At 64.4% G+C, this 57671-nt stretch carries 50 protein-coding genes and 1 tRNA gene (2 of these 51 cut by a window edge); 38 read left to right on the top strand and 13 right to left on the bottom strand.

From position 1 onward, the window contains the following. The 8 genes from murB to H0485_RS09285 all read right to left on the bottom strand — a co-directional run. On the bottom strand, positions 1–913 hold the 5' portion of the coding sequence (gene murB, locus H0485_RS09320) for a UDP-N-acetylmuramate dehydrogenase (protein ID WP_226935102.1). The gene continues 11 nt to the left of window position 1, outside the view; the window shows 913 of its 924 coding nt (coding positions 1–913); it begins with the start codon at positions 911–913; the stop codon falls past the left edge of the window. 72 nt (positions 914–985) lie between these two features. Then, entirely contained in the window at positions 986–1222 is a 237-nt protein-coding gene (locus H0485_RS09315) for a DUF2484 family protein (protein ID WP_226935101.1), read from the bottom strand. Positions 1223–1288: 66 nt separating this feature from the next. Then, positions 1289–1618, bottom strand: coding sequence for a hypothetical protein (locus tag H0485_RS09310; RefSeq protein WP_226935100.1), 330 nt, complete (start codon positions 1616–1618; stop codon positions 1289–1291). Between the two features lie 9 nt (positions 1619–1627). Then, on the bottom strand, positions 1628–3052 hold the full coding sequence (gene murC / locus H0485_RS09305) for a UDP-N-acetylmuramate--L-alanine ligase (RefSeq protein ID WP_226935099.1): 1425 nt from the start codon (positions 3050–3052) through the stop codon (positions 1628–1630). Further along, a complete protein-coding gene (locus H0485_RS09300; RefSeq protein ID WP_226935098.1) occupies positions 3049–4161 on the bottom strand; it encodes a UDP-N-acetylglucosamine--N-acetylmuramyl-(pentapeptide) pyrophosphoryl-undecaprenol N-acetylglucosamine transferase in 1113 nt (370 codons plus the stop codon). The genes murC and H0485_RS09300 overlap by 4 nt, the downstream gene beginning before the upstream one ends. Continuing rightward, positions 4161–5324 carry a peptidoglycan glycosyltransferase FtsW gene (locus H0485_RS09295; RefSeq protein WP_226935097.1) on the bottom strand — a complete coding sequence of 388 codons (1164 nt, stop codon included), beginning with the start codon at positions 5322–5324 and terminating at the stop codon, positions 4161–4163. The genes H0485_RS09300 and H0485_RS09295 overlap by 1 nt, the downstream gene beginning before the upstream one ends. A gap of 222 nt (positions 5325–5546) precedes the next feature. Next, positions 5547–6593, bottom strand: coding sequence for a glycosyltransferase family 2 protein (locus tag H0485_RS09290; RefSeq protein WP_226935096.1), 1047 nt, complete (start codon positions 6591–6593; stop codon positions 5547–5549). A gap of 72 nt (positions 6594–6665) precedes the next feature. Beyond that, positions 6666–7232, bottom strand: a complete 567-nt coding sequence (locus tag H0485_RS09285; RefSeq protein ID WP_226935095.1) for a cytochrome b — start codon at positions 7230–7232, stop codon at positions 6666–6668. Between the two features lie 240 nt (positions 7233–7472). Here H0485_RS09285 and H0485_RS09280 point away from each other — a divergent pair, with 240 nt between their 5' ends. The 3 genes from H0485_RS09280 to H0485_RS09270 are packed head-to-tail and all read left to right on the top strand — an operon-like array spanning position 7473 to position 13229. Then, positions 7473–9122: a (2,3-dihydroxybenzoyl)adenylate synthase gene (locus H0485_RS09280; protein ID WP_226935094.1), complete on the top strand. Its 1650-nt coding sequence runs from the start codon at positions 7473–7475 to the stop codon at positions 9120–9122. Then, positions 9119–9355 carry a phosphopantetheine-binding protein gene (locus H0485_RS09275; protein WP_226935093.1) on the top strand — a complete coding sequence of 79 codons (237 nt, stop codon included), beginning with the start codon at positions 9119–9121 and terminating at the stop codon, positions 9353–9355. Before H0485_RS09280 ends, H0485_RS09275 begins: the two co-directional genes overlap by 4 nt. A 13-nt stretch (positions 9356–9368) precedes the next feature. Continuing rightward, positions 9369–13229: a non-ribosomal peptide synthetase gene (locus H0485_RS09270; protein WP_226935092.1), complete on the top strand. Its 3861-nt coding sequence runs from the start codon at positions 9369–9371 to the stop codon at positions 13227–13229. An 18-nt stretch (positions 13230–13247) separates the two neighbouring features. Here H0485_RS09270 and H0485_RS09265 read toward each other — a convergent pair whose 3' ends face one another. Then, a complete protein-coding gene (locus H0485_RS09265) occupies positions 13248–14087 on the bottom strand; it encodes an alpha/beta hydrolase (RefSeq protein WP_226935091.1) in 840 nt (279 codons plus the stop codon). 224 nt (positions 14088–14311) lie between these two features. On the opposite strand from H0485_RS09265, the gene H0485_RS09260 reads away from it, so the two are divergent. The 7 genes from H0485_RS09260 to H0485_RS09230 all read left to right on the top strand — a co-directional run bounded on the left by H0485_RS09260 (position 14312) and on the right by H0485_RS09230 (position 21678). Further along, positions 14312–15775 (top strand): YncE family protein, encoded by a 1464-nt coding sequence (locus H0485_RS09260; protein WP_226935090.1) that lies wholly within the window; start codon positions 14312–14314, stop codon positions 15773–15775. A 102-nt stretch (positions 15776–15877) separates the two neighbouring features. Next, entirely contained in the window at positions 15878–16963 is a 1086-nt protein-coding gene (locus H0485_RS09255; RefSeq protein WP_226935089.1) for an ABC transporter substrate-binding protein, read from the top strand. Between the two features lie 55 nt (positions 16964–17018). Beyond that, on the top strand, positions 17019–18059 hold the full coding sequence (locus tag H0485_RS09250; RefSeq protein ID WP_226935088.1) for a FecCD family ABC transporter permease: 1041 nt from the start codon (positions 17019–17021) through the stop codon (positions 18057–18059). Next, complete coding sequence (locus tag H0485_RS09245) at positions 18056–18859, top strand: ABC transporter ATP-binding protein (protein ID WP_226935087.1); 804 nt, start codon at positions 18056–18058, stop codon at positions 18857–18859. The genes H0485_RS09250 and H0485_RS09245 overlap by 4 nt, the downstream gene beginning before the upstream one ends. A gap of 31 nt (positions 18860–18890) precedes the next feature. After that, positions 18891–19436, top strand: coding sequence for a TRAP transporter small permease (locus H0485_RS09240; RefSeq protein WP_226935086.1), 546 nt, complete (start codon positions 18891–18893; stop codon positions 19434–19436). Next, the gene (locus H0485_RS09235; RefSeq protein WP_226935085.1) at positions 19433–20698 is read left to right on the top strand and encodes a TRAP transporter large permease; all 1266 of its coding nucleotides are present in this window, start codon (positions 19433–19435) and stop codon (positions 20696–20698) included. Before H0485_RS09240 ends, H0485_RS09235 begins: the two co-directional genes overlap by 4 nt. Before the next feature lie 2 nt (positions 20699–20700). Next, positions 20701–21678, top strand: coding sequence for a TRAP transporter substrate-binding protein (locus H0485_RS09230; RefSeq protein ID WP_226935084.1), 978 nt, complete (start codon positions 20701–20703; stop codon positions 21676–21678). A 67-nt stretch (positions 21679–21745) separates the two neighbouring features. On the opposite strand, the gene selD is transcribed toward H0485_RS09230, so the two are convergent. Further along, a complete protein-coding gene (gene selD, locus H0485_RS09225; RefSeq protein ID WP_226935083.1) occupies positions 21746–22804 on the bottom strand; it encodes a selenide, water dikinase SelD in 1059 nt (352 codons plus the stop codon). Between the two features lie 281 nt (positions 22805–23085). Here selD and H0485_RS22115 point away from each other — a divergent pair, with 281 nt between their 5' ends. The 18 genes from H0485_RS22115 to H0485_RS09135 all read left to right on the top strand — a co-directional run bounded on the left by H0485_RS22115 (position 23086) and on the right by H0485_RS09135 (position 42849). Then, positions 23086–23685: a molybdopterin-dependent oxidoreductase gene (locus H0485_RS22115; RefSeq protein ID WP_226935082.1), complete on the top strand. Its 600-nt coding sequence runs from the start codon at positions 23086–23088 to the stop codon at positions 23683–23685. Between the two features lie 12 nt (positions 23686–23697). Then, positions 23698–26166, top strand: coding sequence for a formate dehydrogenase-N subunit alpha (gene fdnG / locus H0485_RS09215; protein WP_226935081.1), 2469 nt, complete (start codon positions 23698–23700; stop codon positions 26164–26166). Beyond that, the gene (gene fdxH, locus H0485_RS09210; protein WP_226935080.1) at positions 26163–27161 is read left to right on the top strand and encodes a formate dehydrogenase subunit beta; all 999 of its coding nucleotides are present in this window, start codon (positions 26163–26165) and stop codon (positions 27159–27161) included. The genes fdnG and fdxH overlap by 4 nt, the downstream gene beginning before the upstream one ends. Continuing rightward, complete coding sequence (locus H0485_RS09205; RefSeq protein WP_226935079.1) at positions 27161–27862, top strand: formate dehydrogenase subunit gamma; 702 nt, start codon at positions 27161–27163, stop codon at positions 27860–27862. Before fdxH ends, H0485_RS09205 begins: the two co-directional genes overlap by 1 nt. A gap of 104 nt (positions 27863–27966) precedes the next feature. Further along, entirely contained in the window at positions 27967–28878 is a 912-nt protein-coding gene (fdhE, locus tag H0485_RS09200) for a formate dehydrogenase accessory protein FdhE (RefSeq protein WP_226935078.1), read from the top strand. Then, positions 28878–30293, top strand: a complete 1416-nt coding sequence (selA, locus tag H0485_RS09195; protein ID WP_226935077.1) for an L-seryl-tRNA(Sec) selenium transferase — start codon at positions 28878–28880, stop codon at positions 30291–30293. The genes fdhE and selA overlap by 1 nt, the downstream gene beginning before the upstream one ends. Further along, entirely contained in the window at positions 30290–32212 is a 1923-nt protein-coding gene (selB, locus tag H0485_RS09190) for a selenocysteine-specific translation elongation factor (protein ID WP_226935076.1), read from the top strand. Before selA ends, selB begins: the two co-directional genes overlap by 4 nt. A 130-nt stretch (positions 32213–32342) precedes the next feature. Next, a tRNA-Sec gene (locus tag H0485_RS09185) sits at positions 32343–32438 on the top strand. 179 nt (positions 32439–32617) lie between these two features. Beyond that, on the top strand, positions 32618–33688 hold the full coding sequence (locus H0485_RS09180; RefSeq protein ID WP_226935075.1) for an extracellular solute-binding protein: 1071 nt from the start codon (positions 32618–32620) through the stop codon (positions 33686–33688). Between the two features lie 142 nt (positions 33689–33830). After that, complete coding sequence (gene mnmH / locus H0485_RS09175) at positions 33831–34889, top strand: tRNA 2-selenouridine(34) synthase MnmH (protein ID WP_226935192.1); 1059 nt, start codon at positions 33831–33833, stop codon at positions 34887–34889. Between the two features lie 329 nt (positions 34890–35218). Further along, entirely contained in the window at positions 35219–35911 is a 693-nt protein-coding gene (locus H0485_RS09170) for a helix-turn-helix domain-containing protein (RefSeq protein ID WP_226935074.1), read from the top strand. A gap of 75 nt (positions 35912–35986) precedes the next feature. Further along, on the top strand, positions 35987–37057 hold the full coding sequence (locus H0485_RS09165; RefSeq protein ID WP_226935073.1) for an extracellular solute-binding protein: 1071 nt from the start codon (positions 35987–35989) through the stop codon (positions 37055–37057). Between the two features lie 266 nt (positions 37058–37323). Continuing rightward, a complete protein-coding gene (locus H0485_RS09160; RefSeq protein ID WP_226935072.1) occupies positions 37324–38172 on the top strand; it encodes an ABC transporter permease in 849 nt (282 codons plus the stop codon). After that, positions 38169–38963, top strand: a complete 795-nt coding sequence (locus tag H0485_RS09155; protein ID WP_226935071.1) for an ABC transporter permease — start codon at positions 38169–38171, stop codon at positions 38961–38963. Before H0485_RS09160 ends, H0485_RS09155 begins: the two co-directional genes overlap by 4 nt. Continuing rightward, a complete protein-coding gene (locus H0485_RS09150) occupies positions 38960–40066 on the top strand; it encodes an ABC transporter ATP-binding protein (protein WP_226935070.1) in 1107 nt (368 codons plus the stop codon). Before H0485_RS09155 ends, H0485_RS09150 begins: the two co-directional genes overlap by 4 nt. 12 nt (positions 40067–40078) lie before the next feature. Further along, positions 40079–41467 carry an NAD(P)/FAD-dependent oxidoreductase gene (locus H0485_RS09145; protein WP_226935069.1) on the top strand — a complete coding sequence of 463 codons (1389 nt, stop codon included), beginning with the start codon at positions 40079–40081 and terminating at the stop codon, positions 41465–41467. A gap of 69 nt (positions 41468–41536) precedes the next feature. Then, a complete protein-coding gene (locus tag H0485_RS09140) occupies positions 41537–41890 on the top strand; it encodes a cupin domain-containing protein (protein WP_226935068.1) in 354 nt (117 codons plus the stop codon). A gap of 119 nt (positions 41891–42009) precedes the next feature. After that, positions 42010–42849, top strand: a complete 840-nt coding sequence (locus H0485_RS09135) for a fumarylacetoacetate hydrolase family protein (RefSeq protein WP_226935067.1) — start codon at positions 42010–42012, stop codon at positions 42847–42849. A gap of 62 nt (positions 42850–42911) precedes the next feature. Here H0485_RS09135 and H0485_RS09130 read toward each other — a convergent pair whose 3' ends face one another. Beyond that, positions 42912–43793, bottom strand: coding sequence for a GT-B fold glycosyltransferase domain-containing protein (locus H0485_RS09130; RefSeq protein ID WP_226935066.1), 882 nt, complete (start codon positions 43791–43793; stop codon positions 42912–42914). Then, complete coding sequence (locus H0485_RS09125; RefSeq protein WP_226935065.1) at positions 43790–45904, bottom strand: glycosyltransferase family 61 protein; 2115 nt, start codon at positions 45902–45904, stop codon at positions 43790–43792. Before H0485_RS09125 ends, H0485_RS09130 begins: the two co-directional genes overlap by 4 nt. A gap of 229 nt (positions 45905–46133) precedes the next feature. Here H0485_RS09125 and H0485_RS09120 point away from each other — a divergent pair, with 229 nt between their 5' ends. The 4 genes from H0485_RS09120 (at position 46134) to H0485_RS09105 (ending at position 50048) form a co-directional block, all read left to right on the top strand. After that, positions 46134–48047 carry a glycosyltransferase family 2 protein gene (locus tag H0485_RS09120; protein ID WP_226935064.1) on the top strand — a complete coding sequence of 638 codons (1914 nt, stop codon included), beginning with the start codon at positions 46134–46136 and terminating at the stop codon, positions 48045–48047. Between the two features lie 187 nt (positions 48048–48234). Next, positions 48235–49050, top strand: a complete 816-nt coding sequence (locus tag H0485_RS09115; RefSeq protein ID WP_226935063.1) for a hypothetical protein — start codon at positions 48235–48237, stop codon at positions 49048–49050. Positions 49051–49062: 12 nt separating this feature from the next. Continuing rightward, a complete protein-coding gene (locus H0485_RS09110) occupies positions 49063–49758 on the top strand; it encodes a class I SAM-dependent methyltransferase (protein WP_226935062.1) in 696 nt (231 codons plus the stop codon). Positions 49759–49898: 140 nt separating this feature from the next. After that, the gene (locus H0485_RS09105) at positions 49899–50048 is read left to right on the top strand and encodes an entericidin, EcnA/B family (RefSeq protein WP_226935061.1); all 150 of its coding nucleotides are present in this window, start codon (positions 49899–49901) and stop codon (positions 50046–50048) included. Between the two features lie 430 nt (positions 50049–50478). Here H0485_RS09105 and lepA read toward each other — a convergent pair whose 3' ends face one another. Next, the gene (gene lepA, locus H0485_RS09100) at positions 50479–52278 is read right to left on the bottom strand and encodes a translation elongation factor 4 (RefSeq protein ID WP_226935060.1); all 1800 of its coding nucleotides are present in this window, start codon (positions 52276–52278) and stop codon (positions 50479–50481) included. A 128-nt stretch (positions 52279–52406) separates the two neighbouring features. On the opposite strand from lepA, the gene H0485_RS09095 reads away from it, so the two are divergent. The 6 genes from H0485_RS09095 to H0485_RS09070 form a co-directional block, all read left to right on the top strand. Continuing rightward, the gene (locus H0485_RS09095) at positions 52407–53522 is read left to right on the top strand and encodes a hypothetical protein (protein ID WP_226935059.1); all 1116 of its coding nucleotides are present in this window, start codon (positions 52407–52409) and stop codon (positions 53520–53522) included. 223 nt (positions 53523–53745) lie between these two features. After that, positions 53746–54066 (top strand): hypothetical protein, encoded by a 321-nt coding sequence (locus tag H0485_RS09090; protein WP_255613457.1) that lies wholly within the window; start codon positions 53746–53748, stop codon positions 54064–54066. A gap of 393 nt (positions 54067–54459) precedes the next feature. Next, positions 54460–54780 (top strand): c-type cytochrome, encoded by a 321-nt coding sequence (locus tag H0485_RS09085; protein ID WP_226935058.1) that lies wholly within the window; start codon positions 54460–54462, stop codon positions 54778–54780. Further along, positions 54777–56063, top strand: coding sequence for an NAD(P)/FAD-dependent oxidoreductase (locus tag H0485_RS09080; protein ID WP_226935057.1), 1287 nt, complete (start codon positions 54777–54779; stop codon positions 56061–56063). The genes H0485_RS09085 and H0485_RS09080 overlap by 4 nt, the downstream gene beginning before the upstream one ends. A 16-nt stretch (positions 56064–56079) precedes the next feature. Next, positions 56080–57108, top strand: coding sequence for a YeeE/YedE family protein (locus tag H0485_RS09075; RefSeq protein ID WP_226935056.1), 1029 nt, complete (start codon positions 56080–56082; stop codon positions 57106–57108). A gap of 6 nt (positions 57109–57114) precedes the next feature. Next, positions 57115–57671 carry the 5' end (the start) of an FAD-dependent oxidoreductase gene (locus H0485_RS09070; protein WP_226935055.1) on the top strand. The gene runs 802 nt beyond the window's last position, so only the first 557 of its 1359 coding nucleotides appear in the window; its start codon is at positions 57115–57117; its stop codon lies off the right edge, out of view.

Here is a 57671-nt window from a genome sequence, read left to right as displayed (position 1 = left end):
TCTCACCGACCCGCATAATTTCCCATTCTAGCGTGATCTTGCTGGATTGGAACACTTTTTTTCTGACCGCCTCTCCCAGCTCCTCCAGATCGGCGGCACTCGCCCCTCCGGTGTTCAGCATGAAATTGGCATGCATCGGTGACATCTGTGCCCCGCCGATCCGGGCGCCGCGCATTCCGGCCGCATCGATCAGCTTCCAGGCTTTCAGATCATGGACATCATCCGCCTTTCCGGTCGAGGAAAAACCGGCAGGATTGCGGAAAGTTGATCCGGCGCTGCGCTCTTTCACAGGCTGGCTGAGATCGCGTTTCGCCAGCTGCTCTTCCATCCGGGCCGCGAGCGCAGCCGGGTCCGCTGCGGGCGCGCGGAAAACCGCCGATACGATCACCGCCCCTTCCGGCAGGTCAGACTGACGGTAGCGCAGGTTCAGCCCGGCGGCTTTCAGCGTCAGCACTTCGCCCTGGCGGGTGATCAGGCGGATTTCCTCAAGATGATCTGCCACATAAAGCCCATAGCAGCCGGCATTCATCCGCACAGCCCCGCCGATCGAGCCGGGAATGGTGCGCAGGAAGGTCAGATCACGCCCGGCCTCGGCTGCTTTGCGCGCGACATGAGCGTCGAGCGCTGCCGCCCCGGCCGTCACTTTATCGCCCTCAACCGTGATGGTATTGAAACCGCGGCCAAGCCGGATCACCACGGCACGCAAGCCGCCATCGCGCACGATCAGGTTGGAGCCGACCCCCATCGGGAAAACCGCCACTTCCGGCGGCAGAGCCCGCAGGAACTCAGCAAGGTCGGCCTCATCGGCAGGCTGAAACAGCCAGTCGGCCGGACCACCGACCCGAAGCCAGGTCAGATCCGCCAGCGAGCGATCAGGGGTAAGGGTTCCGCGGGGGGTGGGGAGCGTGATCATAGGCTGTTGGTAGCCGCGAAGCCCGGGGATCCGCAATCCCCTGCCCGCAGGGCTGCGCAAAGGGGTGCCGGTTCAGCGGCGCATGGCGCGCCAGAGCCAGATCAGCGGCCAGCGCAAAACCAAGGCCCCGCCGGCCAGCACCAGCATGCCCCAGAGCGGCCCGGCCTCGGCCGTAACCCAGCCGACCATCGGAATCCCGCAGGCGATCAGCACCAGCGCCGCACGCCAGTGTTTATCGCGGCTGGGCAGCATGGCGATCAGATTGGCGGCGATCAGCCAGAGGAAGGCAAAGATCAGCGGTGTGGTCATGGCCGCTCCGATCGGTGCAGCGCCAGCCTAGAGGTGAAGGCGGAAAGCGGGATCATCTCGCACGCCTCACAGCAGGTTCACACAGAGCACAATCACCCCGGCAGCATAAATCAGCCCAAGCCCCAGCCCCAGTTTCCATGAGCGGCTCAGCACCAGGCCGATCACAATCCCGGCAAGCGGCCCGATGACAATGGCAATCGCCAGCAAGGCCTGTTCAAGCCCGGCGAGATAATGGCCGCTGGCGGTGCCCGCCAGATACCATAGCACCGCCACCAGCCCGACCAGCGCCAGCCCGGCCCCGGTCAGGGCAAGATGCCAGCCCCGGCGCATCCAGGCCCGGGTGACCAGCGCCGCCAGAGCGGCCACCACCAGCAGTCCGAGGCAGATGAGCGGCAAAGGCACCGCTCAGCCCGGCAGATCGGCGAGTTTTGCCGGCAGATTATTCGCCCAGGCTGAGATCGTACCGGCACCGAGGCAGACAAAAATATCGCCCGGACGGGCCTGTTCGCGGAACAGCCGCCCGAGATCGGCCTCATCAAAGATCGCGCGGGCATGACGATGGCCATGGGCGATCAGCCCGGCCACCAGATCATCGCGGCTGGCACCGGGGACCGGCTCCTCGCCTGCGGCATAGACCTCGGCAATCGCCACCACATCCGCCTCGTTAAAGCAGGTGCAGAAATCCTCAAACAGGTTCGACAGGCGCGAATAGCGATGCGGCTGATGCACCGCGATCACCCTTGCGCCCGGATTGGCGCTGACCGCCTGACGCGCCGCTTTCAGCACCGCGGCAATCTCGACCGGATGATGGCCATAATCATCAATGATCGGCACGCCATTCACTTCGCCCACCCGGGTGAAGCGGCGGTTGACCCCGGCGAAACCGGCCAGGGCGGCGCGGATCTCTTCTTTCTTCATGCCCAGATGACGGGCGACGGCCACAGCGGAAAGCGCGTTTGACACATTGTGATTGCCCGGCATGGGCAATTCGCAGCCTTCAATAATCGAACCTTCTTCTTCGTTCTGAAGCTGGATATCGAAGACAGATCTTCCATTTTCGAACCTGAGGTTCAAAGCTCGCACATCGGCCTGGGCGCTGAAGCCAAAGGTGACCACCTGGCGGTCGGTGACCTTGCCGACAAGGGCCTGCACTTCGGGATGGTCGATGCAGCAGACCGCCACACCGTAGAACGGGATATTGGAGACGAAATCGAGAAAGCCTTTGCGCAGGTTCTCAATCGTGCCCCAGTGCTCCATATGCTCGGGGTCGATATTGGTGACGATGGCAATCGTCGCCGGCAGGCGGTTGAAAGTGCCGTCGGATTCATCGGCCTCAACCACCATCCATTCACCCTCGCCCGCCCGCGCGTTTGAGCCATAGGCATGGATCACGCCGCCATTGATCACGGTCGGGTCAAAGCCCCCCTTGTCGAGCAGCGTCGCCACCATGGTCGTGGTGGTGGTTTTGCCATGCGTGCCCGCAACCGCGATATTAGAGCGCAGGCGCATCAGCTCGGCCAGCATCTCGGCCCGGCGCACCACCGGCAGTTTGCGCTGACGCGCCTCCTGCAGCTCAGGATTCTCTTTGCGGATCGCTGAGGAGATCACGACAACTGCCGCCTCGCCCAGGTTCTGCGCACTCTGGCCGATGAAAATCTGCGCGCCCAGAGAGGCCAGGCGGTCGGTGATTTTTGAGGCTTTGGCATCCGAGCCCTGGACCTGATAACCCAGCGTCAGCAGCACTTCGGCAATGCCCGACATACCAATGCCGCCAATGCCCACGAAATGGATCGGGCCAAGTTCAAGCGGCAGTTTGGTAGCGGCACTCATTTAATCTCTCCAGCCAGGTCCTCGACAAGCGCGACCAGGTTTTCAGTAGCATCGGGTTTGCTGACGCCCAGGGCACTGGCGGACATCTGTCGCGCCGCAGCAGGATTGCCGAGGACCGCAGCCATCTGCAGGGCCAGCGCCCCGGCGTCAAGCAACTTTTCCGGGATCATCACCGCCCCGCCGGCCTCAACCAGGCCCCGGGCATTGGCGGTCTGGTGATCGCCGGTCGCGGCCGCGAAGGGGATCAGGATCGCGGGGCGGCCGATCACCGAGATATCCGCAACCGAGCTGGCGCCCGAACGCGAGATCACCAGCTGCGCCTCGGAAAGGCGGCGCGGCACATCCATGAAGAAGGGCTCAATCTCGGCGCGGATCCCGGCCCCGGCATAGGCGGCGCGGGCACGTTCGGCATCTTCATCGCGGGCCTGATGGGCCACGCGCAGGTTGTTCTTCACCGCCTCGGGAAGCAAAGCCATCGCGGCCGGCACCACTTCGGAGAGGATACGCGCGCCCTGGCTGCCGCCGATCACCAGGACAGACATCGGATAATCTCCGGGCGGAATATAGGGGGCGCCCGCGCGCGCCAGAACCGCGCCACGCACCGGATTGCCGGTGGCAATGCCCTCGACCCCTTCGGGCAAAGCCGCAGGCCAGGTGCCGCAGGCCATACGGTCAACCCGCCGGGCGAACAGGGTATTCACCTTGCCCAGCACACCATTCTGCTCATGGATCATCCGCGGCAGCCGCAGCAGCGTCGCCGCCGACAGGGCCGGGATCGAGGGATAGCCGCCAAAACCCACCACCACAGCCGGACGGTCGCGCAGCATGGCGAAAAAGGCCGAAAGGATACCGCTGCCGATGCGCAGCGGCGCCAGCAGCTTTGCCGCCATCCCGCCACGGGCGAAGGTGGCCGAAGCCACTTTCTCAACCCTGACTGTATGCGGGAAGCCGCCGGTATAGCGTGCGCCGCGTTCATCGGTCGACAGGATCACCCGCCAGCCCCGCGCCAGCATCGCCTCGGCCAGAGCCTGGGCCGGGAACATATGCCCACCGGTTCCGCCCGCTGCAATCAGCAGCAGCGGTTGCTTTTTATTGCCCGAATCCGCCATCAGCGCCTCCGGCCAAACAGCTCAGCCATCCGGTCACGCGGACGGGTCCGGGTCAGCGCCAGCAACATGCCGACCGTGATCCCGGCGGCAATGATCGACGAGCCACCATAGGAAACGAAGGGCAGCGTCATGCCCTTGGCGGGCAGCAGCCGCACCGCCACACCCATATTGATCATCGCCTGAACCCCGAGGATGCAGGCAAGGCCCGATCCTGCAAGGCGGGTAAAGGTATCGCGCTCGGCAGTCAGGCGCATCAGAGAGCGCACCACGACAATGCCGAACAAAGCCAGGATGACGAGCACGAGGATCAGCCCGTATTCCTCTGCCGCGACCGCAATGATGAAATCGGTATGCGCGTCGGGCAGCGACCATTTCACCTGGCCCTCGCCCACGCCCACGCCAAAGAAACCGCCCTCCTGGATCGCATTCGCCGCATAGCCGAGCTGGGTACGCGGATCGACATCGGGAGAGAGGAAACCGTCAATCCGGCGGGCAAAATGCTCGGATGAGCCATAGGCGATAAAGCCGCCGAAAGCGACAATGCCTGCGACCGAGCCGATCAGCAGCATCGGCGCTCCGGCGACGAAATATATCACGCCCCAGGAGAAAACGATCAGCGCCGACTGGCCAAAGTCGGGCTGCATGGCAAGGAATCCAACCACGATCATCAGCAACAGCACCGAGATCAGCTTGCCGGGCGGGCCACCGACATTCTGCGCAGCAGCCATCAGCCAGGCAGTGATAATCACGAAGCCGGGTTTCAGAAATTCCGAGGGCTGCAGCGAGATCCCGGCCAGCGACAGCCAGCGCGTGGCGCCTTTACCATGATCCTGACCAATGACCGGCAGCGCCATGACCAGGATCAGCGCCAGCAAAAATCCGATGATCCCGAGACGACGAACCAGGCCAGGCGGGGCCATCGACAGGCCAAACATCACGAGAAGGCCCAGAATGCCAAACACCGCCTGGCGCTGCACATAATAGAAATCGGGCAGGTCATTGCGGCTGGCCAGCGGCACCGAGGCGGCAAGCCCGAGCAGAAGGCCGATCCCGAACAGCATCATGATCGATGTCAGCGTCCAGCGGTCTACCGTTCGCCACCAGCGCGGCAGAACCGGCTCGCGTGCTGCAACAGGTGCGGAACCATAGACCATCTCAGTCATGGGGATACTGCCTCGGATATGCTGCCTCAGGCCCGGATGTGATCCCCGGGTCCATTGAAAAAACTGTAACCAGAAAGCGGCTGCGAGGCCAGCATAAACACCGATCCGCGTGGCAGGGCCCGGTTCTGTGGCATTTCGCCTGTGTTTGAAGGCCGAAGCAACCGCCCGGACAGCCGCCGGGCCTGGGCCGTGCAAAGCCTGTGGCGCTTTTCCGCCTGCGGCTCAACCCTCGGGCTGCGACCGTTCAACCCGTTGAAACCGCTCATAGACTTCGCGGGTGAGTCGCGGCGGCAATGCCGCGCTCCCCGCCGCCTGCAGGCAGGAGCTCCAGAGCTGATAGCCCCCGGGGCTTTGCACCAGCCGCGCAAAGCTGGCGCGGTGCGAGGCCAGGGCTGCCTCATGCGCCTCAGCCACTCCGGGCAGCGCCTTTAGCCGGGCGATGCCCTCAGCCAGTGGCCCGGCCAGCACCAGCGCCGCCTCATTCAGCTGATTGTTGAAATTGCGCCCGACCCAATAGTGCAGATCAATCGGCTTGCTGGCGCGATTGGGCAGGCCGCGCGCCGATTTGACCACAAAGCTTTCCACCGAACGCAGCGAATAGTGATGCATCTCGGCGAGGCTGCGATGCCCCTCAAGCCCCAGCAGCGAAAGCCGTTTATCTTCGGCCAGCACCCCGGTCATCGCCCGCCCCGATCCGTCAGACCAGCGCGCAGGCCCCTGGCCCGGCCCCCGCAAAGGCCGGTGCACGCCGGGGCGGTGGAAGGCGGCCGGGCGGAACAGGCTTTTGAAAAACGTCGCCGCGACCGGATAGACCATATCGGGCGGGGCCGAGCGGGTGAACTGCCCGGTCACCGGCAGATCACGCAGGCCGCTCTGACCATTGGCGCCGAACAGCCGCCAGGCGAGCGCGACGGCCTCGGCCTCCGCCGGCAAGGCGGCGATCAGATCGCCGAGCCGGTGGCTGCCGCAATGGATCATCGGAAACTCATCGACATCCGAGATCAGCATCCAGTCAGCGCTCTGGCGCAAAGGATGCACCCAGGCGGCTTTGAGCGCCTGCCACTGGATGCTTTTTGTCCGGTCCGGGCGCTGTGGATGGTGATGCAGCAGACCATGCTGCATCAGCAGATCAAGCAGCCGGTCGGTGCCATCCTCGCAATCATTCGAGGCGATCCAGAAATCCGTCACCCCGATCAGCTGATGCCAGGCCAGCCATTCCAGCAGGAATGGCGCTTCATCTTTGACCGATGTGACAGCAAGAATGCGCATCTGTCATGCCTGCCCCGGATTGATCGCCGGGGCAAGCGCCTGAACAAAAAACCGGGGGACGCGCTCGCGCGCTCAGCGCAGGGCTTTGCGCCCGGCCATTTTCGCCAGCGTGCCGTCTTTCCACATTGCCTCATGCAGGCCCACCATCCCCACATGGCCAAGGATCAGCACGCCCATCACCCAGCCCAGCTCGCCATGGATGGCATTGGCAAAATTCACCATCCACTCAATCGGCGCCTCGCGGGTCGGAAACAGCGTAAAACCGAAAGGCGCAAAGCCACGGCCCGAGCCGAAAGCGCGCAGCAAAGCGGCCAGAGGCACGATCAGCATGGCAAGATAGAGCAGGCCATGTCCGGCTTTGGCAGCAATGCCGATAAGGCCCCCGCCATGCGCCGGGCGGTGAGCGGCATTCATCACCGCCCAGATGAGGCGGATCACGATCAGCACGAAAGCCAGCGTGCCGATCATGCTATGCGATCCGACCACCGCGCTGTCGCGCGGGCTCCAGCCGAAACCGAGTTTCAGGGCCATTGTCATATATTGCCAGAGCAGGAGCAGAGCGATGGACCAGTGCAGCGCGCGGGTGACGCGACCATAAACCTGCGGCGTATCGCGCAGCGGAAGGCTGGATCGGGGCATAGAATTACCTTGTCTTGCACCCCCCGGAACGGCGGGGCGGGATATGTCTGGTATTTTGTCTGAAATCGCGTCCCTGCCAACCTGAGAATGCAGGCTCTGGCAAAGTTGACTATTTCTCCAGGCAAAGATATCCCGACAGAAACAGGCGTCTGTTCCGGCGCTTTGCGATTTTCTGAAACTGCTCCAAGGTGCGTCATGGCCGCTCCACAGGCCCACAGCCCCAGCCCCCTTGCTCCGGAAATGACCGACCCGCTGCATTCTGCACCGCCGGCACAGATCTGGCCCTCAGACCTCGCCCTTCGCTACCGCGAGCGCGGCTACTGGCGTGGCGAGAGCTTTGGCGATCTGCTGCGCCGCCTCGCGGCGGAACATGGCACGCGCATCGCCGTGGTCGGCGGCACAACCCGGCTGAGCTATCAGGATCTGCTCGATCAGGCCGAAGCCGCCGCCTGCGGCTGGCTGGATCTGGGCCTGCAGCCCGGCGACCGGGTTTTGGTGCAGATCCCGAATATTGCCGAATTTTTTCCTGCGGTCTTTGGCCTGTTCCTTGCCGGCCTTGTGCCGGTCTATGCCCTGCCCGCGCATCGCCGCACCGAACTGGTGCATTTCGCCAGGCGCTCGGGAGCGAAAGCGCTGATCCAGGCCGACCGGCTCGACGCTTTCGACTATCGCCCGCTGGCGTGTGAGATCCGTGAAGCGGTGCCCGAGGTCCGGCATCTGGTGGTGATCGGCGAGGCCGGTGCCGGCCAGATCCCCTTCTCCGCCCTGACACGCTCGGCCACGCCTTTGCCGCAGGTCGATCCCTCGGCCGTGGCCTTCCTGCAAATCTCGGGCGGCACGACGGGGCTGTCGAAACTGATCCCGCGCACCCATGATGATTACCTTTATTCCTTCATCGAAAGTGCGAGGATCTCGGGCCTGACGCCCGGGAGCGTCTATCTCTGCGCCCTGCCCGTCGCGCATAATTTCCCAATGTCTTCGCCCGGGGTCTTTGGCACCCTGGCCGCTGGCGCCCGGGTTGTGCTCAGCCCGAACCCGGCGCCTGCCACCGCTTTCGCGCTGATCGAGGCGGAGAAGGTGACCATCACCGGCCTCGTGCCGCCCCTGGCGCTGCTGTGGATGCAGGCTGCCCCCACGACCACGCATGACCTCTCAAGCCTTGAGGTGCTGCAGGTTGGCGGGGCGAAATTCATTCCCGAAGCCGCCGCCCGGGTGCGCCCGACCCTGAACTGCACCCTGCAGCAGGTCTTTGGCATGGCCGAGGGCCTGGTGAATTACACCCGGCTTGATGATCCCGAAGAAATTATCATCAACACCCAGGGCCGCCCGATCAGCCCTGATGATGAGGTGCTGGTGCTTGATGACGAGGGCAATCCGGTGCCCGAGGGCGAGCCCGGCCATCTGCACACCCGTGGCCCCTATACGATCCGCGGCTATCACAATGAGCCTGCCGCCAATCAGCGCAGCTTCTCGGAAGGCGGCTATTACCGTTCGGGCGATATCGTGAAACGCCTGCCCGGCGGCTATCTGGTGGTCCAGGGCCGCGCCGGTGATCATATCAACCGCGCCGGCGAAAAGATCTCGGCCGAAGAGGTTGAGGATCATCTCCTCGCCCATGCGGCGGTGTTTGACGCCGCCGTGGTCTCGATCCCCGATGCTTTCCTCGGTGAGCGGATCTGCGCCTTTATCGTGCTGAAACAGGGCGCCGAGGCGCCGCGCGCCGCCGCGATCAAAGCCTTCATGCGCAGCCGCCAGGTTGCCGAATTCAAAGTCCCCGATCAGGTGGTTTTTGTGACGGAATTCGCCACCACCGCCGTCGGGAAAATCAGCCGCAACAAGCTGCGCGCCGATCTGCGCGCCAGCTTCCTGAAAGAAGACCAGAAGTCATGACCCTCACCCTTGAAGCGATGCGCGCTGATATTGCCCGGCTGACCGATCTGGAACCGCAGGAGATCGGCAATGACGATCACCTGCCCGATCTCGGTCTCGACAGCCTGCGGCTGATGCAGCTGGTCACCGCCTGGGAACAGGCCGGGCTGAAGATCGACTTCTCGGTCTTTGCTGAAAGCGCCACGCTTGGCGAATGGTGGGCCGAAATCTCGCGTCAGCAGGCTGCGCGCTGAGATGAGTGCCGGGATGCCCGGGCTGCGGCCCCTGACCGAGGCCCAGGAGGGGCTGTGGTATTTTCAGGCCCTGGATCCGCAAAACCCGATCCTGAACACCGGGCAATATCTGGCGCTGAGCGGGCCGGTGGATCTGGCCGCGCTGCGCGAGGCGGTGGCGCGGACCATTGCCGAGAGCGAGGCATTGCAGCTGCGCTTTCGCAATACTCCGGCCGGCCCCGGGCAATGGCTGACCGGGGACAGCCTGTCGCTGACCGAGGTCAATCTCAGCCATATGCAACCGGCTGAGGCCAGGGCCGAGGCGCTGGCGCAGATGCAGGCCGATACTGCCCGCCCGGCTGATCTGGCGCGCGAACCGCTCGCCGCCTTCACCCTCTACCGCCTCAGCCCCGAAAGCGCCCTGCTTTATGAGCGCATTCACCATCTGGCGATTGATGGCTATGGCATGGTGCTGATCTCGAACCGGATCGGCGAGCATTACGGCCATCTGACCGGAGAGGGAGCCGCGCCGCTGGCCTTTCCGCCGCTGTCGCGCGCCGATGATGAGGATCGGCTCTACCGCAGCTCGGAACGCCGCCTCAGCGATGCCGCCTGGTGGCGCGCCGCGATGGAGCGCCTGCCCGAGATCACCAGCCCCGGCACTCTCGCCGGAGAGCGCGCCGTCCCGGCCCATGCCTTTCACCGCGAAAGCCGCTGGCTGAGCCCGGATCTGACCGCCCGGCTCGAGGCATTTTCCGCCGGACACAGGCTTGGCTGGCCCGATGTGCTGACCGCGCTGAGCGGCGCCTATCTGGCGCGCTGGTCAGCCTCGGGCGAGACGGTGATCGGCATGCCTTTCATGGCGCGGATGGGGCGCAAAATCGCCCGCCTGCCCTGTATGGCAATGAACGTCCTGCCGCATCGCATCGCGCCTGAGGAGGACCGGCCCCTCGGCGACTGGCTGAAAGATGAGGTAAGCCGGATGCGCGAGGCGCGCAAACACGGGCTTTACCGCTCCGAGCAGCTACGGCGTGACCTTGGGCTGATCGGCGGCACCCGCCGCCTTTACGGCCCGCTGATCAATGTCCAGCCCTTTGACAAACCTCCGGTCTTTCCCGGGCTTGAGGTCGGGCTGCATATTCTCGGCGCGGGCGCGGTTGAGGATCTGACCTTCACCTTCCGCGGCGATCCCGCCTCGGGCATGCTGTTTGAAACCGACAGCAACCCCAATCTGTACTCAGCCGAAGAAACCGGTGCTCATGCCGCGCGGCTTGAGGCCTTCCTGAACGCAGTGCTGACCGCCGAAAGCCTCGCCCCGGTGCCGGTGGCCAGCCCGGCCGAGATTGCCGCGCATGAGGCCCGCGCTGCAGCCACTTTCAAAGCCCTGCCCGATGTCACGCTGGTCGATCTGATCACGGCGAAAATGGCCCAGCAGCCCGATGCTCCGGCGCTGAGCTATGGCGATGAAACCCTGAGCTATGCCGGGCTCGACGCCCGCACCGCCGCCCTCGCCGCTTTGCTGGCGGAAAAAGGCGCAGGGCCAGAGACGCTGGTCGCCGTGGCGCTCGAGCGTTCTCTTGACCTGCCCATCGCGCTGATCGCCACGATGCGGGCGGGGGCGGCCTATCTGCCGCTCGATCCCGATCACCCTTCTGACCGTCTGGCCCGGATCCTGAGCCTGGCAAAGCCGGTCATCGTGCTGACTTCGGCCGAAATCGCGGCGAAGCTGCCTGCCGAAGCGCCGGTGCTGCTGCCCGGGGCCTGGCCGCAAAAGCCCAGCGCGCCGCTGCCCGCGCCGCCCGCGCCCGGCAATATGGCCTATGTGATCTATACCTCCGGCTCAACCGGCGAGCCGAAAGGCGTGGTGGTCGAGCAGCGCGCCATCGTTAACCGGCTGCTCTGGATGCGCGATTTCTACGGCTTCAGCCCTGCCGACCGCATCCTGCAGAAAACCCCGGCCACTTTTGACGTCTCGGTCTGGGAGTTTTTCCTGCCCTTCCTCACTGGCTGCGAGCTGGTCATGGCGCCGCCCGGCGCGCATCGTGACCCTTCGGAACTGGCCCGGCTGATCCGGGATCACGCGATCACCACATTGCATTTCGTCCCCTCGATGCTCTCGGCCTTCCTCGCCGCGCCGGCCTCGGAGGGGCTGTCGATTGCCCGTACCTTCTGCTCGGGCGAAGAGCTGACCGCCGATCAGCGCCAGCGTTTCCATCGCCGCATCAGCGGCGGGCTGCATAATCTATACGGCCCGACCGAGGCGGCGGTCGATGTCAGCTACTGGCCCGCGACGCCCGAGGACCGCTCGAACCCGCTGCCGATCGGCTTCCCGGTCTGGAACACCCGGCTTGATCTCTATGATGAGCGGATGCGGCCACTGCCGCCCGGCCTGCCCGGCAATCTCTGGCTCGGCGGGGTGCAGCTGGCGCGCGGCTATCTTGGCCGCCCCGATCTGACCGCAGATCGTTTCATCGCCGATCCGCATCACCCCGGCGCCAGGCTCTATGCGACCGGCGATGTGGCAAAGCTGCGCCCTGACGGGGCGGTGGTCTATCTGGGCCGCTCGGACAATCAGGTGAAAATCCGCGGTCTGCGCATCGAGCTGGGCGAGATCGAGACCGCGATCATGGCCACAGGCCTCGTGCGCGAATGCGTGGTTCTGGCGCGGGAGGACCGGGCCGGGGAAAAGCGCCTCGTCGCCTATCTGGTGCCCGAGGCCTATTATCAGCCCGGGCTTTTGCAGCCCAATCTGGCGAAACGCCTGCCCTCTTACATGGTCCCCGCCGCCGAGATCGCGCTTGAGGCCCTGCCTGTCACCTCCAACGGCAAACTGGACCGCAAGGCCCTGCCCGCGCCCGAATTTTCGGCTTCGGGGCGCGAGGCCGCAACCGGGGCCGAGAAACTGCTGGCCCGGCTCTATGCCGAGATCCTGCATCTCGATGCCCCCGCCCCCTGCGAGGCGGATTTCTTCGCCCTTGGCGGCGACAGCCTGCAGGCGGTGCGCCTGGTCCAGCGTATTGAGGAGGAAACGGGACGCGATCCCGGCCTTGGCGCGATCTTTGAGAACCCGGTGCTTGACCTGCTGGCGGCACGGATCGAGGCCGATGCGGTCAGCGATGACGGGCTTGGCCCGATGATCCGGCTGGCGGGCCAGGAGGGCGATCCGCCGCTGTTCCTGATCCATCCGGCAGGCGGGCTCGGCTGGGGATACCGCAGCCTTGCGCGTGCCCTTGGCCCCGGCCGGGCGGTTCATGCGCTGCAGCATCCCGGGCTTGATCCGGCGCAGCCCCTGCCCAAGAATCTCGCTGCCCTCGCCCGCCTTTACGCCGGGCTGATCGCCGCGAAACAGCCCGGGGGCCGGATTGATCTGGCAGGCTGGTCGGTCGGCGGTATTCTCGCCCAGGAAATCGCGGTCGAGCTGACAGCCATGGGCCGCGACACCGGGCTGGTGGCGATGTTTGACAGCTATCCGACCGATGTCTGGCGCGATGAGCCGGAACCCGATCCGGTCGCGGCGCTGCGGGCTTTGCTGGCGATTGCCGGTTACGATCCCGAGGCGCATCGTGACCTTGACAGTCGTGATAAGGTGGTGGCCTTCCTGCGCGCAGGCGATACGGCATTGGGGGCTTTACCCGAGAAAGTGCTCGACGGCGTTGTGCGGCTGGTCACCGATACCAATCGCCTGGTGCGCAGCCATGAACACCGCCGTTACAGCGGGCTGATCACCCATTTCCGCGCCGCCCGCGACCATGCCGGACGCGGCCTGACCCCCGCGCTCTGGCAGGATTACGCGGCCCGGACCGAGGTCATCGACCTGCCCTTCCTGCATGCGCAGATGATCTCGCCCGAAGCAGTGGCCCTGATCGCCCCCGAACTGAAAAAGCGCCTCATCTGAGGCGCTTTTCTGGAAGGGTCAGGCCTCGGCCGCGAAAGCCAGCGCCAGGGGCAGGGATCCGGCTATGGTCTGGATATGGACGTGATCTTTGAGCACATGGATCCGGGCGCGGTAGCCCGGATGCTGCGCCAGCCCCTGGATGAAATCCATCGTCGCCGGGGCCGGACCATCGGGCGGCGGGCCATCCGAGCCTGAGCGCTTTTCCTTATCGCCCAGAGCCATCAGCATCGGCGGCGCCGGATCAAGCGGCCGCGCCGCAGCGGCGATGCGGCGGATCAGCGCTTCATCCCACCAGATCGAGGGGCTGATCACCGCATAGCGCGCGAATTCCCCCGGCCAGGTCAGCGCCGCATAAAGGGTGAACAGCCCGCCGAAACTATGGCCCCAGAGTATGCGCCGCGCCGGATCAACGCGCAGCCCCTCTTCTGCCGCAATACGCAAAGGCCCGGTCAGCCGGTCGAGAAACTGCAACGCCCCCCCGGCCATCCGGCCTTCATGGACGTGATCGGGGCGGATGCCATCACCCGGACCCTCGGGCGGGGTGAAATCAAGGGTGCGCCGCTCGCGCGAGAACTGCTTATCCGTGTCATAGCCCACGCCGACCAGCATCAGCCCCGGCACGGCTGCCAGCATCTCTGCGGTCAGAAAGTCAAAGGCGGCATTGCCATCGAGCAGATAGAGTACCGGCCAGCCATCCGCCGGGGCCTCGCCCTTTGGCACGGCCAGATACAGCCGGTGCCCCGGCCCGGTTTCCACCCGGCGCACAGAGATGTGATGACTTGCCGCGCCCTCGCTCAGCAGTTTCATCTCGGCGGTCCTGCGGGCATGTTCCGGCCCGACTTTGCCATGTTCTGCCATATCTGCCCCTGTCCTGCTCCGCTGGTTCTGCCGCTGGCCTGGCCGGTCCGGCATCGCTTCGTCGCAACTGGCCAGGACGAGGCCGGAGTAGCGGGGTCAGAATTAGTTGACAATCCCTCTCAGGAATATATTCCTCCAGCGCAACAGAGCCCGTCCAATATCCCGGACCAGCATGAAATGCGCAAAGGATCTGTCCGATGCCCTGCACCAGGAGATATAGTCTTATGTCGTTGCATTCACGCCGCCGCATCTCTCGCCTCGCATCGGTCAGCCTGCTCGTCCTCGGCCTGACCGCAGGGGTTGCGCGCGCCGAAAGCATCTTCACCCCCAGCAGTGACGGCTTCCAGGGCCAGGTCCGCGCCGGGGCCAGCGAGCGCGGCGCGGCGGTGATCGCCGGCAGCAAAATCGCCGTGACCGGTGAAAGGCTGATCCCGGGGCAGAAGATCACCCTGATGCGCGGCAATACGGTTCTGACCGAAGGTGGCCCGCTGACGGTGAATGACGAAGGCAAATTCCGCTTCGAGCTGACCCTCGACAAAGCGGCCCATACCGGCTTGCAGCCGATCCTCGTCATCACCGAAAACCCGGCAAGCGCCACCGTGGTTGATCTGAAAATTTCCCCCGATATTCCCTTCTCCGGCGCCGAGCAGTTTGAGATCACCAGCGCCCCGGTGACGCCCGGCCTCTATCAGCTGGCCTTTGGCTCTGATGCCGGTGCGCTGTTCGTCACCAGCTCTGTCGGTCGCCCGCCGGTCCGGGACTCGAGCCTGAACCGCATTGATCCCGCCACGCTGAAGGTCACGGCCTCGGTCACCCCGGCTGAAGCGCCGCCGCCGCCCGCCCGCGCCCCGGCACCCGGGGCTGCGGCCCCCGCTGCCAAAGCAGCGGAAGCTGACGACCGCCCGCCGGTCTTCGCGGTTTATGGCATCGGGGCGGATGAAGCCAATAAGACCCTCTGGGTCACCAATACCCGCCAGGACACCGTCGCGGTCTATAACCAGGACGACCTGTCGCTGATCAGACAGTTCGAGCCGGGCGCCGTGCCCCATGCTTTCGCGGTTCAGGTCGATGAGAGCCAGGGCCGCGCCTATATCAGCGAGGCGACCTATCCGCAGGTTGCGGTGTTTGACACTAAAACGCTCGAGCAGCTGGAGCCGATCAGGCTGAAATCTGACAAGCGCGGCGAGGAGTTCAGATCCCAGGGCATCTGGCTCGACGAAGCCTCATCGCAGCTTTTCGTGGTCAGCCTTGCCACTTCTGAGCTGGCCGTGGTCGATCTGAAATCCGGCGAAAGCCGCAATATCGCTTTGCCCGGCGCAATCGCCGCCGCCGGTGTCGCCTATGATCCGGTCGAGGATCTGCTGTTCGTCACCGCCCAGGATACCGATAACCTGCTGATCCTGAAAGCATCCGACGGGACCGTGCTCTCGGATGTCGATACCGGCGCAGGCGCGCTTTATGTGACCTTTGAGCCGGAAAGCCGCCAGATCTTTGTCGGCAACCGCGGCGCGGGCAGCATCACCGTGGTCAATACCAAAGGTGAGATCACCGCCAATCTGGAACTGGGCAGCTATCCGAACCAGCTGATCGCCGATGGTCAGGGCAATGTCTGGGCGGTGAACAAATCACGCGGCGAGGATGACGACAGCGGCGACCGCATCTGGAAAATCGCACCAAAAGCCCAGTGATCCTCGGCGCTTGAATATCTCAGGGGGCGGGGCAACCGCCCCCTTCTGCCATCCGGCCCCTGCTCTCCCCCTCTGCCGCCCCCCTGCTGAAAGTGCCATCTCATGCTCCGCCTGCTGCTTGCCGCCGCGCTCAGCGCCCTCGCCTCCCCCCTGATGGCCGAAATCCGGGTGAGCGATATTCTCGGCCGTGAGGTGGTGCTCGCGGCTCCGGCGCAGAAAATCGTGCTCGGCGAGGGCCGGCATATGGCGGTGCTGGGGCTGATGCATGACGACCCCGTGGCGCTGGTCACGGGCTGGCGGCTGGATAAGGCGCTCGATGAGCCGACCCTTGCCGCTTATCGCGCGAAATTCCCCGCGATTGATGCGATCCGCCCGGTCGGTTCGGGCAATCGCGATATTTCGGTCGAGACCATCATCTCGCTCGATCCCGATCTGGTGGTGCTCTCGCTGATGGATCAGGGTGATCCGGCGATGGAGACGGCGCGGGGCCAGCTGGAAAGCGCGGGTATTGCCGTGGCCTATGTCGATTTCTTCGCCCATCCCCAGGAGAACTCGATCCCCTCGCTGCGCATCCTCGGTGCCCTGACCGATGGCAGTGAAAGAGCCGAGGCATTCGCCGAATTCTATGAGAGCCGCTTGAACCGCATCCGCGACCGCCTCGCCGGGGCGGCGCCGGAAAAGCCATCGGTCTTTTTCCATGTCCATGCCGCCCCCGCCAATTGCTGCTCGACCGTGGGCGCAGGCGTGTTCAATGATTTCATCACCACCGCGGGCGGCGAGAATATCGGGGCGCGTGCCGTCGATGGCGTGCTCGGCACTGTCAGCCTTGAGTTTCTGATCGCCGAGGATCCAGATTTCTACATTGCCACCGGCGGCGCGCATATGGCGGCGCGGGGCGGCCTGGTGCTCGGCACCGCCGTCGGGGCCAGCGATGCTGAAGCCAGTTTCACCGCGCTGACCTCGGCCCCCGGCTTCTCGGCGCTGAGCGCGGTCAGCGAGGGCCGTGCCCGTGGCGTCTGGCATCTGTTCAATGACACCCCCTCGCATATCGCCCTGATCGAATATCTGGCCAAGACCTTCCACCCCGATCTCTTTGCCGATCTCGATCCCGCCGCCACCCTGGCCGAGATCGACAGCCGCTTCTCGCCGGTCTCGGTCCCCGGCACCTGGTGGATCCCCGCCCCCTGATTTGCTTCGCTTCGCGCGCCGCCCCCCTTGCCGCCAGCCCCAGCCCCGAGTTGCTATGACTGCCCCTTCTCTTCTTGAGCGCTACCATCAGCAGAACCGCCGCCGTACGGCGCTGGTGCTGGCGCTTGGCCTGCTGGCACTGATCGCGGTGCTGGCGGATCTGACCACCGGCCCGGCCGGTCTGCCTTTGTCGGAAACGCTGAAAGCCCTGACCGGCGGCGAGGTGTCGCGCGGCACATCGGTGATCATCTGGCAGGTGCGCCTGCCGGTGGCTTTGCTGGCGCTTCTGGTCGGCGCCGCTCTGGCTTTGGCCGGGGCCGAGATGCAGACCGTGCTGGAAAACCCCCTTGCCGAACCTTTTACCCTTGGCGTCTCGGCCGCAGCCGCGCTTGGCGCCGCCACCGCGATTGTCCTCGGTCTGACCCTGCCCTTCCTGCCCGCAGTCTGGAGCGTCTCGGCCAATGCCTTTCTCTTCGCCCTCGCGGCCCTTGGCCTTTTGCAGCTGATGGGGCGGATCCGGGGCGGCGGGCCAGAGGTGCTGATCCTGTTCGGTATTGCGCTGAATTTCACCGCCGCCGCTTTCCTGTCTTTGCTGCAGTTCATCGCCTCGGCCGATGCTTTGCAGCAACTGGTGTTCTGGACCATGGGCAATCTCTCCGCCGCCAGCTGGACCGGGGTGGTGCTGCTGGCCATCGCGCTGAGCCTGACCTTCCCCTTCGCGCTCCGCGCCGCCTGGGCGCTGACCGCTTTGCGTCTTGGCGAAGAACAGGCGCGCAGCTTTGGCGTTGATGTCACCGGCCTGCGCCGCTGGGCGCTGTTGCGTGTCAGCCTGCTGGCGGCGGGGGCGGTGTCGATGGTCGGCGTGATCGGCTTTGTCGGCCTTGCTGGCCCACATATCGCCCGGATGCTGGTCGGTGAGGATCACCGTTTCTTCCTGCCCGCGAGCCTTCTGACCGGGGCCGTGATCATGTCGCTGGCCTCGACCCTGTCGAAAATCGTGGTGCCGGGCGTCTTGCTGCCGGTTGGTCTGGTGACCTCGCTGATTGGCCTGCCGATCTTCTTCTCGCTGATCCTGAAGGGGAGAAAGCGCGGATGAGCGGCCTGAGCCTGAACCATCTGAATGTCGGCTATGGCAGACGCCCGGTCTTGCGCGATCTGTCGCTGCCGCTGATCCGGCCCGGCGAAGTCACGGTGCTGGCCGGACCCAATGCCGCCGGAAAATCGACGCTTTTGCGCGCCATCGCCCGGCTGGCCCCCGCCACCGGCGAGATCCGGCTCGACGGCGAGGATCTGCGCTCGCTCTCCGCCGCGGCCCGGGCAAAAAAGATCGGCTTTATGCCGCAGACCCTGCCCTCGGGCGCGGCGCTCTCAGTGCTGGAAACGGTGATCGCCGCCCTGCGCGCCGGACAGGCGGTCGAGGGCGGACGCCCCGGGCAGCGCGCCATGGAAGTGCTGACCCGGCTGGGCATTGAACAGCTGGCGCTGAGCGATCTGGATCAGCTTTCGGGTGGTCAGCGCCAGATGGTCAGCCTCGCCCAGGCCATTGTGCGCGACCCCCGCCTGCTTTTGCTTGATGAGCCGACCTCGGCGCTGGATCTGGCCCGCCAGGTGCGGCTGCTGGGCGAGTTGCGCCGCATTGCCGCTGAGGGGCGCGTCGTGCTTGCCGTGCTGCATGACCTCGCCCTTGCTGCCCGCTGGGCTGACCGGATCGCCATTCTGCATCAGGGCGGCCTCTATGCTTTCGGCCCGCCCGCCGAGGTGCTGACCCCGGTGATGCTGGCCGAGGTTTACGGCGTGCGGGCCCGGGTTGAGACCTGCTCGCAAGGCCATCTGATGGTGCAGATCGATAGCGAGATCGCCGCAGCCGTCTCCTCTGATCTGAATGCCCATGTGTGATCCTGCCCCTGCCCTGCCTCTGTCCGCCCCTTTGGGCAGAGGGCGTCTTGCCCGCCTCAGCCATGGCGTGATGCGGGCCGAGGCCGCCCTCGCCGCCAGCCTCACCGCGCTGATTTTCGCGCTGATGCTGGCCAGCGCGCTGATGCGCTTTCTGCAACAGCCGCTGATCCAGGCCGATGAGCTGGCGGTGCATCTGATGGTCTGCCTTGCCTTTCTGGGGGCCTCGCTGGCGGTGGCGCAGAAATCGCATATGACCATCGCGCTTTTGCCCGAGACCCTGCCGCCGCGCGCCGCGCTCTGGCTGCAGCTCGCGACCGATCTCGCGGTCCTGAGCTTCCTCCTCATCATGGCGCTGGTGATCTGGAACTGGCTCGACCTGCCGGGGCTGATCCGTGCCGGCTCGGCCAGCGCTTACGAGGCGGCAAGCTTTAACTTCCTTTACAGCGATCCGACCCAGACCCTTGGCCTGCGCAAGATCTGGTTCTGGCTGGTGATGCCGCTCACCACCCTGACCTCGGTGCTGCACATCCTCGCCCAGCTCGGGGCCGATATCGCGGCACTGCGGAGCCGGTCATGATCGCCGGGCTTTCCTTCACTTTCCTGCTGTTTCTCGGCGCGCCGATCGCTTTTGTGCTGGTCGCGGCCAGCCTGATCCTGATGGTCGAAGGCGGTAATGAGATCCTGATCCAGGGCCTGCCGCAGCAGTTCTTTGCCGGAATCGAGAGCTATGCTCTGCTCTCGCTGCCTTTGTTCATCCTGCTGGGCGAGATGATGGGCGCAGGCGGCATCGGGCGCAGACTGCTGACCCTGGCCGCGGCGCTGCTGATGCCTTTGCGCGCCGGGCTGGCGCATGTCAATCTGCTGGCCAATCTGATGATGGCCTCAATCCTCGGCTCGACCGTGGCGCAGCTGACGGTAATGTCGCGCCTCGCCGTGCCGGAGATGGAGCGGGCGGGCTATCCGCGCGATCTCTCGGCCGCGGTGACCGCCGCCGGAGGACTGCTCGCCCCGGCTCTGCCGCCCTCGATGAACCTGATCGTCTTTGCCACTGTCGCCCAGCTGCCGGTGGCCGATATCTTCCGCGCCGCCTTCCTGCCCGGTCTCGCCCTCGCTTTGGCCTTTGCCGCTGTCATCGCCTGGCTCGGGCGCCGCCATGCCCTGCCGGTTTCGGGCCGGATGAGCGGGCGCGAGCGTATCAGCGCGGTGATCGATGCCTTGCCCGCGCTTTTTGTGCCAGTGGTGGTGGTGGCCTCGATCCTCGGCGCAGTGGCAACCCCCACCGAATCCGCCGCAATTGCCGCCCTGGTCACGCTTCTGGTAGGGCGCTTTGTCTATGGTGAACTGCAGCTGCGCGATCTGCCGCAGATTTTTATCCGCGCCGCCATCACCTCGGGGGCGGTGCTCTATCTGGTCGCCTGCGCGCAGCTGATCGGCTGGGTGATGACTTTCTCGAACCTGCCCGCCGCCGCCGCCAGCCTGATCCAGGATCTGGCCGGATCGCCGCTGATGTTCCTGATCCTGTTCAATATTCTGCTTCTGGCGCTGGGGACGATCCTGGAGCCGGTGCCCGGCATCATCCTGACCGCGCCGGTGCTGCTGCCGGTGGCGACCGGGGTCTACGGCATCGACCCGCTGGCCTTTGGCGTGATCCTTTGCCTCAATATGGCGCTTGGTCTGCTGACGCCCCCCGTGGGTGCCGGGCTTTACACCGCCTCGCTGATGACCGGGGTCTCTTCGACCCGGCTGTCGCGGCTGCTGATCCCCTTCTTTGCCGCCATGCTGGCCGTTCTGGCCGGGCTGACGGTGATCACCGCATCCCAGTCCACTGCCGGAGGCTGACCATGTTCACCCTGCCCCGCCGCCTGCTGACGGCAACCCTTATCACCCTTGCCCTTGCCGTCCCCGCGCTGGCCGAGACCCTGCGCATCGGGCTGATCACGCCGCCGCCGCATCAGTGGAGCCGCTCGGCCCGGGATCTGGCTGAAAAGCTGAGCGCCGGGAGTGGCGGGCGGATCACGCTGAATGTCTTTCCGGCCGGCCAGCTGGGATCTGAGGCGCAGATGCTGCAACAGCTGCAGTCCGGCGCGCTGGATCTGGCCTTTCTGACCGTGGGCGAGCTGACCAACCGCGATGCCGATTACGGCATTCTGACCGCGCCCTATCTGGTGCCCTCGGCTGAAGCGGCGGCAAAACTGCTGGAGGGGCCTACCGCCATGGCGCTGCAGGAAAAACTCGGCACGCTTGGGCTGAAGGGTCTCGGCCTTGGCATGGCGGGAATGCGGCTGGTCAATCTGCGCGCGGCGCTGAATGCGGATGGCACTTTATCGGGGCGCAAGATCCGCACCGTGCCGCTGGCCCAGGAGCTGGATTTCTGGACCCGCGCCGGTACCGCGCCGACACCGATGCCGCTGACCGAGCTGTTTGACGCTTATGCCAATGGCCAGATTGACGGTATGCAGCTCGATTTTGAGGGCACGTTCAACAATCGTTTCTACGATTATTCCGAGGTCGTGCTCGATACCGGCCATATGATTTTCCCGATGTTCGCCGTCGCTTCGGCCCGCAAATGGCAAAGCTACAGCCCCGGGGATCAGGCGCTGATCGCCCGGCTGGTCGGCGAGGAAGTGGCTGAAATCCGCGCTGCCTACCCGGGAATTGACGCCGATTACCGCGCGAAACTGATTGAGGCCGGGGCCAATGTGGTCAAAGCCGGACCCGAGGTCTTTGGCCCGGCGGTCGGGGACTGGTATGAGCACTGGCGCGAGGCAACGCCGCTTCTGACCGATCTGGAAGCCGAGGCAAAAGCCCTGTCTGAATAAGCCCTGTCTGAATAAGAAAACGGCGGCGGGATCTGATCCTGCCGCCGTTTTTCGCTTTGTGCCGCGCTCAGGCGATGGCGAGACGCCCCGCCCCGCCGGTCACCTCGCCGATCACGGCGGCCGCGCCAAAGCCTTCGGCACGGAAGATCGCCAGCACCTCAGCCACCGCTTCCGGCGCACAGGCAACCAGCAGCCCGCCCGAGGTCTGCGGATCGCTCAGCAGCGCCTGATCCACCGGCGACATCGCCCGGTTAAAGTCAATCTCAGCGCCGTAGCTGGCCCAGTTGCGCCCCGAAGCGCCGGTGATATAGCCCGCCTCTGCCAGGCCCCGCGCCCGCTCCAGAAGCGGCACTTTCGCCCAGTCGAGCCGGATACCGAGGCCCGCGCCGCGCGCCATTTCCAGCGCATGACCGCCAAGGCCAAAGCCGGTGACATCGGTCATGGCATGCACGCCCGGCAATTTCGCCAGCTTCGGCCCCGGCGTATTCAGCCGGGTGGTGGTCGCGACCATATCAGCATAGCCCGCCTGATCGAGCTGGCCCTTTTTCAGCGCCGCCGAATAGATACCAACCCCGAGCGGCTTGCCGAAAACCAGCACATCGCCTTCCCTTGCGGCAGCGTTTTTCTTCACATGCGCCGGATCAACAAGGCCAAGCGCAACCAGACCATAGATCGCCTCAACCGAGTCGATCGTATGGCCACCGGCGATCGGAATTCCGGCGGCGCGACAGGCCTGCGAGCCGCCATCGAGGATTTTGCCGATGGTCGCGACCGAGAGCACATTGATCGGCATGCCGACCAGAGCCAGGGCGAAGATCGGCGTGCCGCCCATAGCATAGACATCCGAAATCGCATTGGTCGCGGCAATGCGGCCGAAATCCTGCGGATCATCGACAATCGGCATAAAGAAATCGGTGGTGGCAACCAGCGCCTGATGCTCATTCAGCTGATAGACCGCCGCATCATCCGCAGTCTCGATCCCGACCAGCAGCGCTTCCGGGATCGGCAGGGCGGCCGTGCCGCGCAGGATCCCCGACAATACGCCAGGCGCGATTTTACAGCCGCAGCCGCCGCCATGTGACAGCGAGGTCAGCCGGGGTTCAGCCTGGGGTTCGGACGCATTCATCATCGCTCTCCGTCACAATCGGTAAAAGCACCCGCCGCCGCTGCGACAGCCGGGCCAGACCGGGTGCACGGACACTTGTCGCACCCCCCGCCAGCCACAGCAAGCAGGCTGACGCAGCGGCAGTTTTTGCAATCCATGAAAGCTAAGTGCCACGGCTCTGCCCGCTGTCCTTGACAGGCTTGGTTAATCAGGCAAGCTTGGCTGATCTGGAGACGATCACAGCAACCCACAGTGCCTTCCTTTCCAGAGGACTGGCGCCAAGGCAGTTACGGAGGTGTCCCTTGAATATCGACCTTTCGCGCCGCAGCTTTATGAAGCTGTCCGGAGCGGGGGTGGCAGCCACAACTCTGACGGCGATGGGCTTCGCCGATGCAGAGGCAGCCGTCGCGGCTCAGGTGCGCGACTTCAAGCTGGCCACCACCACCGAAACCCGCAACATCTGCACCTATTGCTCGGTTGCCTGTGGCATTATCCTTTATTCCAAAGGGGATCTGGCCGCCGGTGAAAAGGCCGAACTGATCCATGTCGAAGGCGATGCCGATCACCCGACCAATAAGGGCACGCTCTGCCCCAAAGGCTCGGCGCTGAAAGATTATGTGAAGGCCGAGACCCGCCTGACCCAGCCGCGCATCCGCCGCCCCGGCGCGGATAAATTCGAGCCCATCTCCTGGGATGAGGCCCTCGATAAGATCGCCCGCGCCGTCAAGGACGACCGCGATGCGAATCTGATCGAGAAGAACGCCGATGGAGTGACGGTAAACCGCCTGACCACCACCGGCTTCCTCGCCGCTTCGGCCACCACCAATGAGACGGCATGGGCGACCTGGAAGGTCGTGCGTTCGCTCGGCATGGTTGGTTTCGACAATCAGGCGCGCGTCTGACACGGCCCCACGGTGTCCAGTTTGGGCCCGACCTTTGGCCGTGGAGCGATGACGAACTCCTGGACCGATATCAAGAATACCGATCTCGTGATCATCATGGGCGGCAATGCCGCTGAAGCGCATCCCTGCGGCTTCAAATGGGTGACCGAGGCCAAGCACCATCGCGGTGCCAAGCTGATCGTGGTCGATCCGCGCTACAACCGCTCGGCTTCGGTCTCTGATTATTATGCGCCGATCCGTCCCGGCTCGGATATTGCCTTCCTGATGGGGGCGATCCGCTGGATGATCGAGAATGACAAAATCCAGTGGGATTATGTCCGGAACTACACCAATGTCGCCTATCTGGTCCGCGATGACTTCGACTGGCAGGACGGCATGTTCTCGGGCTATGACGAGGAAAAGCGCAGCTACGATCAGACCAGCTGGGACTATCAGATCGGCGAGGACGGCTATGTACTCGAGGATCCGACGCTGCAGAACCCGCGCACGGTCTGGCAGCTGCTGAAGAAACATGTCGCGATCTATACCCCGGAATTCGTTGAGAATGTCTGCGGCACGCCGAAAGATCGCTTCCTGAAAATCTGCGAGATGATCGGCGAGACTGCCTCGCCGACCAGAACCATGACCTCGATGTATGCGCTTGGCTGGACCCAGCATTCCAAAGGCGCGCAGAACATCCGTGGCATGGCGATGCTGCAGCTGCTTCTGGGCAATATCGGCGTTCCGGGGGGCGGGATGAACGCTCTGCGCGGTCACTCGAACATCCAGGGTCTGACCGATGTCGGCCTGATGTCGAACCTGATCCCCGGATATCTGGCGATGCCGCGGGAAACCGAAACCGACTTCACCACCTATATGTCGACCCGGGCCAATAAACCGCTTCGCCCGAACCAGATGAGCTATTGGCAGAACTACGGCAAGTTCATGGTTTCTTTCATGAAATCGCTGTGGGGCGACAAGGCGACAGCTGAGAACGGCTGGGGCTATGACTGGCTGCCGAAGCTCGACATTGCGCAATATGACGCGATGCGCATGTTCGACATGATGAAGAAAGGCGAGGTGAATATTTACTTCTGCCAGGGGTTCAACCCGCTGCTTGCCTTCCCGAACCGGGGCAAGATGACCGAGGCTTTGTCAAAGCTGAAGCTGCTGGTCACTATGGACCCGCTCGAGACCGAAACCGCGGCTTTCTGGGAAAATCACGGCATTCATAATGATGTGGATACTGCCGCGATCCAGACCGAGGTGCTGGAACTGCCCTCGACCTGTTTTGCCGAGGATGAGGGGGCGACGGTCAATTCCGGGCGCTGGCTGCAATGGCACTGGGCCGGGGCCACCCCGCCGGGTGAGGCAAAGACCGACACCTGGATCATGGCGCAGATCTATCTGCGGATCCGCAAACTCTATGAAACCGAGGGCGGCAAGGCCCCCGAACCGGTGCTTAACCTTGCCTGGGACTATGAGGATGCCAATGAGCCCAGAGCCGCAGAACTGGCGCGCGAGCTGAATGGCAAAGCCATAACCACCCTCTATGACGCGGCCGACCCGACGAAAGTCGTGCTGGAAGCGGGCAGGCAGGTCTCGGGCTTTGGCCAGCTGCGCGATGATGGCAGCACTTCCTCGGCCTGCTGGATCTATGCCGGCTGCTTTACCGAAGACGGAAATAACATGGCGCGCCGTGATAATTCCGATCCTTCGGGCATGGGGGTGTTCCAGAACTGGTCCTTCTCCTGGCCGGCCAACCGGCGCGTGCTCTATAACCGCGCCTCCTGCGATCCGGACGGCAGGCCCTGGGATCCGGACCGGGTGCTGATCGAATGGAATGGCGAGAAATGGGTGGGGGCAGATGTGCCCGATATCGCTGTCACCGCCAAACCGCGCGAGGTCGGCCCCTTCATCATGAACCCGGAAGGCACCAGCCGTCTGTTCAGCCGCAAGCTGATGCGCGACGGCCCCTTCCCGACCCATATGGAGCCCTTTGAAAGCCCCGTCGCCAATCCGCTGAACCCTGAGATGCGCGGCAACCCCGTGGCCCGCGTGTTTGAGGACGATCTGGCCAGCATGGGCACCAGCGCGGAATTCCCCTTCGTTGCCACATCCTACCGGCTGACCGAGCATTTCCACTACTGGACCAAGCATAACCGCGTGAATGCGGTGACCCAGCCCGAGTTCTTTGTGGAAATCAGCGAAGAGCTGGCGCAGGAGCGCGGCATCAGCCGTGGCGACCGGGTCCGGGTCTGGTCCAAACGCGGTCAGGTCTGGGCCAAAGCCGTGGTGACCCGGCGGATCCGGCCGCTGATCTGCGACGGTAAACCCGTCCATATCATCGGCATTCCGCTGCACTGGGGCTTTAAGGGCGCTGCGCGCAAGGGCTTTGGCCCGAATACGCTGGGGCCTTTCGTGGGCGATGCCAATATCGAAACCCCCGAATTCAAGGCCTATCTCGTCAATATTGAGCGTGCATCGGAGGGCGTGGCATGACCAGTGAAACCGCACCCCAGCCCTTGACCGCGGCCTCAAACCCGCCGGTCCAGCCGCTGGCCTCAAACCTCCTGGCCAGCGATGTGGTCCGGGCATCGGCCACCGCCGCCCTGCCCGCACCGGCGCGTCAGCTCGACAAAGTGGCCAAGCTGATCGATGTGTCGAAATGCATCGGCTGCAAGGCCTGTCAGACCGCCTGTGTGGAATGGAATGACACCCATCCCGAGCTGGAGGAGAATGTGGGGGTCTATGATAACCCACATGATCTGACGCCCGATATGTACACGCTGATGCGGTTTTCGGAATATACCAATCCGCAGGGCGATCTCGAATGGCTGATCCGCAAGGATGGCTGTATGCATTGCGAGGATCCGGGCTGCCTGAAAGCCTGCCCGGCGCCGGGCGCGATTGTCCAGTATTCCAATGGCATCGTGGATTTCGTCTCGGCCAATTGCATCGGCTGCGGCTATTGTGTCTCGGGCTGCCCCTTCGATATTCCGCGGATCTCAAAAACCGCGCATGTATCGAAGAAATGCACGCTCTGCTCGGACCGGGTGGCCGTTGGTCAGGGTCCGGCCTGCGCCAAGGCCTGCCCCACCCAGGCTATCACCTTCGGCACCAAAGAGAGCCAGATCGCACTGGCCAGTGAGCGGATCGAGGATCTGAAATCGCGCGGCTATGAACATGCCGGGCTCTATGATCCGGCAGGCGTGGGCGGCACCCATGTGATGTATGTGCTCCATCACGCCGATAAGCCCGCGCTCTATGCCGGCCTGCCTGCAGATCCGAAGATCTCGGCGGTGGTCGAGGGCTGGAAGGGCAATGTCAAGACCGTGGGTCTTGCGGCAGTGGGCCTCGCGGCAGCCGGAGCGGTGCTGCATGGCGTGCTCTCAAAGGGCAATCATGTGTCGCAGCAAGAGGAACAGGAGGCTGAAGACCTGGTGGTCAACAGCCAGGGTTCCGTCCCCGCAACTGACAGAGGAGAGCAGCTCTGATGCAGCGTAAATTCTCTGCCCCCGGCGATCACATCGAAAGCGCCAGACCCGTAACCGTCAGCCGTTACCGCGGCTTCACCCGGCTGAACCACTGGGTGACCGCTCTGTGCATGATCGTGCTGATCCTGACCGGCCTCGCCTTTTTCCACCCCGCGCTCTATCCGCTGACCGGCCTGTTTGGCGGCGGACAGGTGGCGCGCTGGCTGCATCCGGTGACCGGCATTGTGCTGTTTTTCAGCTTCGTGCTGCTGTTTTTGCAGATGTGGAAACTGAACCTGCCACGCCGTGAGGATGCCACCTGGATGGCCCGGATCGGCGATGTGGTGGCAGGCCATGAAGAGCGGCTTCCCGAGCTTGGCAAATATAATGCCGGGCAGAAGTTCGTGTTCTGGGCGATGACGGTGCTGATCCTGGTGCTGATCCTCACCGGCTTCATGATCTGGGAGGCGCAGGTGGTACTCTGGCAGGATTACGCCCCCTGGGCGGCCACGATCCCGGCCCGGCGCATTGCGGTGCTGATCCATGCCCTGTCGGCGGTGGGCATCATCCTGATCTTCATCCTGCATGTCTATGCGGCGATCTGGACCCGGGGCACGCTGCGAGCCATGACCACCGGCTCGGTCACCGGCGGCTGGGCCTTCCGCCACCACCGCAAATGGCTGCGCGAACTGGCCAGCCGGAGCGACCGGGCCGGCAATTGAGCCCCGCCCCCTGACCCATGGGCTCCGGCAGCGATTTTGCCGGGGCCTTTTCCTGAGGCTGCCCGCGCTCCGGGCGCGCCCTGCTACCGCCGCGGAGGCTCAGCATGAGCAATGACATTCAGCCCGACCCCTCAATGATCGGCGGCGTCCCTGAGGCGCCGTTTGTTTTTCTGCCCGAGCCGGTGAAACTGTTCACCAGCCGGGCCGCACGTTTCAGCTTCCTCGCCCAGAGCAATACCCTCGCCCCCTATCTGCGCTTTCTCGCCGATCTGTCGCGGCTGCAGGCGCGGCTTTGCCTCTCTGAGCCTGCGCCCGATACGCCGGAGGCTGCGGCCCTGGCCCGGGCGAAAGCCGCAGCCATGCCGCTGATCGACCGCGCCGCCCTGGCCCGCAGCCCGGGGCTGCACCAGCTGCTGGAACGGCTCTGTTCTGAGGCCGCCGGTCTGGAAATGCCCGAAGCCGCCCGGCTCGCCCTGCAGGCGGTCACCACCGCCGATGCGGCAGACCGCGACTGGCTGCTGCAAAATGTGCTTGCCGACACCATCCCCGACGACAGCGCCGCGCCGCATCTGTTTGTTGCGGCAGCGGTGCAGATCTGGCTGGCGCGCATCGCCGCTGCGCTTGATCCGGCGGGAATGCAGAAGGTCGGCAATGCCGCCTGCCCCTGCTGCGGTGGCCGTCCGGTTTCCTCGCTGGTCACCTCGGCGCCCGGGATTGAGAATATCCGCTATGCCGTCTGTATGAGCTGCGGCACGCGCTGGAATGAGGTGCGCATCCATTGCCTGTGCTGTGGCGGCAATCAGGGGCTGAGCTACCGCTCCGCCGAGACCACCGAGGCGACGGTGAAAGCGGAATGCTGCCGGGACTGCTCTTCCTGGGTGAAGATCTTCTACCAGGAAAAGAACCCTTCTCTTGACGCGGTGGCCGATGATGTTGGCAGTATTGGTCTTGATATGATGATGCAGAGCACCAGTCTGAAACGCGGCGGCTATAACCCCTATATGATGGGTTATTGATGGAGGGATTTAGAGCCCTGCCTTCGGTCGATCAGGTTCTGCTCTCGGATGAGGGCCAGGCGCTGATCGCCCGGCATGGCCGTAAGGGCGTGCGTGAGGCTTTACGCGCCCGCCTCGATGAAATGCGCGATGCGATCCGCGCCGGCGAAGACGGAGCGCGCCTGGCCGCCACCCTGCCCGCGCTGATTGCCGCTGATCTGGCGGCGCGCGATCAGACCCGGCTCCGGCCGATGCTGAACCTCACCGGCACCGTGCTGCATACCAATCTAGGCCGCGCCATCCTTGCCGATGCGGCGGTGCGGGCCGCGGTGATTGCCATGACCAGCCCTCTGGCGCTGGAATTTGATCTGGAGACCGGCGGGCGCGGCCAGCGCGATGATCCGCTGCGCACCCTGCTGACCGAACTGACCGGCGCCGAGGATGCGACCATCGTCAATAATAATGCCGCGGCCGTGCTGATCGCGCTGAACACCCTCGCCGGCGGCCCCGATTGCCAGACCCGCGAGGCCATCGTCTCACGCGGCGAGCTGATCGAGATCGGCGGCGCCTTCCGCATGCCCGATATCATGGCCCGCGCCGGGGCCAGGCTGGTTGAGGTCGGCACCACCAACCGCACCTGGCTGCGCGATTATGAGAGCGCGATCACCCCGCAGACCGGGGTCATCATGAAGGTGCATACCTCGAATTACCGTATCGAGGGCTTTACCGCCGAAGTCGGGGCCGCCGATCTGGCGCGCATCGCCCAGGCCGCGCGTGTGCCTTTGCTCAATGATCTCGGCGCAGGCTCGCTGAGCGATCTGTCGCATTTCGGCCTGCGGCGAGAGCCGACCGTCGCCGAGGCCGTGGCCGAAGGCGCGGATCTGGTGACCTTTTCGGGCGATAAACTGCTCGGCGGCCCCCAGGCGGGCTTTATCGTCGGGCGCCGGGATCTGATCGCCCGGATCAATAAAAACCCGATGAAACGCGCGCTCCGGCTCGATAAGATCCGCATTGCCGCGCTGGAGGCGACCCTGCGGCTCTACCGCGATCCCGACCGGCTGGCCGAGCACCTGCCGACTTTGCGCGATCTCGCCCGGCCCCAGGCCAGGATTGCCGCCATGGCGCAAAGCCTTGCGCCCCGGGTCGATGCCCTGCTGCAGCCCCTCGGCTTTGCCGCCGCCCCCTGCCTGACCAGCAGCCAGATCGGCTCGGGCGCGCTGCCGGTCGATACCATCCCCTCGGCGGGATTGCGGCTGACCGGCCAGGGCGGCGATGCGCCCGAGCGGCTGGCCGCCAGGCTGCGCGCTTTGCCGCTGCCGGTGCTGGGCCATATCCGCGACGGGGCGCTGATCCTCGATCTGCGCACGCTGCATGACGAGGCCAGGCTGCTTACGGCCCTCGGCGGAGCCCTGAGCGGAGGCAGATCCGCCCCATGATTATCGGCACCGCCGGTCATATCGACCACGGCAAATCCGCTTTGGTGAAAGCGCTGACCGGCACCGATACCGACCGCCTGGCCGAGGAAAAGGCCCGTGGCATCACCATTGATCTCGGCTTTGCCTATGCCGATCTGGGCGATCCGGTGAGCGGCGCGGCTTCGGGCCGGATCACCGGCTTTGTCGATGTTCCAGGCCATGAACGGCTGATCCGCACCATGCTTGCGGGTGCGGGCGGCATTGATTTCGCCCTGCTGGTGGTGGCGGCGGATGATGGCGTCATGCCGCAGACCCGCGAGCATCTGGCAATCCTGTCGCTGCTGGGCCTGACGCGCGGCGCGGTGGCGCTGAGCAAATCCGACCTCGCCACGCCCGAACAGCTGGCCGCCGCCGAGGCTGAGATCCGCGCCCTGCTGCAGGGCAGCGGTCTGGATCAGGCCCCGGTCTTCCCGGTCTCGGCCCTGAGCGGCGCCGGCCTCGCTGAGCTGCGCGCGGCGCTGGCCCGGGCCGAGGCCCGGACCCATGCCCGCCAGAGCGAGGGGCCAATGCGCCTTGCGGTGGATCGCAGCTTTACCATTGGCGGCGCGGGCACAGTGGTCACCGGCACCCTGCTGTCAGGACGGGTCCGGACCGGCGATCAGGTGATCATCTCGCCGCTCGGCCTGCCCGCCCGGGTGCGCGGCATTCATGCGCAGAATGCAAAGGCTGAGGAAGGCTTTGCCGGGCAGCGCTGCGCGCTGAACCTTGCCGGTGACGGTGTCAGCAAAGAGGCGGTGCGGCGCGGCGATATGATCCTCGCCCCGCAGCTGCATGCCCCGGCCCAGCGCATTGACGCCGAGATGACCCTGCTGGCCAGCGAGGCAAAACCGGTTACCGCCTGGTTCCCGGTGCATCTGCACAGCCAGTCCGCCGAGGTGCCCGCCCGGCTGGTGCCGCTCAAAGGCAGCCTGAACCCGGGCGAGACCGGGCTGGTGCAGCTGGTGCTCGAACATCCGATTGCCACGGCAGCGCTTGACCGCTTTATCCTGCGCGATACCTCCTCGAGCCGCTCGATCGGCGGCGGGTATTTTCTCGACCTGCGCGCGCCTTCGCGCAAACGCTCGACGCCGGCGCGGCTGGCGCTGTTACGGGCGGCGCGCGCAGCCGACCCGGCCCGCGCCCTGCGCCAGCTGCTGGCCGAGGCCCCGGTTGACCTGGCGTTGTTTTTACGCGACCGCGCCCTTGCCCCGGAGCAGGGGCCAGGCCTGCTGCAGGCCGCAGGCGCGCAGCTGAGCGATACTCTGGCGCTCTCGCCCGCCCATCTGAACAGCCTGCGCCAGGGCCTGGGGGAAACCCTCACGGCTTTTCACGCCGAGAACCCCGATCTGGCCGGGCTTGGCCGCGAGCGGCTGCGTCTTGCCCTGACCCCGCGCCTGCCCAAAGAACCCTTCCTCGCCTTCCTGCGCGAGGAGGCGGGCGCAGGCCGGGTGGTGCCCGACGGCGCCTTCCTGCGCCTGCCCGGCCATGCGGTGAAACTCTCGCCCGAGGAAGAGGCGCTGCTGGCCCGCATCTTCCCGGCTCTGACCGGCGAGATGAAATTCCGCCCGCCCCGGGTGCGCGACTTTGCCACTGAATTCGGCATTGATGAGAAAGATGTCCGGCGGGTGCTCAGACACAGTCAGAAGCTGGGCCGCACCGATCAGATCGCCCATGACCATTTCTTCGCCCGCGAGGTGACACGCGAAATGGCCGCGATCATCCGCCAACTTGGCGCCGGGGCCGCAGATGGCTGGTTCACCGCCGCCCTGTTCCGCGATCAGGTGCAGAATGGACGCAAGGTAGCGATTGAAATTCTTGATTTCTTTGACAGGCTGGGGCTGACTTTGCGGCGGGGCGATCTGCGCCGTCTCAATCCGCACCGCGCCGATCTGTTCGACTGAACAGGCGGATGACAGGGCCAGAGAAGGACCACGGCTGAAAAGGATCAGGCCTGAAACGAACCAGGCCTGACAGGGCCGCAGATATGCTCAGCCCCGCGCCCGGCACCCGCCATGGCAGCCAGGGGAGTACGGAAGGGAATCGTCCCCGGTGGGGCGGCTGGTCTTCAAAACCGGTTGGGGCAGCGAGCCTGTCCCGGGTGGGTTCGACTCCCACTCCCCTCCGCCAGCTTTCGCCGCAACCCGTTCCCCAGCTCCCAGCTCCCAGCTCCCAGCTCCCAGCTCTGGCGTTGGTTTTCACCCGCCGCAAGTGGCCATCTGGCCTTTTCACAATGGCCCTTGCGCCTGCGCCGCTCCCTCCCCTCCCATGGCTTAAAAAAGCCGGATAAGACCAATGGGAAGGAATGAATGATGCGCTACAGACCGCTGCTTCTGTGCTCTGCCATGGGCCTTGCTCTCACCCTCAGCAGCGCCGGAGCGGAAACCCTGCGCCTGCTGACCTGGGGCAATTATGCCCCCGATGAGGTGATCGCGCTGTTTGAGGCCGAATATCCCGATATCACCGTCGAGGTGACGCTCTCCAATAATGAAGAGATGATCGCCAAACTGCGCGCCACCAGCGGCGCGGGCTTTGATCTGGCCCAGCCGGGCTATAACCGGGTCGAGGCGGCGCAGGAGGAATTCGGCATCTATAAGCCGATGGATCTCTCTAAGATCGATCTGACCCGGATCGACCCGATGTTGCTGGAGAAGGTCAAAGCCGATACCACGATCGGCGGCGAGGTCTATTCCGTGCCTTTCGACTGGGGCACCACCGGGCTGATGATCGACAAAAGCGCCGCGCCCGGGGTGAAAGACTGGCTCGATCTCTGCGATGAGGCCTATAAGGGCCGCAGCTCGATGCGGCTGCGCCGCTCAATCCTCGTCGGCACCGCCTTCGCACTCGGTCATGATCCCTTCGCCGCCTATTCCGATCTGGCGGCCTATCAGGCCATCCTTGATGATGTGACCGAAACGCTGATCGCCTGCAAAAAGAACCTCAAGACCTATTGGCAGGGCGGGGATGATCTCTCGGCGCTGATGCTTTCGGGCGAGGTGGTGGTGGCCGAGACCTGGGATTCCACCGCGTTCAAACTGTTTGAGCAGAACCCTGATATTCTCTATGTGCCCCCCTCTTCGGGTGCGCTTGGCTGGATTGATACTTTTACCCTGCCGGCGAAGGGCGAGGCTGATGATGCGGCCTATAAATGGATCAACTTCACCTACCGGCCCGAAATCGTGCCGCTGCTTTCCGCCAATACCGGTTCGATCATCGCGGTAACGGATGGGGTCGCCCTGCTGCCCGAGGCGGTGCGCGGCGCGGTCGAGGCCGCTTTCACCCCGGAGGATTTCACCAAAATCCGCTTTGCCGCACAGATCCGCCCCGGGGTTGAGGATCTCGAGGGCAAGGCGCTCGAAAAGATCAAAGCCGCCGAGTAACGAGCAAGGAGCAATTGCGCCGGGGTGGTTGAGCCCCTCCCCGGCGTGGATTATACCCCGATCTCTGCAAAGCGATCCGCTTTGCCGCACTCCTCAGGCTGAGGGGCGTTTTCCTTCTCCCGCTCCGGCCGCCTGAATGACCATGCAGTTTACCCTTTCCTCGGTTTCCGACCCGCTGACCCACGGGTTTGATGAGATTATCGACGTCCGCTCACCGGCGGAATTTGCCGAGGATCACCTGCCGGGCGCGATCAGCCTGCCGGTGCTGAGCGATGCCGAACGCGCCGAGGTCGGCACCATCTATAAACAGGTCTCGCCCTTTACCGCGCGCAAGCTGGGGGCGGCGCTGGTGGCGCAGAATGCGGCGCGCCATCTGCTCGGGCCGCTCGCCGACCGGCCCGGTGGCTGGAAGCCGCTGGTCTATTGCTGGCGCGGCGGCCAGCGCTCAGGCTCATTCGCAACGATCCTCAGCCAGATCGGCTGGCGGGTCTCACTGCTGGGCGGCGGTTATAAGGCCTGGCGGGGCCAGGTGGTCCAGGCGCTTTATGAGCGCGACTTCCTGGCACCGGTGGTGCTGCTCGACGGCAATACCGGCACGGCGAAGACCGATCTTCTGAAACTGCTGCCGGGGCATGGCCTGCAGGTGCTCGATCTTGAGGGGCTGGCCGGGCATCGCGGCTCGCTGTTTGGCGCGATGGGCGAACAGCCGGGGCAGCGCTGCTTTGAGGGTCGGCTGGCCGTGGCCATGGCCGCGCTTGATCCGGCACGCCCGGTGGTGATCGAGGCCGAAAGCGCACAGATCGGTGAGCGCCGCTTGCCGCCGGGTCTGTGGCGGGCGATGTGCGCCGCGCCGCGCATTGAGCTGCAGGTCAGCGAGGCCGAACGCGCCCGCTATCTCGCCCGGGCCTATGCTGATGTCGTCGCCGACCCGGCACGGCTGCTGCAGATCCTAGAGGCGCTTCGCCCCTGGCAGCCCGCCAGACGCATTGCCGACTGGCAGGCTGCCATGGCGGCGGGCGATTTTGAGGCTCTGGCCGCGGGGCTGATCCGGCATCATTACGATCCGCGCTATACCCGCCACCGCGCCCGGGTCGAAACCCCGCGCCACCTGCTGGAGGCCGGATCGCTGGCCAGCGCCGATCTGCCCGGCCTTGCCGCCAAAATCGCGGCGCTGACCCTGCGCCTCAGCCCGGCCGGCTAACGCCAGAACTGGCCTGATCCCGCTCCCGGCCCGCTCCCTTTGCAGGCTGCAGCGGCTGCTGCCGGGACAGAAATCCGGTTCTGTGCTGTTCAGAGGCCGGGAGAACTGAGGGAAAACAGCGCGCATCATATTTTAAATTACTGTTTTTAAACGGTAATTAAATATGATCAAAAATCAGAAAACCATGATTGCACGAATCGTTGCACTGACGTTAAGGTCTACTTAACAATTGTACAGTGCGTCACTCAGACGCGGCCAGAGAATGCCGCGCGGCCTAGGCGAGGGTCAGGGGAACGCAGCCGACAGAAACGGGGGGAGGCACGTCATTTATGGCGCAGGATATGCATGACAGCACGCCGCAGCACGGCGGACCGGATGTCGCGGATGAGGCCGAGACCCGCAACCGGCTTGCAGCAAAGCTGCGCCAGCTGCGCAAGGCCAGCGGCTATTCCCTGCGCCAGGTGGCCGAGGCCACCGGCACCTCTGCCAGCTTTCTCAGCCAGGTCGAGCGCGGGCTGAGCGGGGCCAGCACCTCCTCGCTGATGCGGCTGGCCAATTGCTTTGGCTGCTCGATCTCGGAGCTCTTCGCCGCCGCCGAGATCAGCCGCGATCCGGTGCTGCGCCGCGCCGAACGCCCGGCACTGCCCGAGCTTGAAGGCCATCGCAAGATGCTGATCTCGCGCCGGCCACTGACCACTTTCGAGAGCTATGTCTCGGAATTCGCCCCCGGCGGCTCGACCGGGCCGGATCAGTATACCCATGGGGACAGCCATGAGATGATCCTCGTGCTCACCGGCAAAGCCCTGATCGAGCTCGGCCCCGAGAGCTATCAGCTTGATGCCGGGGATTGCATCGAATTCATGTCTTCGGTGCCGCACCGGGTGGCCAATGCCGCTGAAGGCGCAACCTCGGTGCTGTTCATCACCTCACCCCCGACCTCCTCGCCCGGGTATCTGGCCGGCTTTCGTCCAGAGCCCGACGATGAGGAAGATCACGAGACCGAAAGCAGGCCCCGCCCCTGAAGGGCCGGGCCTGAGCCACAGGGCCGGAAGAACCGGCCGAGCGCGCGACATTTACCCATCAACCGGGAGATTAACATGAAGACCACCTACCTGACCGGCGCCCTGCTCGCACTTATGGCCAGCTCTGCTCTGCCCGCCCTGGCCGAAGGCCCGGTCGCAGGCGAAGCCGCCGAGGGCTCACTGGCGGGCAAGACCCTGACCTTCGTTTCCTATGGCGGCATCTATCAGGATGGTCAGATCGCCTCGCTGCAGGGCTTTGCCGACAAGACCGGCGTCACGCTGCTCTCGGACGGCCCGACGGAATCGGCCAAGATCCAGGCCCAGGTTGAGGCCGGAAATGTGCTCTGGGATGTCGTCGATACCGGCGATTACATGCCCTATGTCCATTGCGGCACCCTGTTCCAGAAGCTCGATTTCTCGAAGCTCGATATTTCGAAAGTCCCCGAGGGCCAGGTCGGGGAATGCTCGGTTCCCGCGATGAACTACGCCGTTATGTTCCTCTATAATAAGGACAAATGGCCAGAGAACGGCCCCGCTTCCTGGGCTGACTTCTTCGATACCGAGAAATTCCCCGGCACGCGAGGCATCCCGGGTTATGCCGATGCCGAAGGCTTTATGGTCGAGCTTGCCCTGCTCAATGACGGCGTGGCGAAAGAGGATCTGTTCCCCGCAGATATCGACCGTGGCCTGAACAAATGGCGCTCGATGCGCGATGATCTGGTGATGTGGACCACCGGCGCCGAAAGCCAGCAGATGATCGAATCCGGTGAGGTGGATATGGTCATGGTCTGGTCGGGCCGTGGCAAAGGCGCGCTGGAAAATGGCGCCAATTATGAGCCGGTCTGGCAGGACTGGGTGGTGGTCAAAGACCAGATCACCATTCCGGTCGGAGCCAAAGACCCCGATGCCGCCTATGCGCTGATCAACTATTACCTCGGCGTCGAGGCGCAGACGATCATGGCCGAGCAGACCTCCTACTCGCCGATCAACACCGATGCAAAGCCCAGTGTCGATGAGCTGACCGCTTCCTTCATGACCAACACCCCGGAAAAACAGGCACTGGCCTATAATCAGAACGTTGCTTTCTGGGTCGAGAATTACGACGAATTTACCCAGAAATGGGCCGAATTCATCGCCGGGAACTAAGCCCCCCGGGATGTCTCGGGCGGGGCCGATGACCGGCTCCGCCCGTCCTGATAACGACCCCGGGGCGCGCGTGTGAATGCACCCCGGGGCTCGGCTGCCCTGCCGCCCTTGAGCCGCTTTGGCAGCCTGCCTGCCCCAGCTGTCCGCCTGTCCCTCCGCCTGTCAGAAACCCTGCCTGTCCCTCCTGTCCCTCGCCTGCCGGATCTGCTGCCCGCCAGTGCTCCGCCTCCTTCTTCTTCTTTCCCTTCCCCCGCCTGGAGGAGATTATGTCTTCATCTCCCGTCTCACGCCTGCTCGGCAGCCCGGCTTTGCTGATCCTGCCGGCCCTTGCAGTGCTGATCCTTGTGATGGCTGTGCCGCTGGGCACGGTCATCCTGCGCAGTTTTTCCGAGCCCGAACCCGGGCTGCAGAACTACATCTGGTTCTTCAACACCCCGGTGAATATCACCGTGCTGATCCGCACCTTCCGCATCGCCGCCGTGGTCACGCTCTGCTGTGTGCTGGTGGCCTATCCCTATGCTTTCGCCATGTCGGTCGCAGGGCCGCGGCTGAAGCTGATCCTGATCATGTGCGTGCTGGTGCCGTTCTGGGTCTCGGGCGTGGTGCGCACCCTCGCCTGGGTGATCCTGCTGCAGGACAGCGGCGTCATCAATAAAACCCTGGTGGCGATGGGCTTTGACAAGGTCAAGCTGATCCGCACCCAGCTGGGAGTCACCATCGGCATGACCCAGGTGCTGCTGCCCTTCATGATCATGCCGCTTTACGCGGTGATGCGCGGCATTGATCTGCGGCTGATCCAGGCCGCCAAGAGCCTTGGCGCCCATCCGGTCAAAACCTTCTTCCAGGTCTATCTGCCGCTCTCGCTGCCCGGGGTCTTTGCCGGGGCAACCATCGTCTTCATCCTGGCGCTTGGCTTCTACATCACACCGCTGCTGCTCGGCGGTTCGCAAAGCTCGATGCTCTCGACGCTGGTACAGCAACAGGTTCTGTCGCTGCTGAACTGGGGCCGGGGCGGCGCAATGGGTGTGGTGCTGCTGGTGGCAACCTTTGGCCTGCTGGCGCTGGCCGCGCCGCTGATGCGCACGAAATACAAGATGAGCGGAGGCAGCCGATGAAACGCTTTAACCCCGGCAGGCTGCTGCTTGGCCTGACCTGCCTTCTGATCGCGCTCTGGCTGATGGCCCCGACCCTCGTGGTGGTGCCGATGTCATTCGCCGAGAAGAAATCGCTGGCCTTCCCGCCTTCGGGCTATTCGCTGAAATGGTATGCGAATTTCTTCACCAATCCGCAGTGGTTTGACAGTTTCATCACCTCGCTGAAACTGGCGCTGATCGTCTCGCTGGTTGCCACGGTTTTTGGCACCATGGCCGCGATTGGCCTCGACCGGATGAAATCGCGGTTCTCGGGGCTGATCCGGGCGCTGCTGATCACGCCGATGGTGGTGCCGGGCGTTGTGCTCGCAGTGGGGATTTACGCAGTTTACCTCAACACCAGCCTCGTCGGCACCTGGACCGGCTATATCTTCGCCCATACCCTGCTGGCCGTGCCCTTCGTGCTGATCGCAGTCGGCGCCAACCTTGCGGTCTTTGACCAGCGTCTCGAGACCGCCGCTGCCTCGCTCGGCGCCTCAAAGCTGACCACTTTCTTCACCGTCACTTTGCCGCTGATCCTGCCGGGCATCCTGTCGGGCGCGCTCTTTGCCTTCGTCACTTCCTTTGATGAGGTCATCGTCTCGCTCTTCATCACCAGCCCGCAGCTCAAGACCCTGCCGGTGCAGATCTTCTCATCGATGACCCGTGACGCTGACCCGACCGTGGCGGCTGTCGGCTCACTGATCTTCCTGACCACCACTGTCGTCATCGGCCTCGCGCTGATCTTCGGCACCCGTAAGGGACGTAAAGCATGACCCAGTCACCCAAAGGCGCAAGCATCCATATCGACGGCTGTTCGAAATTCTACGGCAGCTTCACCGCGCTGGATAATGTCTCGCTTCAGGTCCAGCCGGGAGAGTTCATCTCTTTCCTCGGGCCGTCGGGCTCGGGCAAGACCACCACGCTGAACCTGATCGCCGGTTTTACCGATCTCTCGCAAGGCGAGATCCGGATGGGCGACCGGCCGATCTCCAATGTGCCCTCGCATAAGCGCAATATCGGTGTGGTGTTCCAGCATTACGCTTTGTTCCCGCATATGACCGTGGCCAAAAACGTCGCCTATCCGCTGCGCCAGCGCGGCGTGGCCAGGGCCGAATGCGAAAAACGGGTGAAAGAGGCCCTGGCCAAGGTGCATCTTGAGGCTTTCGCGCATCGCTATCCTTCCGAGCTTTCGGGCGGCCAGCAGCAGCGTGTCGCCCTCGCCCGGGCCATGGTGTTCAATCCCGGCGTGCTGCTGATGGATGAGCCGCTCGGCGCGCTGGATAAGAAGCTGCGCGAAGTGCTGCAGCTCGAGATCCGCCGCATTCACCGCGAGATGGGCTCGACCTTTGTCTATGTGACCCATGATCAGGAAGAGGCGCTGGTGCTGTCGGACCGGATCGCCATTTTCAACAAGGGCCGGATCGAGCAGGTCGGCACCGGGCATGAGCTCTATCAGAACCCCGCCACCCTGTTTGTGGGCCAGTTCATCGGCGAAAGCTCGGTGCTGCGCGGTTCGCATGAGGCGGCGGGCGATCATACCGCTCTGATGGTCTCGGGCCAGCGCGTTCTGGCAGCGGGCAGGCCCCAGGGCAGCGGCGCCCAGGTGATCCTGCTGCGCCCCGAGGATGTGACCATCCAGGCCCCGGGCACCGGCACCCGCGAGGATCGCAGCAATCTGCTCCAGGGCGTGGTGCGTGAGGCGATCTATCTCGGCTCGGCGATGAAATATGAGGTGGCGCTGCCCGATGGCACGGCGCTGCTGGCACGCTCGGCCCCGGGCGAGCGCGTCTTTGCCATCGGGGAAGCGGCAGAGATTGCCTTCGCGCCGCATAGCGCACGGCTTCTGACCGATGACGGTTCGCAGGGCGGACATTAAGGAATGGCTCAGATGGATGTAAAAAAGAACGGCGAGGTCTCGTTCTGGCATGCCGATATGGGGGGGCTGCCCGGCTATCGCCCGGCCCTTCCAGGCGATATTTCGGTCGATATCTGTATCGTCGGCGCCGGTTTCACCGGCCTGTGGACCGCCTATTATCTGCATGAGGCGGATCCTTCGCTGAAGATCGCCGTGGTCGAGAAGAATTTCGCCGGCTATGGCGCCTCGGGGCGCAATGGCGGCTGGTGCTCGGGCGAGTTTTCCTGGAGCCGCGACCGCTATCTCTCGACCGGCAGCCGCGAGGGCGTGATCGAGTTTGAGCGCCAGCTGCGCTCGACCGTCGCCGAAGTGCAGCGCGTCACCGAGAAAGAGGGGATCGACTGCGATTTCCTGATGACCGACTGCCTGAGCTATGCCCAGAGCCCGGCGCAGTTCGACCGGCTGCAGAAATCCTATGAAGAGGCGATGTCCTGGCAGGTGCCGACCACCCGGCTTGAGATGATCGGCGCGGCCGAGGCCTCGGAGCGGATCAGGGTAGACCGGGCGCATGGCGCGCTGGTGCGGCACGGCGTGGCCCGGGTTCAGCCCGCCAAACTGGTGCGCGGTCTGGCCAAAGTCGTCGAAAAACGCGGCGTTACCATCTATGAACAGACCGAGGTCACCCGGATCGAAAAGGGCCTTGTGACCACGGCGCGCGGCAAGGTCCGGGCGAAGAAGATCGTGCGTGCCACCGAGGGCTATACCCATGGCATCCCCGGCAATGAGCGCGAATGGATCCCGATGAACAGCGCGATCATCGTGACCGAGCCTTTGCCCGATGCGCTCTGGGATCAGATCGGCTGGAAAGACAGCCAGCTGCTCGCTGATGGCGCCCATGCCTATTGCTATGCCCAGCGTACCCGCGAGGGGCGGATTGCGATGGGCGGGCGCGGTGTGCCCTACCGTTTCGGCTCCAGGACCGACACCAATGGCGTGACCCAGCCGGCGACGATCGGGATGCTGAAAGACATTCTTTATAAGATCCTGCCGCAGACCAGGGGTCTTGCGCTTGATCATGCCTGGTGTGGTGTGCTCGGCGTGCCGCGCGACTGGTGCACCTCTTCGGGCATGGATCCGAAGACCGGCATCGGCTGGGCCGGGGGCTATGTGGGCCTCGGCGTCTCGACCTCGAATTTCTCGGGCCAGACCCTCGCCGATCTGGTGCTCGAGAAAGACACGATCCGCACCTCTCTGCCCTGGGTGAACCGTCGCCCACGCAAATGGGAGGTGGAGCCTTTCCGCTGGCTGGGCATCCACGGCATGTATCAGCTCTACCATATGGCTGATGCGCGTGAGGCGCGGGCGGGCGGCAAAAAGACCTCGGCCTTCGCCACCCTCGCCAATAAGCTGACCGGCCGCTGAGGCCGGTTCTGCCGCAGCCCGCACCCCGGTGCGGTGCTGCGGATTCCTGATATTCTACGGAGCTGACAGATGATCGACCTTTCCGTTTTCACCGGCCTCGCCGGCATTGACCTCGGCGCGATGAAAGACAAGCCGACCACCCTGACCCCCGGTCAGCAGGAAGCGGCAAAATCGCTCTGGACCTCGCCCTGCGGCACGCTCGACATCGGTCTGTGGGAGGCCAACCCGGGCCAGTTCACCGCCGACCGCTCGGGCGCGGCCGAGTTTTGCTATTTCCTCGAGGGCAAAATCGTCATGACCCATGTCGATGGCACGAAAAAGACCCTCGGCCCGGGCGATGCGATCATGCTGCCCAAAGGCTGGAAAGGCACCTGGGAGATTGTCGAACATACCCGCAAGATCTACGCCTTCTTCTCGGCCTGATCCTGCCCATATGGCCGGGGCGGAACCCCTCCGCCCCGGCCTTGCATCTCTCTGATTTTCCTCGCAGCATCCACCGTGATTGCTAAAAAACATGCACGAGGCATGGGGGAGAACTCAGGATGAAACTGCTTCGGTATGGCGCGCGCGGCGCAGAAAAGCCGGGGATGCTCGACGCAAAGGGGCAGCTGCGCGACCTCTCGGCGCATATTCCCGATCTGGCGGGAGCGGTGCTGAGCGATCTCTCGCGGCTGAAAGAGATCGATCCCGAAAGCCTGCCGCTGGTCGGGGGCAGCCCGCGGATCGGTGCCTGTATCGGCAATGTCGGAAAATTCCTCTGCATCGGGCTGAACTATTCCGATCACGCCGCCGAGGCCGGGCTGCGCGTACCGCGTGAGCCGGTGCTTTTCGCCAAATATACCTCTGCGATCTGCGGCCCGGATGATCCGATCCTGATCCCGCGCGGCTCGGAAAAAACCGACTGGGAAGTTGAGCTGGGTTTCGTCATCGGCAAGCCCGGCAAATATATCGCCGAGGCAGATGCGCTGAGCCATATCGCGGGCTATTTCGTCGCCAATGATGTCTCAGAGCGCAATTTCCAGACCGAGCGTTCGGGCCAGTGGTCCAAGGGCAAGGGCTGCGATAATTTCGGCCCGATCGGCCCCTGGCTGGTCACGCCGGATGAGGTGCCCGATCCGAATAATCTGCAGATGTGGCTGAAGGTGAATGATCAGCTGATGCAGAATGGCACCACCGCCAATATGGTGTTCAAAGTGCCCTTCCTCGTCGCCTATCTGTCGCAGTTCTTCACGCTGCATCCCGGCGATGTGGTCATCACCGGCACCCCGCCCGGCGTCGGCATGGGGATGACGCCGCCGCGCTTCCTGAAAGCGGGTGACCGGGTCAGCCTTGGCATCGACGGGCTGGGCGAGCAGCACCAGCTTTGCGAAAACGACGCCTGAGCCTGCCCCTGCTGCAACTATCCCTGTGGTCCGGGGGAGCAGAACGCCCCCCGGACTTAGGCTTACAGACCGCGCCTGCGAACTTGGGCGATGCGGCGCACGCCCGCATGTCTTTCGAGCATATCCTTGGCCTGGCGCGCGAGGCCCACTTCTTTCAGCAGCTCCCATTGCCGGTAATGCACGGTGAAAATCTCCTCGCCCTCAGGCAGCGGTTCGCCCCGCAATCTGCCGCCGAGGATGAAATGCTGCGCATCGGGCAGGATGTTCCAGTCCAGCCCGGCCCGGCGTATCGCCAGCGGCAGTGACAGCTGGTCCAGATAGGGCCGTTTTTTCGGCACCTCCGGGGCCGCGTCGATCTCGCGCGCCACCTGCATCCAGACCTCGGGAAAGCTGAGCCCCTCTGACGTGCGGTGATGTTCGGGAAAGCTGAACAGGCCCGAGGAGAAATAGGGCAGCCCGGGCGCGCCTTTTCTCTGCTTCATCGGCCGGAAGCGCTCCTCTGGCATCTCCATGCGGCAGATGCGGTAGATATCCTGCCAGATCGATTGCGGTGCCCAGTTCATCGAGGCGGCTTTCGACAGGCTGACATGGCCCGGGCGCGTGATATTGCCGATCTGATTGGGGCGGATGCACAAAACATCCGAATCTATGAAACATGAGAATTCGGTCTCGCGTTTCTCGAGCGATGCCAGAAGCTTATTGCCATGCGGATAGGGTGGATCGAAACGGCCCTCAGTCGCAAAACCCCGCAGCTCACAGTTCAGCCGCGACAGAACCTCGCGCACATCCGGGCTGATCCCGCCCAGTTTTTCCGCCGGGCAATAGCCGATCAGCACCAGCTCCGGACCGAACTGCTGGCGCAGGCTGGCGGCCAGGTAGCAGGCCATCAGCTCATAAGAGGGCGGCTCGACAATGAAATAGACGCTCAGAGATCCGGGGCTCATCCTTCCTCCTCTGCGCCATGCGCCTCACCCGGCAGCAGCGCCCGGAAGGTCTGGCCGCGCCGGTCCTCATAGCTTTCCAGCATGGCGAGCAGCTCGGGTTCAGAGGGACAATCCGGCCGGAACCCCGGCTTGAGATAGCCGCGCCCGGCCAGTTCAGCAAAGAGGCGCGGGAAATCCAGCTCGCCGATCGAGCGGTAATCCGCCCGCCCGGCATCCCCTGCCACCCAGTCATTGCGGATCACCCGGATCACATCAATCTCCAGCCCGAGGAAGGCGCGGTACTGCAGCTGATAATCCGCGACATTCGCCGCCGAGCGGCGCAGGATCATGGCCACTTTGCCACCCGCAGGCATGACATAGGCCGCCAGATGCAGCGCCGAGCCATCCAGCGCCACGATCTGGCGCGCCGCCTTATAGCGGGCGATCTGCACCTCCAGCGGGTGCTTCTCGGGGTGGAAGATCTCATAGCCTTGGGCGGCGAGATTATCCTCGATCACCCTCTCGCCCAGCACGCCACCTTTGGCCGGATTCAGCCGCGCGCGGGAGATATAGAGTTTTTCGCCGCCCTCAGCGGGTGCGGCGGCCGAGAGCCGCGACTGCATGAAGGCGCGATAGGCCGGTGAGCCGGCATAGCGTTCCAGCCAGCCAAAGCCGAGTTCGGGCAGGATCAGCCGCTCGACCCGCAAAGGCGTGGCAAAGGTCTGCACCGGCAGATCGAGGCCCAGCAGGCGAAAGAACGGCGCCTGGGCCTTAATGGCGCGGCGCACCGCCCCCGCCTCGCCGCGGTAAGGCAGATAGAGCAGCGAATCGGGCCGGGTTTTCAGATGATCCAGCGCCCAGAGCCGGGCGGTGGATTCCACGAGGAAATGCCCGAAATGACCGCGAAAATGCCCGGCAAACAGATGCGTGCCCGGCAGATCCACCACCGCCTCGCCCGGGGCAAGCGCGGGTGCGGGCGAGGATACCCGCGCCCGGATCCAGGCTTTTGACAATTCAACCCAGTGACCGCCCGGGGTCAGCACCCCCGCTGCATTGGGGCGGTCATGCGGGCGCTCGGGCAGGACCAGCGCGCCGGGTATGGTCAGGATCTCGCCGGTAAAGGGCGCGGGCGGGGTGCCGATCACCTGACGGGTGATGTCCTGCGCCCGGCTTTCAGCCTTTCTCCCGTCGCGCAGACGGCGGGCAAAGCGACGTGGAAAGCGGCTCCCGGGCTCAAGTTTTGCCAGATGGCGCGCGGCGCCAAGCGCCAGCTGGTGATGGCCTTTCTCTGCCGCATGGGTCAGCAGCGCCTTTTGCCAGGGCAGAAGCCCGCGCCGGGCCCGCAGCGCCTTTGCGAAGGCCGCAGCATCCAGCCGCCCCTCGGCCATAGCCTCGATCAGCCCCTGCAACAGGCCCAGCGCCTTCAGCTGCCGGATCGCCCGGTGCCCCAGTAAAGGCGCACGCAACAAAGTCAGCCGGGATGAACCAAGCCTTTGCACATGGGCGCGGTCCTCGGCGATGAAAGGATCATAGAGCACACAGATCTCGCGCCCGGCACTGCTCTCTGCCGCATCGCGCCCCGGCCCCTGCCAGTCCCAGCGCCGGCTGGCATAGCGGTAGCGCTTTTCAAAGGGCACCAGATCCGGGGCGAGGCTGGTCTGCGGGCTGAAGGCCAGCACCGCCGCGCCCGGCACCAGCGCCGAGAGGCTGAGCGCGGCAAAGCCGCCCATCGAGGCGCCGACGAAGAGCACCCGGCGAAAACCGGCGAAGAACCCCGCCGCCTGCAATTCGCGCAGCAGGCGCGGCGCATCCTCATTGCGATACCAGTCACGCTGGCTGGCGATCAGGCCAAGGATGGAAAAACCGCCCTTCGCCGCCCGGGCCTGCAGCCAGGGCTGGGGCGGCTCATATTCGCCGATCGAGCCGAGATTGTCGAAAGTGACCAGCAAGATATCCGAGCGGCGGATGAACCAGGCATCGACCAGCCCGCCCGGCCAGAAAAAACTGTCGCGCCCGGCGTGATCTCCGGCCGCTGCAATCGCGCCCGGCTTTGGGAAAAGCGCAGGCATGGGCGCGCTGGCAGCCTCTGGCGCCTCGCCCCGCTCTGGCCGATGATCGCTGTCGCGCGGCATAGCTTCCCCTCCCGGTCTGGTCAGAGCCTAGTCGGGAAAAACTATGGCGGCAAAGGGGCGTAAAAGCTGAATTCACAGGGCAGGGCGCAGTGTGATCTGAGCGCGGCCCGCTGCCCCCCCTCGCCCGGCTATGAAAAGCCCGGCGCTTTGGTAAAGATTGCCCAGGTGGCGGCTTATTCCTGCCGCATCCCTGCGTCACAAGCGCGGCCAGACTGACGGAGCCCGACCTTTGACCGCTGAGACCCGCCCCGCCGCCCCGCATGACCGGGCCCCTGGCCCTGACGCCCCGCCGCCCCGCCCGCGCGGCGCCTCGGCCCTCTGGGGCAGCGTGCCCTTCGCGCTGCAAGCACCGCGCTCGGCGCATGGCCAGGTGACGGCGGTTTCGATGATGAAGGACGAGGGGCCCTATGTGCTGGAATGGGTGGCCCATCACCTCGCCATCGGCTTCACCGATCTGGTGGTCTATACCAATGACTGCTCGGACGGCACCGATGATATGCTGATCCGGCTGGAAGAGCTGGGCCTTGCGCATCACCGCCGCAATGTCATTCCCGAAGGACTGCGCCCGCAGCCCTCGGCCCTGAACCATGCCGGGGCCGAGCCGGTGGTCAGCCTCTCGGACTGGGTTATGGTGTTTGATGCCGATGAATTCCTCTCGATCCGGCACGGCGATGGCGGGCTGGAGGGGCTGCTCGGGGATGCCGTGGCGAAAGGCGCGAATGGCATTGTCATCACCTGGCGCATCTTTGGCTCGGGCGGGGTGCAGGACTGGAGCCCTGCCCCGGTCACCGAGCAATATCTGCTGGCCGCGCCAAAGGACTGGAACAAGGGCTGGGGGGTGAAAACCCTGTTCCGCTATGATCCCGAGCATTGGAAGCTCGGCATTCATCGCCCGAAGATCAGATCAAAATGGCTGAAGACCCATTTCCCCGATCAGGTGAAATGGCTGAACGGCTCGGGCCGCGAGATGGAGGATTACTTCAAATTCCGCGGCTGGCGCTCGATCACCCGGACCGTCGGCTATGACCAGGTGCAGCTGAACCATTATGCGGTGAAATCAATCGACAGCTATGCGATCCGCAAGCTGCGCGGCAATGTGAACAACAAGAAAGATAAGTATAATTCCGATTACTGGGCGCTGCAGGACCGCAATGAAGAGCGCGATGAGACCATGCTGCGCTATAAGACGCGCCGCGACGCGCTGATCGGAGCGCTGCTTGAGGATCCGGTGCTGGCCGAGCTGCATCACAGGGCGCTCGCGCGGGTGGAGGCGCGGCTCTCTGAACTTCGCACCAGCCCTGCCTATCATGAGCTGGTGACGGGCCTGCAGGCCGCCTCGCAAATGCCCATCGGGCAGATCAGTGCGAAACCGCCCCAGGCGCGAGATCCGGCAAAGATTGCCGCCCTGATGAGCGAGGTCGAGAAGGCCCGCAGCGCAAGCGCCCGCACCGCCCGTAAAGAGGCCCCGCGCGAGGCTGTGCTGCCTTTGCCCTCGGGCAATTACCCGCAGCAGCCGCGCGCCCCCGGACCCGAGGGGCCCCGGGGCGAATGGGTGCTCAATCACAGCCTGCGCCTGCCGCTGGATCCGGACCTGTTCTCGGCCCCGGCGCTTGGCGCAATTGCGCGTGGCAAGTTCGAGCGCGGTCTCGCCCGCCGCCTGCCCCAGGTGCTGGAGGAAAATGCCCGCCTGCTCAGCATCGGCGCCGGGATCGGCTTTATCGCCGCGCATCTGGCCCGGCTGCGCCCCGATCTGAGCCAGCTGATCCAGGAAGAAGACCCGGCCCTGCGCGCCGGGCTGATCCAGGTCTTTGCACAAAATGAAATTACCTTCCGCCCGGCACTGCGGCTGGAAGAGCGCAGCCTCTCCCCGGCGGATCTGCCCGGCTATATCGCGGCTGAAAGCCCCGATGCCCTGGCCCTGGCCGATGGCCGGATCAGCCCCGCTGATCTGGCCGCGATCCTTGGCGCGGCGGCCCCGGCGCAGCTTTTCCTCTCGGGCCGGCTGCTGGAGGCCAACCGCGACCGGCTGGCGGAATATGAGGCTGTACTGCAGGCGGCAGGCTATCTGGCAGTGCCGGGCTTTGACCCCGGCCTGACCCTGTTTCGCATCCGCAAAGCCAGCCCGCCCGACAAACCGGGCTGAGGCAGGGCCTGGCCGCATGCAGAGCTGAACAAAGCCCGGCACGCCCGGGGCAGTGAAAATCACCCTTCCGCCATTTTCACGCCATGAGATTACCCCGCCCTCTCGCCAGACCGGCAGAAAGGCCTGGCTTTTCCGACCCCGGCCCGGGCAGAGTTTCTTCCGGATCCAATTCCTCTGAGGTAGCACATTGAACAGTCCCACCCGCCGCCCCGTGGCCTCGCTCTGGATCGGGCCGCGCCTGCATTATCTGAACCAGCTCTGCCTGCTCAGCCATCTGCGCCATGGCCATCCGACCACGCTGTTCTGCACCGAAGAGGTCTCGAACGTGCCCGAAGGGGTTGAGGTGCGCAAAGCCTCAGAGATCATGGATATTGATATGGAGATCGTGCGCCAGACCTCGGAAAGCTTCCTCTCCAATGTCTTTCGCTACAAGATGATCCAGGCCACCGATGCGGTCTGGATCGACTGCGATGCTTTCTGCCACCGCCCCTTCCCCGATGAGATGCAGAATATCTATGCCGGTCACGGCTTTCGCGGCGCGCTGAACTGCGGTGTGGTCTATATTCCGAAACAGGGCGAGCTGATCCATCAGCTGCTGGATTATTACGACAATCTGCCCGAGGCCCCGGCCTGGTTTAACAAACAGCAGCGCAAAAGGATCGACAAACAGGATCCCACCCTGCCCCAGGCAGTACGGATCTATAATGCCGAGCGCACCGCCTTTGGCCCCCAGGCCTTTACCTGGTTTGCCCAGCAGACCGGCGATTATGAAAAGGCGCTGAGCGCGGATTATCTCTATCCGGTGCCCTTCCAGCTGAATGATGTGTTCTTTGATCCCTATGGCCGGGTCGAGGGGCATTTCACCGATAACACGCTCTCGGTGCATCTTTATACCAATGGCACCAGGCCCTGGTGGCGCAAAAATGCGCCGCTGGTCAATTCCTATGCCGAGCGGATGTGCCGCGAGATCGGGGTCGATCCCGCACTGGCGCTGGAAGAGTAACGGCGCTTCCGCATGGGCATTTCATTGATCCCGGGGCTGTTTCTGGCCCGCCATGCCGGAGCGGTCGCGGCCAGCGGGCGCGGCATCATCCTTGGCCGGCAGAAGCTGCATATGGCCGAGGGGCGGCGGCGGCGCTTTCTGCGGGCGCTGAAAGCCATGGGGATTGCGCTTCAGGAAGATGAGATCACCCAGCAGGACGGCTTTACCGAAGCTTTGTTCGCAAAGCTCGGCTATCCGAAGATCGAGGCGCTGGATTTCACCGATGCCGAAGGGGCTGAGCATGTGCATGATCTGAACCTGCCCTGCCCAGATAGCCTGCGCGGCCAGTTCGATCTGGTCATAGACGGCGGCACGACTGAACATATTTTCCATATCAGCCATGCGCTTGAGACCTGCCACCAGCTGCTCAGACCCGGCGGGGTGATGATGTCCTATGTCGCCGCCGATGGCTGGTTCGGCCATGGGTTTTTCCAGACCGGGCCGGATGTGCCCTGGCGGTTCTGGCACCATACCCTTGGCTATGAAATGCTCGAGGTCTCGATTGCGCCGCGCCGCTCGCCGCTGGAGCTTATTGCCATTCCCGATCCCAGCGGCCAGCCGCGCGGCGGCGAACGCGCGCTGGAGGGGCCGCATATGATCCTTTACGCCTGCCGCCGCCCGCTGCACGACCCACCCCCGCGCGCGCCGATCCAGGGCCATTACCTCTGAGGATTGATCGCTCCCGCGCCCCGGGCGGAGATCGGCAGGATATTGCCAGCGCTGCTGCACCGGCCTGGACCGGGGGAACCCAGAGGCGCGGGCTGCGTTTTGCCGGGGTATTTCATGACTTAAGGGAAGGATACCCTGCGATGACCAAAGCGATGCCCCGCGCGCTGATCACCCTTTCGCTGCTGGCAGTACTGGCGGCCTGCAATACGATTGAAGGCGCAGGCGCCGATATGCAGCGCGCCGGTGCTGCCGTCAGCTCGGAAGCCCGCAAAACCGCGAACGACCTCTGATCAGACCCCTCCGGCCCGGCAGACCCGGGCAGAGGCTGGCAGAGATACCCCTCCGGAGCATAGCTCCGCGAGGGGTTTTCTTTTGCCTGACCTCCCCGGTGAACCGCGCGAAACCGCTAAAAAAACGGCTGATTTTGCGCCGCAACTGCCAATGTCCCCCGGGATAAAAGGCCTGCGCTCCGGTCGGAAATGGCCCCCCGCAGCGGCAAACCGGTGCCGGTTGTGATTGCCCGGGCCCATGGCCAGATCATGAAGCGTCACGCCCGGACCCGGCCGGGCCGCCATGTGCAGCCGGTCCGCTCGGGCCAATCCGCTAGGGCCAGGGCCTGAATGCCAGGTTGAGCGGCGGCGGCTGCAGCGAGATCCGGCCAAATAAAAAAAGCCCGCACTGCTGGTGCGGGCTTTTTATTCAGTCTGAAGGCCCCGGGCCTCAATTGTCCATCTTAAGCGCCTGGATGAAGGCGGTCTGCGGGATTTCGACCTTGCCGAACTGCCGCATCTTTTTCTTACCCTCTTTCTGCTTGTCGAGCAGCTTGCGTTTCCGCGATGCATCGCCGCCATAGCATTTCGCCGTCACGTCCTTACGCATCGCCGAAAGGGTCTCACGCGCGATCACCCGGGCGCCGATCGCAGCCTGGATCGGGATTTTGAACATATGGCGCGGGATCAGCTCTTTGAGCTTTTCCACCATCACCCGGCCCCGCGCCTCGGCCCGGTCACGATGCACCATGATTGAGAGCGCATCGACCGGCTCGTCATTGACGAGGATCGACATTTTCACGAGGTGATCCTCGCGGTATTCCGAAATCGAATAGTCAAAGGAGGCGTAGCCCTTGGTCACCGATTTCAGCCGGTCGTAGAAGTCGAACACCACCTCAGCCAGCGGCAGGTCATATTCGACCATAGCGCGCGGACCGGCATAGGTCAGGTTCAGCTGAATGCCGCGACGGTCCTGGCAGAGTTTGAGGATATCACCCAGATATTCATCCGGCACCATGATCGTGGCTTTGATCCGCGGCTCTTCAATGTGATCGACATAGGTCAGATCGGGCATATCCGCCGGGTTGTGCAGATCGCGCACCTCGCCGTCTTTCATATGCAGCTTAAAGACCACGCTCGGCGCGGTGGTGATCAGATCAAGATCAAACTCGCGCTCAAGCCGCTCGCGGATCACCTCGAGATGCAGCAGGCCGAGGAAGCCGCAGCGGAAGCCAAAGCCCAGTGCCGCCGAGGTTTCCATCTCATAGCTGAAGGAAGCGTCATTCAGCGCCAGTTTTTCAATCGCATCGCGCAGATCTTCGAAATCGGCGGCATCGACCGGGAAGAGACCACAGAACACCACCGGCTGCGCCGGTTTAAAGCCCGGCAGCGGGGCCTCACAGCCCTTGCGCTCATGGGTGATGGTATCGCCGACCCGGGTATCGCGTACCTGTTTGATCGAAGCGGTGAACACGCCGATCTCGCCCGGGCCCAGCTCGGCAATATCGGTCATCTTCGGCTTCAGCACCGCCAGACGGTCAATCGGATAGATCGCATTGGTCTGCATCATCCGGATCCGGTCGCCTTTGCGGATCACCCCGTCCATGACGCGGATCATCACCACCACGCCCAGATAGCTGTCATACCAGCTGTCAACCAGCATCGCGCGCAGCGGCGCATCGCGCTCGCCCTGCGGGGCGGGCAAACGGGTGACAATCGCCTCGAGCACATCGGGGATGCCCAGACCGGATTTGGCCGAAATCATCACCGCATCCGAGGCATCAAGGCCGATGACATCCTCGATATTGGCCTTGACCCGATCGGGGTCAGCCGCCGGCAGGTCGATCTTATTGAGCACCGGCACGATCTCATGCCCGGCGTCGAGCGCCTGATAGACATTGGCCAGGGTCTGGGCCTCAACGCCCTGGCTGGCATCGACCACCAGCAGCGACCCCTCAACCGCCCGCATCGAGCGCGAGACCTCATAGGCGAAGTCAACGTGGCCGGGGGTGTCGATCAGGTTGAGAATATAGGTCCGGCCATCCTTCGCGGGATATTCAATCCGCACCGAGTTGGCCTTAATGGTGATGCCCCGTTCGCGCTCGATATCCATCGAGTCCAGAAGCTGGGCCTTCATATCGCGTTCGGCCACGGTGCCGGTCATCTGAATGAGCCGGTCGGCAAGCGTAGACTTGCCGTGGTCGATATGGGCGACGATGGAGAAATTGCGGATGTGATCGAGCTGGGTCATGGGTGCCGCTATAGCGATAGTCGCGGCATGCTGGAAGGGGGACAATCCGACCGGATGCAGGGATTTTAACACTGACGGGCCCCGGTGCCCCTGCCCTGGGGGCAGAATACAGGAATGAACGGCAGATTATGGCGGTATCCCGGCGCAAAACCCTCGCCCTGATTGCGGGCGGGATCGGAGCGGCAGCGCTTATTTTCCTGGCCTCCGGCCCGTTTCTGCCGGGTTCCTCCGCCCGGCCCGGTAAGGCGCCGGAAGCGCCGCCGCAATCGCGCGATGTGATCCGGATGACCGAAGGCTATGATCTCGGCCAGGGCGGCTTTTCGCTTGTGCTGGGCGATCTGGTGACCGGCCGGGGGCCGTTGCTGGTGCAGGATGCGGCAGAGCTGAGCCGCCTCGCCCCTGATCTGTGGTACAGCCTGCCTGTCAGCGCTGAGGCGGCGGCAGGCTCTGAACACGCCGCGCCGCAGGTAGAGGTCGGCACTTTGTTTCAGGCCGGCCTGCCCTTGCATATCTTCACCTGCCCCGAGGCCGATTGCGGCAGCTGGTTCATCGGCGCGGACAGCCAGGGCGCGCACGACAGCGGCTTTGCCGCCCTGCGCCAGCGCAGCGCCCTGCCCGGCGAGCCGGTCGAACATGTGACGGGCTATTATGACAGCTATGCCGGCTATCAGCGCGCGCATGCAGCGATTCTCGCCGGCAACGGGCGCTGGTTTGCCACCCCCGGCGCTGCAAAGCTGCAGCAGGAGGAGGCGGCCCCGGCGCTGCTCGAGATCACGCTGCCGGTTGAGCTTATCGCCGGCGAGGCCCCGCCCGCCGCCGAGGAGGAGGCAAGACTGACGGCGCTCAGCTCTGGCTGGCTGGGCGACAGGCCGGGCAGCGCCGGGGTCGCGATCAGCCTGCCCGAACCGGTCAGCCTGACCCTGCTGCCGCCGCTTTCAGACGCGGGCGCAGAGATCCCCCTGCCCGGGCTGCACTATCGCAGCCGGGTGATCAGCCTACAACTGGCGCAGGCCGATGCCCGCAGCCTCGCGGACCAGATCGACCTCTCGGGCTTTGCCATGCCCGATCTGCTGATCCTGAGCGATGCCGCGCATCAGGCCCTGCGCCAGCAGGGCTATGACACCGCCTGCCTGCCGGATTGTGCCAGTATCGCGCTGGGTCGAATCAACCAGCCCGCCCGGATCGGAATTCACCCTGCCCCGGGCTGGGAAATCGGCAGCTGGCGGCTGAGTGAGGCCGATTGATCACGCTCACAAATTCGCGACAGCCTCTGGCTTCCCGCCGATCCTGGGGCAGAATCCCCCGCATTCCCCTGGAAATTGTGCCGGACCGCCGCGATTGCAGCGGGCCCCGGCCCGGCCCTGGCAGCATTGAAATATTGCGGGCATTTTGGCAGACTTCTCCTCACAATAATGACCGTAAGGTGTTGGGACATCCGGCCCGCACCCCGGCACGATGAGGCAGATCATGAAGAAATCTCTCGTTACCGCCGCGCTTGCGGCAGCAGTGCTTTTTACCGCAGTTCCGATGTCTTCAGCTGGTCCGATTGAATCGGCATGTATGCGTTCGGATCGTAAATCCGCAAACCGCACACTTTGCGGCTGTATCCAGCAGGTCGCGGATATGACGCTGAAAGGCGGCGATCAGCGCCGCGCCGCCAAGTTCTTCCGCGATCCCGACCTGGCGCATACCGTCTGGATTTCGCAAAAGCCCGCTGATGACGCCTTCTGGGACCGCTATAAGCAATTCGGCGCCATGGCCGAGGCCTATTGCGGCGGCGGGGCCTGAGCCCGGCACTTCCGCGCCATGCCGGGCCTCTCTGCCCGGCGCGGCGCCTTGCCGCCGGATCCGGGCGGGACCAGGCATCCGGCCACGCGCCCCCCATACCCGCTGCGCGGCTTTTGCCGCCCGGCAGTCACAGAGCCTGAGGCCAGAGATCCAGGCCTGCTGCGCTGCCCCGCAACGCTGCGGGGAAAAGAATTTCCCTCTCCCCCGGCGCCATGGCGGTGAAATTATTCCGCCCCGGCCCTGCAGAGCAGCAGGGCTGTCCTGAATCCTCTCAGGCGGTCTTTATGGGCTTGCCTCAAGGCGCGCTGCAGAAAAGAATTGCGCGATAACACCTTAGCCATATGAGCGATTTCACTGCAGCCGCAGTGTCCCGCCAGCAAGGAGCCGCCTCCCGTGTTTCGCAGCCCCCCTCCCCTGTTTCTGCTGCCGCTTCTCGCCGCCGCCCTGATCCCCGCCCCAGGCTTTGCCGAAACCGCCGATCCCGCGGCCCGGGTTCTGGCCGCCTCCTGCTCGGCCTGCCATGGGCCGGACGGGGTCTCGCCCGGCTCTATCCCCGCGATCAGCGGGTTGAGCCAGGCAGAGCTGATCGAACAGCTGACCAGTTTCCGCGATGCCCCGCCTGCGGGCACCACGGTGATGGAGCGCCATATGAAGGGCTATGATGATGCGCAGATCGCTGCCATCGCCCGTGCCATCGCGGAGGCAGGCAAATGATCCGGGCAAACCGCAGAACCGTACTGTCCGGGCTGAGCGCTGGCCTCGGCGTCCTTGCCGCCCCGGCGCTGATCCGCGCCGAAGCGGCCTCGGCCCGTATCGTGGTGATCGGCGGTGGCTTTGGCGGCGCCACTGCCGCGCGCTATCTGCTGAAATACAACCCGGCGCTGAAAGTCACCCTGGTCGAGCCCGCCACCAGCTTCATCACCTGCCCCTTCTCGAACCTGTTTCTCGCCGGTCTGCGCAGCTGGGACAGCATCACCCACAGCTATGACGGGCTGAAGGCCGCCGGGGTTGAGGTGATCCATGCCACGGCTGAACAGATCGACGGCGTGGCGAAAAAGGTCACGCTCTCGGATGGCCTGGTGCTGGATTATGACCGGCTGGTGCTCTCGCCCGGCATCGACATTAAATGGGGCGCGCTGGAAGGCTATGATGAGGCTGCCGCCGGACTGGCACCCCATGCCTGGAAAGCCGGGCCGCAGACCCTGCTGCTGAAAGCGCAGCTCGAGGCGATGCAGGATGGCGGCACTTTCGTGATGTCGATCACCGATGGCGCCTTCCGCTGCCCGCCCGGCCCCTATGAGCGGGCCTCGATGGTGGCGCATTACCTGAAGCATAATAAGCCGAAATCGAAAATCCTGCTGCTCGACAGCAAGGATAAATTCTCGAAACAGAGCCTGTTCCAGCAGGGCTGGGCGGCGCTTTACGGCGATATGATCGAATGGGTCGGCGTCGATGACGATGGCAGGGTTACCAGGGTCGATGCGGCAAGCCTGACGGTTGAGACCGCTTTCGGGGAAAGACACAAAGCCGATGTGCTGAATGTGGTACCGCCGCAGAAAGCCGGCCGGATCGCCGACCGCGCCGGGGTGACCAATGAGACCGGCTGGGTGCCGGTAAAGGGCAATAGTTTCGAATCCGCCCAGGTCGCGGGCATCTATGTGATCGGCGATGCCACCATCGCTGCGCCGATGCCGAAATCGGGCTTTGTCGCCAATACCCAGGCCAAAGTCGCCGCTGCAGCCATCATCGCCGAACTTGCCGGGCGCGAACCGGCTCCGGCCAGCTTTGTGAATACCTGCTACAGCCTTGTCGGCCAGGACTGGGGCATTTCCGTCGCCGGGGTCTATTATTTCGACGGCGAGACACTGGCCGAGCGTGAGGGCGCAGGCGGGGTCAGCCCGATTGATGCCGATGCCAGCTTCCGCCAGGCCGAGGCCAGCTATGGCGCAGGCTGGTATGCTTCGGTCTCGGCTGATATCTGGGGCACAACACCTTGATCCGGCGGAGGAAAAGATGAGCCCGGTCCTTGCAGGTCTCGCCTTGGGCGCCGTGTTCGGAGCGGCGGCACGGCTGGGTCAGTTCTGCCTGCTGCGCGGCATGAAAGGCCTGTTCGGCGGCGGCGATCTGTCGGCGCTGCGCGCCTTTGGCCTCGCGCTGGAGGTGGCGCTTTGCGGCAGCCAGGCGCTGAACTGGTTCGGCCTGACCGATCTTTCAGCCTCGCTGCCGCTGCGCGGGGGCCTGCCGCTGGGCGGGCTGGCGCTTGGCGGGGCAATCTTTGGCTTTGGTATGGTGCTGGCCAATGCCTGCGGCGCGCGGTCGCTGGTCTTGCTGGCCGGGGGCAATCTGCGTGCGCTTCTGGTGCTGCTCTGCCTTGGCCTTGCCGCCCAGGCCAGCCTGACCGGCATCCTGGCCGAGGCACGCCAGGCGCTGCAGTTCGGACCCGTGACCACCGGTGCGGTCCGGGTCAGCGATTATCTTGCGGCCTTTGGCCTCACCGGGCTCAGCGCCACGCTGGTGGCGGCCGGGATCCCCTCGCTCTTCCTGCTCGCTTTCGCTTTGCCGCTGATCCGGCACAGCCGGACCGAAGCACTGATGGCGGTGATCGTCGGGCTCTGCATAGTCATGGGCTGGTGGCTCGCTTTTCGTACCAATGACCCGTTTGACCCGAAAATCCTGAATTCGCTCAGCTTTATCGCCCCGATCGGCGAGGGGGTGCTCTGGCTGATGCTCTCGACCGGCCGCTCTGCCAGCTTCGCCCTCGCCATTGTCGGCGGCACCCTGGCCGGGGCTTTTGTCATGGCGCTGCTGACCCGCAGCTTCACGCTCGAGAGTTTCGGATCCGGGCAGCACACTCTGCTCGCGGCCAGCGGCGGCATAATGATGGGATTTGGCGGTGTACTTGCCATGGGATGTTCCATAGGGCAGAGTCTGAGTGGTATCTCAACGCTCTCTCTGGCCAGTCTGGTCGGGACCCCTGGGATCCTCTCCGGTATCCTTGTTGGCCTGATTTTTATGCGCCAGGTCAACCCGGGAAGGAACTGAACGCCCATGCTGCTGAAATCCTCGCTTTCGCGCCGCAGGCTGCTGACCGGCGCCCCGTCATTCGCGTTGTTTTCAGGCCTCGCAGCCCCGCTGCTCGCCGCCCCCGCCGCGCTGACCTCCGAGACCCTTCTCTTGCCGCGCAATGTGACGGCCCCGGGCAAAGGCCCGCGGGTGGTGATCTGTGGCGGCGGCTGGGGCGGGCTGTCCGCCGCGCGCCATCTGCGCGAGGAGCTGCCCGATGCCGAGATCATTGTGCTCGAGCGCAACCCGATCTTCTGGTCCTGCCCGATGTCGAACAAATGGCTGATCGACGTGGTCGATACTGCCTTCCTGACCCATGACATGCTGCATCCGGCGCAGAAATGGAACTACAGCCTTGTCCAGTGTGAGATCACCGGCTTTGACCGCGCAGCGAAAACCGTTTCTACCTCAAAGGGCAAGGTCGCCTATGATTTCCTGATCCTGGCCGGGGGCATCCGCAATGCCTATGATGTCTGGTTCGGCGAGGATCAGGCAGCGGCGGAATATACCCGTCAGAACTTCGGCTCGGCCTATATTCCGAA

Origin of the sequence: Pseudogemmobacter faecipullorum (assembly GCF_020539525.1) — a bacterium.
Classification (GTDB): Bacteria; Pseudomonadota; Alphaproteobacteria; order Rhodobacterales; family Rhodobacteraceae; genus Pseudogemmobacter; species Pseudogemmobacter faecipullorum.
The sequence above is the reverse complement of the archived record's forward strand: the minus strand, read 5'-3'. Positions and strand labels throughout refer to the sequence as shown.

Coding starts and splice junctions, on each gene's coding strand:
- selB (WP_226935076.1), top strand. CDS start 30,290: ATGATTATCGGCACCGCCGGTCATATCGACCACGGCAAATCCGCTTTG.
- H0485_RS09155 (WP_226935071.1), top strand. CDS start 38,169: ATGAAACGCTTTAACCCCGGCAGGCTGCTGCTTGGCCTGACCTGCCTT.
- H0485_RS09105 (WP_226935061.1), top strand. CDS start 49,899: ATGACCAAAGCGATGCCCCGCGCGCTGATCACCCTTTCGCTGCTGGCA.
- H0485_RS09315 (WP_226935101.1), bottom strand. CDS start 1,222: ATGACCACACCGCTGATCTTTGCCTTCCTCTGGCTGATCGCCGCCAAT.
- H0485_RS09170 (WP_226935074.1), top strand. CDS start 35,219: ATGGCGCAGGATATGCATGACAGCACGCCGCAGCACGGCGGACCGGAT.
- H0485_RS09255 (WP_226935089.1), top strand. CDS start 15,878: ATGCTCCGCCTGCTGCTTGCCGCCGCGCTCAGCGCCCTCGCCTCCCCC.
- H0485_RS09300 (WP_226935098.1), bottom strand. CDS start 4,161: ATGGCGGATTCGGGCAATAAAAAGCAACCGCTGCTGCTGATTGCAGCG.
- H0485_RS09280 (WP_226935094.1), top strand. CDS start 7,473: ATGACCGACCCGCTGCATTCTGCACCGCCGGCACAGATCTGGCCCTCA.
- fdhE (WP_226935078.1), top strand. CDS start 27,967: ATGAGCAATGACATTCAGCCCGACCCCTCAATGATCGGCGGCGTCCCT.
- H0485_RS09095 (WP_226935059.1), top strand. CDS start 52,407: ATGGCGGTATCCCGGCGCAAAACCCTCGCCCTGATTGCGGGCGGGATC.
- H0485_RS09270 (WP_226935092.1), top strand. CDS start 9,369: ATGCCCGGGCTGCGGCCCCTGACCGAGGCCCAGGAGGGGCTGTGGTAT.
- H0485_RS09150 (WP_226935070.1), top strand. CDS start 38,960: ATGACCCAGTCACCCAAAGGCGCAAGCATCCATATCGACGGCTGTTCG.
- H0485_RS09075 (WP_226935056.1), top strand. CDS start 56,080: ATGAGCCCGGTCCTTGCAGGTCTCGCCTTGGGCGCCGTGTTCGGAGCG.
- H0485_RS09080 (WP_226935057.1), top strand. CDS start 54,777: ATGATCCGGGCAAACCGCAGAACCGTACTGTCCGGGCTGAGCGCTGGC.
- H0485_RS09285 (WP_226935095.1), bottom strand. CDS start 7,232: ATGCCCCGATCCAGCCTTCCGCTGCGCGATACGCCGCAGGTTTATGGT.
- selD (WP_226935083.1), bottom strand. CDS start 22,804: ATGAATGCGTCCGAACCCCAGGCTGAACCCCGGCTGACCTCGCTGTCA.
- H0485_RS09130 (WP_226935066.1), bottom strand. CDS start 43,793: ATGAGCCCCGGATCTCTGAGCGTCTATTTCATTGTCGAGCCGCCCTCT.
- H0485_RS09235 (WP_226935085.1), top strand. CDS start 19,433: ATGATCGCCGGGCTTTCCTTCACTTTCCTGCTGTTTCTCGGCGCGCCG.
- H0485_RS09290 (WP_226935096.1), bottom strand. CDS start 6,593: ATGCGCATTCTTGCTGTCACATCGGTCAAAGATGAAGCGCCATTCCTG.
- H0485_RS09180 (WP_226935075.1), top strand. CDS start 32,618: ATGATGCGCTACAGACCGCTGCTTCTGTGCTCTGCCATGGGCCTTGCT.
- H0485_RS09125 (WP_226935065.1), bottom strand. CDS start 45,904: ATGCCGCGCGACAGCGATCATCGGCCAGAGCGGGGCGAGGCGCCAGAG.
- mnmH (WP_226935192.1), top strand. CDS start 33,831: ATGCAGTTTACCCTTTCCTCGGTTTCCGACCCGCTGACCCACGGGTTT.
- H0485_RS09165 (WP_226935073.1), top strand. CDS start 35,987: ATGAAGACCACCTACCTGACCGGCGCCCTGCTCGCACTTATGGCCAGC.
- H0485_RS09245 (WP_226935087.1), top strand. CDS start 18,056: ATGAGCGGCCTGAGCCTGAACCATCTGAATGTCGGCTATGGCAGACGC.
- H0485_RS09160 (WP_226935072.1), top strand. CDS start 37,324: ATGTCTTCATCTCCCGTCTCACGCCTGCTCGGCAGCCCGGCTTTGCTG.
- H0485_RS09250 (WP_226935088.1), top strand. CDS start 17,019: ATGACTGCCCCTTCTCTTCTTGAGCGCTACCATCAGCAGAACCGCCGC.
- fdxH (WP_226935080.1), top strand. CDS start 26,163: ATGACCAGTGAAACCGCACCCCAGCCCTTGACCGCGGCCTCAAACCCG.
- H0485_RS09140 (WP_226935068.1), top strand. CDS start 41,537: ATGATCGACCTTTCCGTTTTCACCGGCCTCGCCGGCATTGACCTCGGC.
- H0485_RS09230 (WP_226935084.1), top strand. CDS start 20,701: ATGTTCACCCTGCCCCGCCGCCTGCTGACGGCAACCCTTATCACCCTT.
- H0485_RS09090 (WP_255613457.1), top strand. CDS start 53,746: ATGAAGAAATCTCTCGTTACCGCCGCGCTTGCGGCAGCAGTGCTTTTT.
- H0485_RS09265 (WP_226935091.1), bottom strand. CDS start 14,087: ATGGCAGAACATGGCAAAGTCGGGCCGGAACATGCCCGCAGGACCGCC.
- H0485_RS09260 (WP_226935090.1), top strand. CDS start 14,312: ATGTCGTTGCATTCACGCCGCCGCATCTCTCGCCTCGCATCGGTCAGC.
- selA (WP_226935077.1), top strand. CDS start 28,878: ATGGAGGGATTTAGAGCCCTGCCTTCGGTCGATCAGGTTCTGCTCTCG.
- H0485_RS09295 (WP_226935097.1), bottom strand. CDS start 5,324: ATGACTGAGATGGTCTATGGTTCCGCACCTGTTGCAGCACGCGAGCCG.
- murC (WP_226935099.1), bottom strand. CDS start 3,052: ATGAGTGCCGCTACCAAACTGCCGCTTGAACTTGGCCCGATCCATTTC.
- lepA (WP_226935060.1), bottom strand. CDS start 52,278: ATGACCCAGCTCGATCACATCCGCAATTTCTCCATCGTCGCCCATATC.
- H0485_RS09145 (WP_226935069.1), top strand. CDS start 40,079: ATGGATGTAAAAAAGAACGGCGAGGTCTCGTTCTGGCATGCCGATATG.
- H0485_RS09135 (WP_226935067.1), top strand. CDS start 42,010: ATGAAACTGCTTCGGTATGGCGCGCGCGGCGCAGAAAAGCCGGGGATG.
- H0485_RS09275 (WP_226935093.1), top strand. CDS start 9,119: ATGACCCTCACCCTTGAAGCGATGCGCGCTGATATTGCCCGGCTGACC.
- H0485_RS09205 (WP_226935079.1), top strand. CDS start 27,161: ATGCAGCGTAAATTCTCTGCCCCCGGCGATCACATCGAAAGCGCCAGA.
- H0485_RS09110 (WP_226935062.1), top strand. CDS start 49,063: ATGGGCATTTCATTGATCCCGGGGCTGTTTCTGGCCCGCCATGCCGGA.